At 41.1% G+C, this 49,341-nt stretch carries 48 protein-coding genes, 1 tRNA gene and 1 pseudogene; 24 read left to right on the top strand and 26 right to left on the bottom strand.

The window, feature by feature from the left end:
* The first annotated feature begins 186 nt into the window (after window positions 1-186).
* Window positions 187-873 carry a tetratricopeptide repeat protein gene (locus tag C7B70_RS15455; RefSeq protein WP_106369916.1) on the top strand — a complete coding sequence of 229 codons (687 nt, stop codon included), beginning with the start codon at window positions 187-189 and terminating at the stop codon, window positions 871-873.
* Between the two features lie 8 nt (window positions 874-881).
* Here the strand turns inward: C7B70_RS15455 and C7B70_RS15460 are convergent, their stop codons facing one another.
* Window positions 882-2,615 carry a bifunctional diguanylate cyclase/phosphodiesterase gene (locus C7B70_RS15460; RefSeq protein WP_106369917.1) on the bottom strand — a complete coding sequence of 578 codons (1,734 nt, stop codon included), beginning with the start codon at window positions 2,613-2,615 and terminating at the stop codon, window positions 882-884.
* A 721-nt stretch (window positions 2,616-3,336) separates the two neighbouring features.
* Here C7B70_RS15460 and C7B70_RS15465 point away from each other — a divergent pair.
* Both C7B70_RS15465 and C7B70_RS15470 read left to right on the top strand, forming a co-directional pair.
* Window positions 3,337-4,470, top strand: coding sequence for a HetZ-related protein 2 (locus tag C7B70_RS15465; RefSeq protein WP_106369918.1), 1,134 nt, complete (start codon window positions 3,337-3,339; stop codon window positions 4,468-4,470).
* A gap of 72 nt (window positions 4,471-4,542) precedes the next feature.
* Window positions 4,543-6,342: a M61 family metallopeptidase gene (locus C7B70_RS15470; protein ID WP_106369919.1), complete on the top strand. Its 1,800-nt coding sequence runs from the start codon at window positions 4,543-4,545 to the stop codon at window positions 6,340-6,342.
* 82 nt (window positions 6,343-6,424) lie between these two features.
* Here the strand turns inward: C7B70_RS15470 and C7B70_RS15475 are convergent, their stop codons facing one another.
* The 9 genes from C7B70_RS15475 to pstS all read right to left on the bottom strand — a co-directional run bounded on the left by C7B70_RS15475 (window position 6,425) and on the right by pstS (window position 16,125).
* Window positions 6,425-7,267 carry a ferritin-like domain-containing protein gene (locus tag C7B70_RS15475; protein ID WP_106369920.1) on the bottom strand — a complete coding sequence of 281 codons (843 nt, stop codon included), beginning with the start codon at window positions 7,265-7,267 and terminating at the stop codon, window positions 6,425-6,427.
* A 64-nt stretch (window positions 7,268-7,331) separates the two neighbouring features.
* Window positions 7,332-8,084 carry a ferritin-like domain-containing protein gene (locus C7B70_RS15480; protein ID WP_106369921.1) on the bottom strand — a complete coding sequence of 251 codons (753 nt, stop codon included), beginning with the start codon at window positions 8,082-8,084 and terminating at the stop codon, window positions 7,332-7,334.
* A gap of 446 nt (window positions 8,085-8,530) precedes the next feature.
* On the bottom strand, window positions 8,531-9,268 hold the full coding sequence (locus C7B70_RS15485) for a 2-phosphosulfolactate phosphatase family protein (protein ID WP_106369922.1): 738 nt from the start codon (window positions 9,266-9,268) through the stop codon (window positions 8,531-8,533).
* A 64-nt stretch (window positions 9,269-9,332) separates the two neighbouring features.
* Window positions 9,333-10,328 (bottom strand): c-type cytochrome biogenesis protein CcsB, encoded by a 996-nt coding sequence (gene ccsB / locus C7B70_RS15490; protein ID WP_106369923.1) that lies wholly within the window; start codon window positions 10,326-10,328, stop codon window positions 9,333-9,335.
* Window positions 10,329-10,455: 127 nt separating this feature from the next.
* Entirely contained in the window at window positions 10,456-12,072 is a 1,617-nt protein-coding gene (locus tag C7B70_RS15495) for a DUF3352 domain-containing protein (RefSeq protein WP_106369924.1), read from the bottom strand.
* Window positions 12,073-12,175: 103 nt separating this feature from the next.
* Window positions 12,176-12,982 (bottom strand): phosphate ABC transporter ATP-binding protein PstB, encoded by an 807-nt coding sequence (gene pstB, locus C7B70_RS15500; RefSeq protein WP_106369925.1) that lies wholly within the window; start codon window positions 12,980-12,982, stop codon window positions 12,176-12,178.
* Between the two features lie 81 nt (window positions 12,983-13,063).
* Window positions 13,064-13,954 (bottom strand): phosphate ABC transporter permease PstA, encoded by an 891-nt coding sequence (gene pstA, locus C7B70_RS15505; RefSeq protein ID WP_106369926.1) that lies wholly within the window; start codon window positions 13,952-13,954, stop codon window positions 13,064-13,066.
* A gap of 44 nt (window positions 13,955-13,998) precedes the next feature.
* Window positions 13,999-14,949 (bottom strand): phosphate ABC transporter permease subunit PstC, encoded by a 951-nt coding sequence (gene pstC, locus C7B70_RS15510; RefSeq protein ID WP_106369927.1) that lies wholly within the window; start codon window positions 14,947-14,949, stop codon window positions 13,999-14,001.
* Window positions 14,950-15,027: 78 nt separating this feature from the next.
* A complete protein-coding gene (pstS, locus tag C7B70_RS15515; RefSeq protein ID WP_106369928.1) occupies window positions 15,028-16,125 on the bottom strand; it encodes a phosphate ABC transporter substrate-binding protein PstS in 1,098 nt (365 codons plus the stop codon).
* 240 nt (window positions 16,126-16,365) lie between these two features.
* On the opposite strand from pstS, the gene bioB reads away from it, so the two are divergent.
* From bioB to C7B70_RS15540, 5 genes are all read left to right on the top strand, one after another.
* A complete protein-coding gene (gene bioB, locus C7B70_RS15520) occupies window positions 16,366-17,475 on the top strand; it encodes a biotin synthase BioB (protein ID WP_106369929.1) in 1,110 nt (369 codons plus the stop codon).
* A gap of 31 nt (window positions 17,476-17,506) precedes the next feature.
* Entirely contained in the window at window positions 17,507-18,088 is a 582-nt protein-coding gene (locus C7B70_RS15525) for a biotin transporter BioY (protein WP_199192294.1), read from the top strand.
* 80 nt (window positions 18,089-18,168) lie between these two features.
* Window positions 18,169-18,642, top strand: coding sequence for a signal peptidase II (gene lspA / locus C7B70_RS15530; protein WP_106369931.1), 474 nt, complete (start codon window positions 18,169-18,171; stop codon window positions 18,640-18,642).
* Between the two features lie 132 nt (window positions 18,643-18,774).
* Entirely contained in the window at window positions 18,775-19,458 is a 684-nt protein-coding gene (locus C7B70_RS15535) for a hypothetical protein (RefSeq protein ID WP_106369932.1), read from the top strand.
* A gap of 219 nt (window positions 19,459-19,677) precedes the next feature.
* Window positions 19,678-21,942, top strand: a complete 2,265-nt coding sequence (locus C7B70_RS15540) for a transglycosylase domain-containing protein (RefSeq protein ID WP_106369933.1) — start codon at window positions 19,678-19,680, stop codon at window positions 21,940-21,942.
* Window positions 21,943-22,045: 103 nt separating this feature from the next.
* Here C7B70_RS15540 and C7B70_RS15545 read toward each other — a convergent pair whose 3' ends face one another.
* Together C7B70_RS15545 and C7B70_RS15550 are read right to left on the bottom strand one after the other, a co-directional pair.
* Complete coding sequence (locus C7B70_RS15545) at window positions 22,046-22,987, bottom strand: DUF4335 domain-containing protein (protein WP_106369934.1); 942 nt, start codon at window positions 22,985-22,987, stop codon at window positions 22,046-22,048.
* Window positions 22,984-23,595, bottom strand: coding sequence for a DUF3038 domain-containing protein (locus C7B70_RS15550; protein WP_106369935.1), 612 nt, complete (start codon window positions 23,593-23,595; stop codon window positions 22,984-22,986). The genes C7B70_RS15545 and C7B70_RS15550 overlap by 4 nt, the downstream gene beginning before the upstream one ends.
* 323 nt (window positions 23,596-23,918) lie before the next feature.
* Between C7B70_RS15550 and C7B70_RS15555 the strand changes: the two genes are divergently transcribed.
* The 4 genes from C7B70_RS15555 to C7B70_RS15570 all read left to right on the top strand — a co-directional run bounded on the left by C7B70_RS15555 (window position 23,919) and on the right by C7B70_RS15570 (window position 26,408).
* Window positions 23,919-24,437, top strand: coding sequence for an adenine phosphoribosyltransferase (locus C7B70_RS15555; protein WP_106369936.1), 519 nt, complete (start codon window positions 23,919-23,921; stop codon window positions 24,435-24,437).
* A 5-nt stretch (window positions 24,438-24,442) separates the two neighbouring features.
* The gene (locus C7B70_RS15560) at window positions 24,443-25,504 is read left to right on the top strand and encodes an ABC transporter permease (RefSeq protein ID WP_369831886.1); all 1,062 of its coding nucleotides are present in this window, start codon (window positions 24,443-24,445) and stop codon (window positions 25,502-25,504) included.
* A gap of 40 nt (window positions 25,505-25,544) precedes the next feature.
* The gene (locus C7B70_RS15565; protein WP_106369938.1) at window positions 25,545-25,841 is read left to right on the top strand and encodes a hypothetical protein; all 297 of its coding nucleotides are present in this window, start codon (window positions 25,545-25,547) and stop codon (window positions 25,839-25,841) included.
* Between the two features lie 189 nt (window positions 25,842-26,030).
* Complete coding sequence (locus C7B70_RS15570; RefSeq protein WP_106369939.1) at window positions 26,031-26,408, top strand: low temperature-induced protein; 378 nt, start codon at window positions 26,031-26,033, stop codon at window positions 26,406-26,408.
* An 80-nt stretch (window positions 26,409-26,488) separates the two neighbouring features.
* On the opposite strand, the gene C7B70_RS15575 is transcribed toward C7B70_RS15570, so the two are convergent.
* A tRNA-Gly gene (locus tag C7B70_RS15575) sits at window positions 26,489-26,559 on the bottom strand.
* A gap of 156 nt (window positions 26,560-26,715) precedes the next feature.
* On the opposite strand from C7B70_RS15575, the gene C7B70_RS15580 reads away from it, so the two are divergent.
* Window positions 26,716-27,330 carry a GNAT family N-acetyltransferase gene (locus C7B70_RS15580; RefSeq protein WP_106369940.1) on the top strand — a complete coding sequence of 205 codons (615 nt, stop codon included), beginning with the start codon at window positions 26,716-26,718 and terminating at the stop codon, window positions 27,328-27,330.
* A 512-nt stretch (window positions 27,331-27,842) separates the two neighbouring features.
* Window positions 27,843-28,316, top strand: coding sequence for a hypothetical protein (locus C7B70_RS15585; protein WP_199192295.1), 474 nt, complete (start codon window positions 27,843-27,845; stop codon window positions 28,314-28,316).
* On the opposite strand, the gene C7B70_RS15590 is transcribed toward C7B70_RS15585, so the two are convergent.
* Genes C7B70_RS15590 through gor form a run of 3 tightly spaced genes read right to left on the bottom strand, consistent with a single transcriptional unit; the run spans window position 28,313 to window position 31,477 of the window.
* Window positions 28,313-29,458, bottom strand: a complete 1,146-nt coding sequence (locus C7B70_RS15590) for a histidinol-phosphate transaminase (RefSeq protein ID WP_106369961.1) — start codon at window positions 29,456-29,458, stop codon at window positions 28,313-28,315. The genes C7B70_RS15585 and C7B70_RS15590 overlap by 4 nt on opposite strands.
* A gap of 9 nt (window positions 29,459-29,467) precedes the next feature.
* Window positions 29,468-30,097: a YqiA/YcfP family alpha/beta fold hydrolase gene (locus tag C7B70_RS15595; RefSeq protein ID WP_106369942.1), complete on the bottom strand. Its 630-nt coding sequence runs from the start codon at window positions 30,095-30,097 to the stop codon at window positions 29,468-29,470.
* Between the two features lie 3 nt (window positions 30,098-30,100).
* Window positions 30,101-31,477 (bottom strand): glutathione-disulfide reductase, encoded by a 1,377-nt coding sequence (gor, locus tag C7B70_RS15600; protein WP_106369943.1) that lies wholly within the window; start codon window positions 31,475-31,477, stop codon window positions 30,101-30,103.
* Window positions 31,478-31,598: 121 nt separating this feature from the next.
* Here gor and C7B70_RS15605 point away from each other — a divergent pair, with 121 nt between their 5' ends.
* Entirely contained in the window at window positions 31,599-32,840 is a 1,242-nt protein-coding gene (locus tag C7B70_RS15605) for a class I SAM-dependent methyltransferase (protein WP_106369944.1), read from the top strand.
* A 42-nt stretch (window positions 32,841-32,882) separates the two neighbouring features.
* Here C7B70_RS15605 and blaOXA read toward each other — a convergent pair whose 3' ends face one another.
* From blaOXA to C7B70_RS15625, 4 genes are all read right to left on the bottom strand, one after another.
* On the bottom strand, window positions 32,883-33,719 hold the full coding sequence (blaOXA, locus tag C7B70_RS15610) for a class D beta-lactamase (RefSeq protein ID WP_106369945.1): 837 nt from the start codon (window positions 33,717-33,719) through the stop codon (window positions 32,883-32,885).
* Window positions 33,720-34,049: 330 nt separating this feature from the next.
* Window positions 34,050-34,649: a PmeII family type II restriction endonuclease gene (locus C7B70_RS15615; RefSeq protein WP_106369946.1), complete on the bottom strand. Its 600-nt coding sequence runs from the start codon at window positions 34,647-34,649 to the stop codon at window positions 34,050-34,052.
* The gene (locus tag C7B70_RS15620; protein ID WP_106369947.1) at window positions 34,646-35,545 is read right to left on the bottom strand and encodes a site-specific DNA-methyltransferase; all 900 of its coding nucleotides are present in this window, start codon (window positions 35,543-35,545) and stop codon (window positions 34,646-34,648) included. Before C7B70_RS15620 ends, C7B70_RS15615 begins: the two co-directional genes overlap by 4 nt.
* Window positions 35,546-35,601: 56 nt before the next feature.
* Entirely contained in the window at window positions 35,602-36,825 is a 1,224-nt protein-coding gene (locus tag C7B70_RS15625) for a CCA tRNA nucleotidyltransferase (RefSeq protein ID WP_106369948.1), read from the bottom strand.
* A 138-nt stretch (window positions 36,826-36,963) separates the two neighbouring features.
* On the opposite strand from C7B70_RS15625, the gene C7B70_RS15630 reads away from it, so the two are divergent.
* Together C7B70_RS15630 and tsaB are read left to right on the top strand one after the other, a co-directional pair.
* A complete protein-coding gene (locus C7B70_RS15630; RefSeq protein ID WP_106369949.1) occupies window positions 36,964-37,212 on the top strand; it encodes a Ycf34 family protein in 249 nt (82 codons plus the stop codon).
* Window positions 37,173-37,853, top strand: a complete 681-nt coding sequence (gene tsaB / locus C7B70_RS15635; protein WP_106369950.1) for a tRNA (adenosine(37)-N6)-threonylcarbamoyltransferase complex dimerization subunit type 1 TsaB — start codon at window positions 37,173-37,175, stop codon at window positions 37,851-37,853. Before C7B70_RS15630 ends, tsaB begins: the two co-directional genes overlap by 40 nt.
* A gap of 42 nt (window positions 37,854-37,895) precedes the next feature.
* Here the strand turns inward: tsaB and C7B70_RS15640 are convergent, their stop codons facing one another.
* A complete protein-coding gene (locus C7B70_RS15640; RefSeq protein WP_106369951.1) occupies window positions 37,896-38,183 on the bottom strand; it encodes a type II toxin-antitoxin system RelE/ParE family toxin in 288 nt (95 codons plus the stop codon).
* A complete protein-coding gene (locus C7B70_RS15645) occupies window positions 38,183-38,434 on the bottom strand; it encodes a type II toxin-antitoxin system Phd/YefM family antitoxin (protein WP_106369952.1) in 252 nt (83 codons plus the stop codon). The genes C7B70_RS15640 and C7B70_RS15645 overlap by 1 nt, the downstream gene beginning before the upstream one ends.
* A 200-nt stretch (window positions 38,435-38,634) precedes the next feature.
* Between C7B70_RS15645 and ilvA the strand changes: the two genes are divergently transcribed.
* Window positions 38,635-40,146 (top strand): threonine ammonia-lyase, biosynthetic, encoded by a 1,512-nt coding sequence (gene ilvA / locus C7B70_RS15650; RefSeq protein ID WP_106369953.1) that lies wholly within the window; start codon window positions 38,635-38,637, stop codon window positions 40,144-40,146.
* Between the two features lie 75 nt (window positions 40,147-40,221).
* Here the strand turns inward: ilvA and C7B70_RS15655 are convergent, their stop codons facing one another.
* The 3 genes from C7B70_RS15655 to C7B70_RS15665 form a co-directional block, all read right to left on the bottom strand.
* Window positions 40,222-41,310 carry a DNA polymerase beta superfamily protein gene (locus C7B70_RS15655; protein ID WP_106369954.1) on the bottom strand — a complete coding sequence of 363 codons (1,089 nt, stop codon included), beginning with the start codon at window positions 41,308-41,310 and terminating at the stop codon, window positions 40,222-40,224.
* A gap of 364 nt (window positions 41,311-41,674) precedes the next feature.
* The gene (locus C7B70_RS26000) at window positions 41,675-41,950 is read right to left on the bottom strand and encodes a hypothetical protein (RefSeq protein ID WP_146134072.1); all 276 of its coding nucleotides are present in this window, start codon (window positions 41,948-41,950) and stop codon (window positions 41,675-41,677) included.
* 324 nt (window positions 41,951-42,274) lie between these two features.
* The gene (locus C7B70_RS15665; RefSeq protein ID WP_106369956.1) at window positions 42,275-42,643 is read right to left on the bottom strand and encodes a VOC family protein; all 369 of its coding nucleotides are present in this window, start codon (window positions 42,641-42,643) and stop codon (window positions 42,275-42,277) included.
* 69 nt (window positions 42,644-42,712) lie between these two features.
* On the opposite strand from C7B70_RS15665, the gene C7B70_RS28385 reads away from it, so the two are divergent.
* The 6 genes and pseudogenes from C7B70_RS28385 to C7B70_RS15690 all read left to right on the top strand — a co-directional run bounded on the left by C7B70_RS28385 (window position 42,713) and on the right by C7B70_RS15690 (window position 48,848).
* Window positions 42,713-42,844, top strand: a complete 132-nt coding sequence (locus C7B70_RS28385; protein WP_255409342.1) for a hypothetical protein — start codon at window positions 42,713-42,715, stop codon at window positions 42,842-42,844.
* 88 nt (window positions 42,845-42,932) lie between these two features.
* Window positions 42,933-44,015: a class I fructose-bisphosphate aldolase gene (locus tag C7B70_RS15670; protein ID WP_106369957.1), complete on the top strand. Its 1,083-nt coding sequence runs from the start codon at window positions 42,933-42,935 to the stop codon at window positions 44,013-44,015.
* Window position 44,016: 1 nt separating this feature from the next.
* The gene (locus C7B70_RS15675) at window positions 44,017-45,033 is read left to right on the top strand and encodes a 1-acyl-sn-glycerol-3-phosphate acyltransferase (RefSeq protein ID WP_106369958.1); all 1,017 of its coding nucleotides are present in this window, start codon (window positions 44,017-44,019) and stop codon (window positions 45,031-45,033) included.
* A gap of 68 nt (window positions 45,034-45,101) precedes the next feature.
* Window positions 45,102-45,359, top strand: a pseudogene (locus tag C7B70_RS15680) (BrnT family toxin); the annotation flags it as partial.
* Window positions 45,340-45,558 (top strand): hypothetical protein, encoded by a 219-nt coding sequence (locus C7B70_RS15685; RefSeq protein WP_106369959.1) that lies wholly within the window; start codon window positions 45,340-45,342, stop codon window positions 45,556-45,558. The pseudogene C7B70_RS15680 and the gene C7B70_RS15685, both read left to right, overlap by 20 nt.
* A gap of 497 nt (window positions 45,559-46,055) precedes the next feature.
* Window positions 46,056-48,848 carry a cyclic nucleotide-binding domain-containing protein gene (locus tag C7B70_RS15690; protein ID WP_106369960.1) on the top strand — a complete coding sequence of 931 codons (2,793 nt, stop codon included), beginning with the start codon at window positions 46,056-46,058 and terminating at the stop codon, window positions 48,846-48,848.
* Window positions 48,849-49,063: 215 nt separating this feature from the next.
* Here the strand turns inward: C7B70_RS15690 and C7B70_RS26405 are convergent, their stop codons facing one another.
* Window positions 49,064-49,240, bottom strand: a complete 177-nt coding sequence (locus C7B70_RS26405; protein ID WP_158260507.1) for a hypothetical protein — start codon at window positions 49,238-49,240, stop codon at window positions 49,064-49,066.
* Window positions 49,241-49,341 lie beyond the last annotated feature (101 nt).

Below are 49,341 nucleotides of genomic sequence, written 5' to 3' on the forward strand. Positions count from 1 at the left end.
ACCCCCCATTGGGGGACGAGTTGCCTCCCCCAAACCCCCTGCAAAAGGGTCTTGTCTTTAGGTGTTGAAGTTTTTAGGCAGTAGGCTTAATGCTTATGCTGTGTACTAAGGGGTTGCTTTTATAAGAACAAAAACTTCGGGGGCAGACCCCCTATAAAAAATTTTATCTATGAGTGTTCAAGTTTTATGTTTAACTACTGGAAAAGTATTTGTATTCCTATTTTGACTGTTGCAATGCTTGGGTTTGAACCAGTTTTTGCTGCTACTTCGGCTGGTGAATACCGCTCTATTGGTTTATCTTACCGGGCTAACGGACGTTACGACGATGCGATCGCAGCTTTTAAAAAATCCGTTCAACTTGAACCGAAAAATGCTTCTGGGCGCGTGCTGTTAGGTTGGACTCAACATCTAGCAGGACAAGAAAAAGCCGCCGCCGAGTCTTTATTACCAGTAATTTATAACGATCCGCAATACGTTCCCGCCCTTAATGCTTTAGGAATTGTGTATTTAGTAAATGGTGATGTCACGGCGGCAGTAGCTACTCATACTTGGGCAGCAATGGTAAAACCAAATAATGAGATTGCTTACTACAACTTAAGTTTATCTCTACATCAATTAAAACTGTATAGTTTGGCGGTTGCGGCGGCTACAAAGGCAGTAAAACTCGAACCTAGTAATCCTCATCCTTTGGTTGCTAAAGCGATCGCTTACTGGAATTTAGGTGATTTCACTTCGGCAAAACTAACTTATCGTCAAGCCTTAAATTTAGATCCTAGCTACAATAACGTTGTTTTTCTAGAACATCTCCAAAAAGCTGCTTTTAGTCGTCAGCAAATTGCGATCGTCAAACTTGTTCTTTTGGCTAAAAATTGATGCAATTCTTAAGCTGCCATAGCTAAATTATTAATACTACAGCTTACTTCTTTTTCTTGCTGCAACTGTTTGGCTAATACTTCCGCAGGCACAGGACGACTAATATAATAGCCTTGAATTTCATCGCAGCCATTTCTTCGTAAATATTCTAGTTGCGCTTCAGTTTCTACCCCCTCAGCAATGACACTTAATTGCAAGTTGTGGGCTAAAGAAATAATTGCTTTAACAATCGCTGCGTCATCGGAACCAATTGTTAGTTCGCGGACAAAAGACTGGTCTATCTTGAGTAGGTCAATTGGCAACCTTTTTAAATGATTTAACGAGGAATAACCTGTGCCAAAATCATCTAACGATAAACTAATACCCATATCGTGCAATTGATTCATCGTAGTAATTGCTTGTTGAATATTGTCGATAATTAAGCTCTCAGTTATTTCTAATTCTAAATAATTAGCTTTTAAGCCTGTCTCTTGCAAAACTTGAGTAACGATCTCTACTAAATTTTGCTCTTTAAATTGCCTTGATGATATGTTGACTGCCACTTTAATTAGTGGGAATCCTGCTAATTGCCAGCTACAATTTTGGGCGCAAGCAGTACGCAATACCCATTCACCTATAGAAATAATTAAACCAGTTTCTTCGGCAATGGGAATGAATTTCGCTGGAGAAACAAAACCATGAATTGGACTATACCAGCGCAATAAAGCTTCTACCCCCATAATTTTCCCAGTACGCAGACAAACTTGGGGTTGATAATGCAACAGCATTTCTCCATTGTTAATGGCATTATGTAAATCTTTTTCTAACATCAACCGCTCTTGTAATTTGTTGTTTAATTCGCGGCAATAAAATTGATATTTATTTTGTCCTTGCGCTTTAGCTCGATCCATTGCCCTAACAGCATTACCCAAAATACTATCTACTTCTGTAGGCTCACTTGGATAAATACTAATCCCAATACTGATACTATTAAAAACTTCATTATTATTTATTGATATAGATTTTGTTAACTCCTTAATAATTTTTTCTGCTAGCTCAACTACCTCATCTACGGATTTGATGTTTGTTTGAATAATTGCAAACTTATTGCTTTCATGGCGTGCCAGTATATCACGATGGCTTAGACAGCTAGTTAGTTTTTGAGCCGCATTTCTAAGAACTAAATTACCTACTTCATAGCCTAGAAGATTGTTAATATTTTTTAGGCGATCTAAGCTTAAATAAATTACTGCAAATAGTTGATTATTTTTGTTTTGAGATATAACTTGCTGGAGGCGATCGTCAAACAAAATTCGATTAGGTAATCCTGTTAAATCATCATAGCTAGCAATATGCTCAATAACTTCATCTAACTTTTTTAGAGTGTGAAAAGTGTCTGCCATCAACATACCAGCTTCATCGGTAAAGTTGGTAGGTAAAGATGATAATTGACGATTAGTAAGATAATGGCGCATTGCCAAAAATGTTAAAGTTACTGGAGCTAGTAAGTTATGTAAAGCATAAAGAGTTAAGGCTGTACCAATTAAAGTAGCGATTAAGGCGATCGCAATTACCCTTACTTTGATATCTATAGGAAAGGATGCGGAAATTACAAAATAAATTAGTAGTGATAGTAATGGCACGTGTGTACCTAGAAAAGCAACTAACATAATTTTGCCTTTGTAGCTATTTAGGTAAGGAATCTTAGATAATGCTGAATATAAATACAAATTAGTTTGAGATATTCCGAGCGATTTCCGCATATTTATATTAACTCCTTAATATTTTTCTACCGTTTGTTAGCTTGTTTCTATCCAGTTAATTTAGCCTTGTTAACCATGTAGGTATATCTAAATGATATTAGCTGCAAAGTTAGGATACAACGGTAATATCACTTAATACGAATGAAAAGTATTTGAGTTGAGCGCTCGTAAAATCTTGACCCTAAAGCTACCTGATATGTATGAAAATATCGAGACAAAAAATATATCAGTTTCCGTGAGATTACTTAGTTGCAGGCACTAAAGATTAGAAAAAAGATTTTAAGAGCGTTTAAAATTAGAGGATTTTGCTTAAACTGGTTACACAAATTCAATGCCTTAAATGATGACATCTACCTTATTACTTAAGATAAATGAACAGATGTAACCTGTAACTTAAAATGCAAGCGCTAAGCGAAATTTTTGTTTATTGCTCAACTTTATTAGGCAAACAAACCTTAAACTTCATAATAAGTTTACAAGAAAAAGTAAAATCTTTATAGAAGCAAGAGTAGTTTATATGTATATAAAAAATATATAGTTGGAAGTTGATAATAAAAGTTGAAATCGGGTAACAAAAAGGCAAAATGATTATAAATGCTAAATTTTAGATAAAAAGTGCAATAAAAGCGGAAAGCTTAGGGGCGTTTCATCCTTCTCCAAGGTTTTTCAAGAAAATGTTTGTTATGAACCTTAAAATTAGGGTTGAGAGGAAAACAATCTCATGGGCAAGTTAGCTCAAGAAATAGAGCAGCAATGGCGATCGCAATTAAATAAAGAATGTATAGAACAAAGCACTACCACAAGGGAGAGTATCCTTAGCTGGCTAATAGGTACAGACGTAGAGCGATTTGAGAACTTGGACACCCATCAGCTAGAAATTGCCAGAACTGCGATCGCTTATCGCTACCGAATTTTAAAAGAGCGTTATTTAGGTATAGCGCCAGAAAGAGCTTATAGTAATTTGATTAAAAGGCTAGGAAGCCTGGTATTGCTGCGAAGTAAGATTAGTACCGGGGTAGCTTTAAGCCGAGATCGTCATCGAGGGGTAGCCGATGTATTACAAGAAGTAATCCAAGAATTACTGCAAAGCGATCGTTATATGCAGCAGCAAATGACATCTATTGCTCAGTTTACAAAAGAGCGAAGATTGCAAAATGCGTTATTATTTGCAACCACCGAAGAATACTGCTTGCGTCCAGTACACAATCAACCTTTATTAGCTCACAGATTCGTCAATTATTTGCGACGCAGCCAAAGGGGGGGAATAACTAATGTCCCGGTAAAAGATTTAGTAAGGTTAGTGTCCCAAGAAGTGTTGACAGAGGAAAGCGACAACCCCGTTAACTTGTTAGATAATAATGCGATCACAGAGTATGAAAACGAACGAATAATAGAAGCACAGCAAGCAGCACGAAGCCGCGTAAAAAAAGAATTTTGCGACTACCTAACTGAAAAATTAGGGACAAATGCCGCCCAGTGGTTGCAATTATATTTACAAGGAAAAAGCCCTGAAGCAATCGCCCAAAGTTTGAATTTAGACATCAAAAAAGTTTATAGATTGCGGGAAAAAGTTAGTTATCACGCGGTTCAAGTCTTTGCGATTAAAGGACATTCGCCAATGGTGGATGAGTGGTTAGAGACTTCGTTAGAGGAAAACAATTTTGGTTTATTACCCCAGCAATGGACAAAATTGTGGACAGAATTGAGCCAAAATCAGCGTCAGCTAGTGGAATTTAAAAAAGCCGGGAAAGATATTGAAGAAATCGCCCTAGAATTAAAACTTAAAACTCATCAAGTGATTAGTGAGTGGGGGAAAATTTATTTAGCAGCCCAAGCTCTACGTAGTCAAGCTTAAATAACTTAGGGGCGATCGCTGCGAACTATTTAGTTAAGTATTTAGTATGGATAGGAAACCTAACACCTCACCATGACTCAAGCAACCTTATCTCAATTTAGCCAGCTTCAAGGCGAAAACGCACCAAAAATTACTTATCGCGTCGCCATGCCTCAGCCAGCATCGCACTTATTTGAAGTAGTGTTGTTAGTGCAAGGTTACTCATTGCCATTACTAGATTTAAAACTACCTGTATGGACACCGGGATCTTATTTAGTAAGGGAATATGCAAAACACCTGCAAGACTTCGGGGCAAAATCTGGGGAACATCCTTTACAGTGGCGCAAAATAGCTAAAAATCATTGGCAAGTTGAAACATCTAGTTTAGATAATCAAACTATTGAGATTCGTTATCGAATTTTTGCTAATGAGCTATCAGTAAGGACAAATCATTTAGATGCAACTCACGGTTATTTTAATGGTGCGGCAATATTTTTCAGGATACCTGGATTAGACAAGCAACCCATAGAGATTGCGATCGCGTTACCGCAAGATGATTGGCAAGTTACCACACCATTACCAGAAGTTGCGGGACAAACTAATACTTTTATCGCCGCAGATTTTGACACTTTAGTAGATAGCCCCTTTGAAATTGGTACGCAGCAAATCTACAAATTTGAGGTATTGGGAAAAGCGCACGAGTTGGCGATTTGGGGTGGAGAAAGTAATATTGCCCCAGAGAAAGTAATAGCTGACACTCAGAAAATTATTGAAGTAGAGGCTAAAATCTTTGGAGGATTGCCCTACGAGCGCTATATATTTTTATTACATTTATCAACCCAAGGCAACGGCGGGTTAGAACATAAGTATGCTTGCTCATTGAACTATCCGCGTTTTGGGTTTCGCGCCTCAGATAAATACAATCGTTTTATGCAATTGGTAGCCCACGAGTTTTTTCACTTGTGGAACGTCAAACGCATTCGCCCCAAAGCCTTAGAAGTATTTGATTACGACGGGGAAAACTACACACCTTCGCTGTGGTTTAGTGAAGGAACGACAAGTTATTATGACTTAACAATTCCTGTACGGGCGGGAATTTATGACATTAAAACTTTTTTACAGAATTTAGGTAAAGAAATTACCCGTTACGAGTTAACACCGGGGCGATGGGTGCAACCAGTGAGCGAGTCAAGTTTAGATGCTTGGATTAAGCTGTATAGACCTGAAGCTAACAGTAATAACTCTCAAATTTCCTACTATTTAAAAGGGGAAATGGTATCGCTATTATTAGACCTACTGATTAGAGAAAGACATGATAATCAGAAGTCCCTAGATGACGTAATGCTGATCATGTGGCAGCAATTTGGGATAGAGGAAATAGGGTTTACACCTCAGCAGTTGCAAGAAGTTATGGGATCAGTAGCGGGGATAGACTTAGCAGACTTTTTCGCTAAATACGTTGATGGGACAGAGGAGTTACCTTTCAATCAATATTTAGAGCCATTTGGCTTACAGATAGTCAGTGAAGACAAAGAATCTATACCTTATTTAGGAATAAAAGTAAATTCTGAGCAGGGGAGAGAAGTAGTTAAATTTGTAGAAACGGGAGCGCCTGCGGCTATAGCGGGAATCGATCCAGGGGATGAATTGTTAGCAATTGACGGTATTAGAGTAACAGCAACAGGGATGAGCGATCGCCTGCAAGATTATCAACAAGGAGACACGATAGAAGTTGCAGTTTTCCATCAAGAACAGTTGCGTCAATACCAAGTAACTTTAGCGGCTCCGCGTCCCAGTAGCTACGGCGTAAAACCTGTTAGCAATCCTACAGCCAAGCAGCAACAGAATTTTGCTGGTTATTTAGGCGGAGACTTACAGAAATTGAAAGATTAGATATCCGGCACAAAATCATCACCTTCATCCTAAATCCCGCTCCCATTGGGAGCGGGGCTTTTTGCTTTGTAAATTTAGAACATTACCATAATGCCCTAACTGGACGATTCATATTATCCCTATTAGTAGAGGGCTGACGTGTCGTAGTAGAGGACTGACGTGTCGTCAAAATAGGTGCGACTAAAGCTAGTACCTCGTCTCTTGTAGCATAACCATCGAAGGCATCAGAGTTGAATGGAATCGGCGAATTACTGCGGTTTTCTTGATAAATTACTTCACTTGCGTTTCTAATCCAGGGTCGCACGTTAGCGCCAAGGAGGTTTTGACGTAAACTGCGGATACCCGCAGCATGACGAGCTTCTACGCTATGAATTGCCAAAGCAGCAGCTAAGACAGGTTTACCCGCTTCCCCCGCAGCCAACAAATTCTGCACCTGCCCTTTATAAGCAGCTACTCCTAAATCCTCAACATACTGCCCTGCTAAGAGAAAATCTTGGGGATTAGCAAAAGGATCTCGTTTCAAGATCGCGCTGTAGTTAGGGTTTGCGGGGATAGTGATCGCCTCTGGATCGCCGCCTAGAGAAGATAATACGGCAGAGAGGTCAGTTACGTGCTGGGCTTCATCTGCACCATAAGCCTGGATTGCGTCTTTAGCTATGCGTGGGGCATTTGCTAAACCACCACTTTGAGCCGCAGCGATCGCTTTTGTATAAAAGTCACTTTCTAGCTTTTCTAAAGTCAGGGCATATTCCACAACCTGCCTAGGTGTTAGTCTCGCGCTTTGAGCATAAGCGGAGGGAATTGAGGTAGCAAATATTATCAGTAGCACTAATGGCAAAATCAGTAATTTGCCCAGAGAGTGAGTAATTTGTTGCAAATAGTCGCCAAAAGTAAGCCAAGCAAATTTGGAGATAGGTCTTTTCATAGTTTTAGTAGTTTGATGCGTAGCTGAATTTAAAGGAAATTTCTAAGTTTACTTGCCCTTTGAATTAAGCGACAAGCGCTCCATCAATGGGATTATTTAATATTTTCAAAGAGCCGACAATTTCGATGATTTGCTCTGGCGTGTACAATTCATCGTAAGCACGTCCTTTAACAGGATTAAGGGAGGCTACCAAGTCAGCATCACTAACAGAACGCTCACTATCAAGTTCCGTAGTTGAACGCCCCAATAATGCGCGTACACCTGCGGCGTGACGAGCTTCCACAGATACAATTGAACCCGCAGCTAAGAGGTAAGTTGGATTTGTGAGGCTTGTACCCGCGCCATTGTAAGCGTGTACACCCACATCTTCTAAGGCGATAGCCGTATTAAGTATAGTGTTGCGATCAGTCATTAAGGCAGCTAGCCCCGAACTATTAAAGCTCAAATCTGAGGTCTTAAATAGAGCATTTCTGCCCAAAACTTCACGCAGGAATTTGACATGAGCAGCTTCTTGAGCGCCTAAAGCTCTCATGTATTCGAGTTCTTTACCATTACTAATCTTTCTAGAATTTACTACGCCTGCATAAAATGCGGCTTCTAATTCTTCTAGTAATAGAGCAAAGTTGAGAATACCAATGTCATTAGCATTAAACGACAAAGTTTTAATTCTGCTTCTGGACTGCGCCGTTACTATTGTTGGTACAGTAGTTAATGCTAAGGTGCCAAGACTAACAAGACCCCATTTGAGCAGATTCCGCCGCGAGGTAAAATCTGCCTTTGATTCGTTCGTTTTGATATCAACTAAAATATTACGCATTTATTGGGTTACTTGTTGGTAGTTCACAATGGTTGCTCTGATCTAGAGGATTTACTTACCCTGATCGCACTTTGCAAAAAGTTACTTAGTTGCCAAGCTAAAAGGGTAGTATTTGTAATCAAATGCAAGCTGTGCAAGACTTTTAATCTCACAACAGCTACATAATTCGTTTTATACTAAGCTCAGTTAACTGGCTCTGAAATCCGTGATTTTACTTATTTGTGTTCAGTTAACTAAATTTCAAGCCCGTAATTTTACGGTGGAGATACTCTTTAATAAAGACTGAAATGCTCTGACTTCTATCAAGTCTGCAAGTTGTCTGAGTATTGAAATAATGAGGGTAACAAGTTGAAAGCCGACTAAGGTCTGTATCGCATTTGCTGCCTAAAGTAACTTACGAGAGCGATGGCATTAGCAACTACCGCGTTAGCTGCTCTAAACACACTTTATGTCGATATTTTCAAAACCCCTGGCTCTTGCTGGATTGGCAAAACATCTAAAATATCCGCCTGAGCGCAGTAATTTATATCATCGTGACAGTTGAGGCGTAACAACCGTTTACCGTGACTAGCTTGGTAGAATAATTCTACTAAACGATCTTGCCATTGTTCGTAAAGAGAAATCGCCCCAATAACTTCATCATTACCTGCAAGTTCTTCTAGAGGTACATTTGTTTGTTGTAAAACACTGTGAGCGATCGCCCCAGCACAAGCCGTATCTTCTAAAGAATAAGTACCTTCCCAACCCGAACCGACAATCCAAACTATTTCGGGCTGTTTAGCTAAAAGGTAATTTACCGCCGCCGCCCGGTTAACAAAAGCAGCAGCTAAGACGGTTGGAGCGCTTTGTATTCGTTGTAAAGCGCGAGTTCCATTAGTCGTACTAATAAACAACCTCCGTCCCTTGACGAGCTTTTCAGTGCAGTCTAAAGGAGAATTACCCAAATCGAACCCCTCTACCTTAGCGCCGCCCCGCTCTCCGGCGAGGAGGCGCTTATCTGCGTCCCAATCAGCGCTAACAAGCTTTAACGTATCCAAATCGCTAAACACTTGAATAGCCTCACCACCAGCCGCCAAGACCGTCGCCATCGTTGTTGTAGCTCTGAGTACATCCACAGCGATCGCGCAATCGGGGATAGTATCAGTGGGAGTAAGTTCAGGGGTATGGTAAATAAATAGCTTCACGCTTTAGCTAACCTGCAATTGATATCGAGTTATATTTTATAGCTAAAACTTGACCTTTGATTGACTAAAAAAACCAGCCATAAGAATGCAAGCCTTTACCTAAAAGATTGACTCCCAAATAACAAACCCAGACCACCACAAACCCCGCCGAGGCTAAAATAGCCGGACTGCGACCTTGCCAACCACGAGTAATTCGAGAGTGGAGGTAAGCTGCAAATACTAGCCAAGTAATCAAAGCCCAAGTTTCTTTAGGATCCCAACTCCAGTAAGATCCCCAAGCTTCATTTGCCCAAACTCCCCCGGCAATAATCCCGATAGTAAGTAAAGGAAATCCTAGCCCAATAATCCGGTAACTAATATTATCTAAAGTTTCCGCAAGGCTGAGGCGCTGGGGTGAAAGAGGTTCGGCTACAGTTTCAGTAGTTAAGTTAAGCACCGCCGTATTACCATTACTGTTGTAGTCAGTAGTCGTAATCGCCAATCTTTGCGCCGCCAAATCTGTAGCCCGATGCAGGCGATAGCCACCCGTACCGACAGAGCTACCCCGCAATTCGATATTTGCCCCACGAGTCACAATTAAAAATGCGATCGCTAGTAACGAACCCACCATCAAAGCTGAATAGCTCAACATCATCACGCTGACGTGCATCATCAGCCAATTGGACTTGAGCGCCGGGACTAAAGGCTCAGAATTTTGCATTTTAGAAGGCAAAGTTAAAGTTGCAAAAGCAACAATCGCCATAGCTACAGGCGCAGTGGCAACCCCTACTAAACGACTGCGGCTATTGTTTTCTGCCAAAAAGTGAATAGTTGTAATTCCCCAAGCTAGAAAAAACAGCGACTCGTACAAATTACTTAAAGGAAAGTAGCCCGCTTCAATCCATCTAGCGCCTAATAAAGTCGCCATACACAAATTTGCGATCGCCATTCCCGCCGTTCCCATTGCTGGTAAATAACGCAATTGGGGAAAAGCTGCCCCTACCCAGTAAATTAACATAGTGGCGAATAACACCGCAAAAGCAGCATTATCTAGCCAATTCTGGAGTGAAACCAAATTCATATAGTGTTCTCCACGTCGTTTTAAGCTAAAAATTTATTTCTACTCTCATCGATCCTAACTGCAACTGCTACTTGAATGCTGACGTAAGTTTAAAGACTTTATTATTTAAAGTTGAAGTTCTGCAATTTTAGGGTGTCGGCGATGGAGACGTAGATAAAGGCTTAGGTGCAGTTTTATTAAGCGCCATAAAAATGTCATAACGAATACTATGACGATCTTTTACCGCCGTTGTTACTCCGATTGAGCGTACCGCCTCTAGAGCAATTTGTTGATTGGGGATAATTTGCGGTAAGGGTAAGTTTTTGAACGTTGGATTGATATTTAAGAAAAACTGCCCATTATTAGGGCTAAGTTGGGATGGGACGGCTGTTTGAAATTGCTCGGTACTAGCTAAATTGACCGCAGGTTGGGGAATAATTTTTTCTGCTAAAGGTGCGCCGAGGGTAAAAAAAGCGATGCTTTCATCTAACCAGCCATGAGTTGCCGTCAGCGTACCGTAGGGGGCAATCCAATTGACAACAGGTTTTCCCGCAACTTGGGTTTCTTGTACTTTGAATTGATACTGACTGCTAATTACTTTATCTATTTCCTGGAAGGCTTTTTTGGCTTTGTCCGAGTCTTTTGCTTGCACCATAAACGCCAACGACAAGGCAAAGTCATTCGGTGAAGCCCCAGCTTTTATTGTTGCTGGAATTACAGCTAAGGAAAACTCGCCATCCATCCAACTTAGCAAATCATCATCTAAATCTAATCCGGTAGTGTTTTTAACACCCGCGCGTAAATTTTCTGGGGGAATAGGTGCAAGAGGATTAGTTTTCACTGATCGCAAATAATCAAGCCATAATTGCTGTAAGTTTCCCCCCGATACCATCATCAAGGTTTCGGCGGGTAAAAGGTTTTGCATTTTTCCAGCATTATTTTGCACCAAATGAACGCGATCGCTATCTGGCTTCAACCACGATACACTTCTTAAACCAATCCCTTGTGGCTCTAGACTAATTGTGGTAGCTAACCCTTGATTTTCTTGGAGTTGGGCTAGTTGAGGAGACAGTTTTTGGGGATTGCTATTTACTAGCCGAGCGGCGGCAGGAATATTAACGTACACTTGAGCAAAATGATTTTCTTTGGCAATTTCTCCAAATTTTTCCTGAAAACCAGGCATTTTTACTAAAGAGTTTTTCCCAAAATAGGTATCAATTACGTTTTCCGTAGCTTTGGGATTGTCGCTAATAACTAAAAAACGATTATCTATTACGGTTGCAGAGTAATTTGGAGTTTCTTTTATTTCAATACCTTTATAAGTGCGACTTTTCGATTTTTGAGCAAGGGGTTTTGATAGCAATGAGGCTGCTAAGTTGGGTTTAGCAATCGGTAGTACCATTACCATTACTGGCGCTGCTTGGAGAGACATTACAGCTAAAGTTGCTTTTTTACCTACCCAAGGCTGGATATCTTTTTGATAGTTGTATCCATTGTCAGTAAGGGTGCGATCGCGCCATTCCACCAAATAATTATCTAGAATAGCTTGAGTTTGGGGTGTACCAAATTCCCGCAATTGCTGCCATTTGCTCGGCTCTGTAGACACAGAAACCGTAAGTAAAGCTTCTTGAGGAATGATATTAGCACCAAGAGGCAATTGAGCTAATTTTTGGGGTTGAATTAACAGCCAGTAAGCGGCGATTCCACCACCAACTAGCAAACTGGTTGCTAATATCGGTAGCAGTAATTTATTATTTTTTCTCATCGATTAAAAGTAGTTGTTAACACGCTAGGCAATGCTATTGTCACTTTAGCTAATTGCTAGATGCTAACCAAGTTTGATTTTGAGCAGGTAAAATAATCGCCATTTACCCAAAACGTCCGCTCACATATGCCTGGGTTGATTTCTCTTGAGGATTTTGGAAGATGACTTCAGTATTATCATGCTCTACTAAATAGCCCATTCTTCCGCCTTTATCTGTTGGCTCAACGTTAAAAAATGCCGTCATATCGGATACTCTAGAGGCTTGCTGCATATTGTGGGTAACAATCACAATAGTGTATTTTTGCTTAAGTTCTTGCAGCAATTCTTCAATTTTGATTGTTGAAATAGGATCGAGCGCCGAACATGGCTCATCCATCAGAATAATTTCTGGTTGAACGGCTACCGCACGAGCAATACACAAACGCTGTTGTTGTCCTCCCGAAAGCGATAAACCGCTTTGCTTGAGTTTGTCTTTGACTTCATCCCATAAAGCCGCTTGTCTAAGCGATTGCTCTACCAATTCATCCATATCGCCGCGATAGCCGTTAATTTTAGCGCCAAAGGTAATATTGTCGTAAATTGATTTGGGGAAAGGGTTAGGTTTTTGAAATACCATCCCCACTTGTCGCCGTACTTCTACAGGATCTATAGAAGGCGCATAAAGGTTTTGATCGTAGTAAAAAACTTTTCCTTCGCAACGAAAACTATCAACTAAGTCATTAAGACGGTTGTAACAGCGCAGCAAGGTACTTTTTCCACAACCAGAGGGGCCAATAAAGGAAGTAATCTGGTTTTTGGGAATGTTTAAAGAAATGTTTTTTAGAGCTAAGAAATTTCCATAATAAACATTAAGATTTTCTGTGCGGAGAATGGTCTGCGTTTTATTGAGAGTGAGACTGTCAGTAGCCATAATTAGGAGTGAGTATGTTGATAAGTGTTGGGGCGAAGGTCAAACGTTAAATTTCTGATTGTTAAGTTTAAATTCAAACCATCAAGCCCGTTTGCGAGTAGCTATCCGAGAAATAATGCTCGTAATTAAAACTAAAAATACTAAAACTAAAGAAGCCGCCCAAGCCAATTCTTGCTGATTGTCAAACGGGACGATCGCAAAGTTGTAAACTAAAACCGCCAGTGATGGCGTAGGAGACGTTAAGTTGGTGGGCCAAAACTGCGTAAACAGCGCTGTAAATAGTAATGGTGCGGTTTCTCCCGCCGCTCTAGCGATCGCTAGAGTTGTTCCGGTAACAATTGCTGGAATCGCTACAGGTAAAACAACTTGAACTACCGTTTGAAACTTAGTTGCGCCAATTCCTACCGCCGCTTGGCGCAAGTCTCTGGAGACTAATTGCAGCGATTCGTCGGTAGTGCGGACAATAATCGGTAGCATCAAAATTGATAAAGCAATGCCACCTGCGATCGCACTGAAGCCGCCCATTGTCAACACGACAACCCCGTAGGCGAACACTCCAGCAATAATTGATGGAACACCGCTCAAAACGTTAGTAGCAAACCGGATAGTATCAGCTACTTTACCTTTGCTAAACTCCGTTAAATAAATTGCTGCCAGTACCCCTACAGGAATGCTAATTAAAGCTGCAATCCCTACCATTATTAAAGTCCCGACAATGGCGCTGCCAAAGCCACCACCCTCTACTAACGGGGGTGGCGGGAGTTCGGTAAACACGCCCAAGTTGAGACGGCTAAAACCTTTGATTGTAACGTAGCTAAGTACGGCAATTAGAGGAATTAAAGCAGCGATCGCACAGGCAAACGCCAAAGTTGTCATCACTGTACCAAAGATGACTCTTTGAGAGTTAGGAGAACGATTCAAGCTGCGGTTTACAGTGCTTTTAGAAAATCGCTCTGGATTTTGAGGTATCATAATTTGTGCTTTTTTTCTAGCTTCACGGCAGTAAATTTTTCAACTTAAATTCTCCCAACTTTACGCACTACTAGCTCTGCCAGAACATTAACGACCAAAGTTAGTCCAAATAAAACTAAAGCAGCGTACATCAAAGCGGCGGTTTGAATACCATCGGCTTCGGCAAATTGATTAGCCAGCAACGAAGCAATGGTATTTCCTGTAGTCAAAATAGATGGACTAATGCGGTTAGAGTTGCCGATAATCATTGTTACCGCCATTGTCTCACCCATTGCCCTCCCTAGCCCCAACATTGTTGCCCCTACAATCCCCGAAGTTGCCGCCGGGAGTAAAACTCGAAAAATTGTTTCCCAGCGCGTCGCCCCTAAGCCATAGGCAGCTTGGCGCAAGTCCGGCGGTAATGAAACCAAAGCATCGCGGGATATTGCCGTAATAATTGGCAATATCATAATTGTCAAAACTATACCCGCCGGGAATATACCAGGGCCCGAAGGAGGTGTACCAAATATTGGTAGCCAACCTAAAGATGAGTGCAATACACGACCAATAGGTGTAAGTATGGGAATCAATACAAAAATGCCCCACAAGCCGTACACTACACTAGGAATTGCTGCTAGTAGTTCAATAAGAAATACAACTACAGTTTGCACCGAGACGGGGAGAAAATTCTCGCTAACTACTAAAGCTGTTCCTACACCAATAGGGACAGCTAGTAGTAAAGCAATAAATGCCGTAACTATAGTTCCGTAAATTTGGGGTAATGCGCCGTACTCCTCTTTTACAGGATTCCAAGCTGTAGAAGTCAAAAATCCTAAACCATATCTTTGAATTGCTGGCATTGCTTCAATTGCTACTTCTAAAGCAATCCAAAGTAACACCGCCGCGATCGCCATTGCTAGTAGGCGCGTTAGCCAAACAAAGCCTAGGTCGAGATTTTTTTCCCAACTAGCGCGGGGTTTGATGGTTGTTTGGGCTTGGGGGGTAAGCGAACTCATGAGTTATTTTCCTATAAACAAGGGCGATAGCGCAAGCGCGCCCGGTTACGGGCTTCGCAATTTTGGCTATCAAAGCTATTAATTACTAATAGCATCAACGGCTGGCTGTACTTTACTGACTACGCTTTCTGGCAAAGGTACATAGCCTAATTCGCCGCTAAACTTTTGTCCTTCTGTCAAGCTCCATTTGAGCATATTTTCTACAGCCTGGGCTTTCGCTGGATCGTCGTAGGTTTTGTAAGCCATGATCCAAGAATAGGAAACTATGGGGTACGATTCCGCACTAGGTGGATCAGGAGCAAATGCTAAAAAATCTTCGGGTAGCGTTACTGACGCTAGGGCGGCGGAAGCTGATTCTGGTGTTGCGGCTACGTACTTACCTGCTTTATTTTCTAAAATAGCGAAGGGAATTTTATTTTGCGTAGCATATCCGTACTCAGTGTAACCAATTGCACCTTGAGTTTGTTGGATCTGTGCCGTTACGCCTTCATTTCCTTTGGCTCCCGTGCCTGCGGGCCAACTAACAGACTTGCCTTCTCCTGGCCCACTTTTCCAAGCTGGACTAACGGTACTAAGGTGTTTTGTTAATACGGCGGTCGTGCCACTACCATCAGAACGATAAATAATTGTAATTGGTTGGTCGGGTAGCTTTAAGTCTGGATTAATCTTGGCAATTCTGGGATCGTTCCAGTTGGTAATTTTGCCCTGTAGGATATCTGGATAGACATCTCTTGATAACTTTATTCCTTCTACTCCAGGCAAATTGTAAGCTAAGACAACGCTTCCGGCGGTTGCCGGAACTAACAACACTCCGCGAGATACTTTAGCAATTTCTTCTTTGGTCATGCCAGTGTCACTGCCGCCAAAGTCTATAGTTCCGGCGGTAAACTGTTTTACACCCGCACCACTACCTACCGATTGATAACTAATTTTGGTGTTGGGGTTAGTCTTGTTGTATTCAGAAAACCAACGCTGATACAATGGCGCAGGAAAGGAAGCCCCTGCACCATTTAGAGTTGCACCCGCAGCACTGGTATCGGCGGCAGGACTAGCAGAAGCGTTAGTATCGATGCTAGGAGCATTTTGGGTTTGTGGCCCACAGGAGGCAATTCCAAAGGAAAGGGCTACCAGCGACAATAAAAAAGCTCTGCGATTTGAATCAATCCGGGAAAACATAGGAAGCTCTGCGTATTTTTACGAGTATTCGTATCGACCTTAGCGTTTTGTTGTAAAGACAAGGTTAAGAAAAAATTAAGAATACTAAAAGCTGTAGTGAAAAGATTATTTAGATAAAATGACCGTATATTACAATTTATGTCCTAAGTTTTATTAAATGTCCATCGCAAAAACCGAAGTAAAAGGCGCGATCCAGTGGTAAAATGCCAACACTTAAGTCACGCATTATAGGGTCAAAAAGTGGTTCAAGCACCCTTGTCAACCGCCTTTAATAAATTGAATACCGATTCGCCTAGCGATCAAGAGTTACTAAAAGAGTGGCTCGATGTTTTAGCAAAGCAAATAATCAGTGGAGAAGTAATTGAGCGAGAAATAGCGATCGCCCTTACTAATATTGAGGGGCAAGAAAATATTTTACTGTTATGTGCTGCCGCCGATCGCGTTCGTCAAGCTTGTTGCGGCAATATCGTAGATTTGTGCAGTATTATCAATGTCAAATCAGGGAATTGTTCGGAAAACTGCGGCTTTTGCTCCCAGTCGGCGCACCATCAAGGCAATGATTCCCCCGTGTACGGCTTAAAGTCTAGCGAGGAAATTCTAGCGCAAGCTAAAGCCGCCGAAGCCGCCGGAGCAAAACGTTTTTGCCTGGTAAGTCAAGGACGCGGGCCGAAATACAGCAGCCCTAAATCTACAGAATTTGAGCAGATTTTAGCCACCGTAGAGCAAATTATCGCCGAGACGAATATCAAGCCCTGTTGCGCGTTAGGGGAAGTTACTCCCGGACAAGCCCAAGCTTTAAAAGAAGCTGGGGTAACACGCTACAACCACAATTTAGAGGCTTCAGAAAGCTTTTTTCCGAATATAGTTACAACTCATACTTGGCGCGATCGCGTAGCTACCATCAAAAACCTCAAAGCCGCCGGAATTCAAGCTTGCACCGGGGGAATTATGGGATTGGGGGAAAGCTGGGAAGACCGGGTTGATTTGGCTTTAGCTTTGCGCGAACTAGAAGTTGAATCCGTACCCATAAACTTACTTAATCCCCGTGAGGGAACGCCCTTAAGTAATCTCCCTAAACTAGACCCCTATGAAGCCCTAAAGGCGATCGCTATTTTTCGTCTTATCCTACCAACGCAAATTTTACGTTACGCTGGCGGTCGTGAGGCAGTAATGGGCGAACTTCAATCAATGGGTTTAAAAGCTGGCATTAATGCTATGCTCGTCGGTCATTACTTAACGACCATGGGACAACCCCCAGAGCAAGACCAAGCTATGCTGAAAAGTCTAGACCTTATTGGTGGTGAAGCCCCAATCCCTGGCGAACGGCTCCGTGAGGAGATGAAAAGATGAGATTGTATTTTATCCCCTTTGTATCCTCACCGTGACTGCTCCCAATCAAATAATGTGGGCTTTTATCGGCTTACTCTTAACTATTGGCGGTACTTTTTTAGATGCTTACATTACCACTTCACCTTTGAACTGGGATGATAGCGGGGTGCAAACTTTTTTCTTGGGTGTCACCTATCAAATTGGCGCAGTGCTACTAATAGGTTGTGTCGGTGGTAAGAATGCTGGAGCGATTTCTCAAATTGCTTATCTATTACTTGGCTTAACTTGGCTACCTGTATTTTCTCAAGGTGGTGGCGTTGACTATTTAAGACAGCCTTACTTTGGTTATGTATTGGGGTTTATTCCCGGTGCGTGGCTTTGTGGTCTATTAGCTTTCAAAACTCAGCCAAAAATAGAATCTCTTGCCTTTAGTTGCTTTTTTGGCTTGGCGGCGGTTCATCTGACCGGATTAAGTTATTTAATTTTTGGTCATACTTTCAACTGGGTCAATTCTCAATTACCTTTATTACAGTTAGCTCTTAAATATTCTTTATACCCTTTGCCAGGACAGTTAGTAGTAGTTTGTGCTGTCACAGTTGTAGCTTACGGGTTAAGACACTTGATGTTTTATTAAAACTCACTTAAATTTATTTTTCACTTATAGCTGCTTCCAGTTCAAAAGTTTAACTTTTTCTGCGGTTTTTGCAAATTATTATGGTTTTAAAAAATAGGATATTTTGGATTATTGCTAGTATTAGCCTGTGCTTAGACCAAGCTACTAAGTATTGGGTAGTTCAAAACTTTAATTTATTAGAAACCCAGCCATTAATACCAGGCGTATTTCATTTTACTTATGTTAGAAACACCGGAGCAGCTTTTAGCCTGCTTGCTGGCAATACTTCTATACTACGCTGGCTATCTTTGTTTGTTAGTTTAGGTCTAATGAGCTTTGCCTTGTTTGGCGGCAAATTAAAAAAGCTCGAACAAATAAGTTATGGGCTGCTTTTAGGCGGCGCAATGGGCAATGGAATTGATAGATTTATTTTTGGTAGCGTTGTAGATTTCATAGATTTACGCTTAATTCGATTTGCAGTATTTAATTTAGCGGATGTGTCTATTAACCTAGGAATTATTTGTTGGTTGGTAGATAGTTTCATAAAACCAAGCTCCCAGAATAATCGCCCTTAATTAAAAAAAGTTACTGTTTAGATAACTCACGTTATCTAAACAGTAACTTTGTAAACCAAACTAAGAAACTGTAACTTAGTTTTACTTTAAATCAACTAGGGAGTAGTAGGGGGTGGACTTCCTTCGGGGATTGTGCCATTGCCAGCACCGCCAGGATTACTAGGAGATGTTGTATCTGTAGACGGAGTGCCAGAGTCGGCTGGCGGCGTTGATGGATTATTTATGGTATCGCCAGCACCGCCAGGAACACCAGGGGATGTTGTATCTGTAGGTGGAATGCCAGAGTCGGCTGGTGGCGTTGATGGATTATTTATAGTATCGCCAGCACCGCCAGGAACACCAGGGGATGTTGTATCTGTAGGTGGAGTGCCAGAGTCGGCTGGTGGCGTTGATGGATTATTTATGGTATCGCCAGCACCGCCAGGAACACCAGGAGATGTTGTATCTGTAGGTGGCGGAGTACCCTCTGGTGACGGCATTGGCATAGGATCGCTAGCACCGCCAGGGGATGGTGTATCTGTAGGTGGAACCTCTGTTGTTCCCGGATCGGGCGCGGAGGGAGTTGGAGATGGTTGTGTTTCGGGAGTTGTGGTTGTTCCTGTGGATGGTGTAGTTACGCTAGCACCACCAGGACAACGGGAATTGAGCGGAAAACGCTCGCACAGAATTTTGAACCCTTCTGGGGAAAGTTCAATTTCTGGAGTTTTTGTCTCAGTACCGGATTGTGCTAGAGCAACACTACCAGTTACTGCCAATGCAAATGCTGTGCAAATGATGGTTAAATATTTCGCCTTCACACCAATTAACCTCAATTAAGCTTTCCGAACATTAGAACAAAGGATAGGGTCGCAAAAATCTACCTTGATGTATATGTCTAAAGTAACTTAGTATGCTTCAAAAGCAATTAAATTGGTGAAATTTAGACGAGCAACAGGTTGTACAGCTTGCAAGTAAAATAGATTTAAAGAAAAATTTTTAGATTTTCTATACTCAATTTTAATGTTGTATAAGTAATCCCAAAGAAGTCGCCATATTATGAGTCCTCCCCAGCCACCTGTAAAACCGCAAACATTTGTCGGGCAAGTAACCCAAGCAGTACAAACAATTCAAGCAAAGGTAAATTTTCAGGCTTTATCACTAAATCCTAAAGCTAGAGTGCCGGAATTGTGGATACAGGAGGCAGGAGCAGATAAGGCAGAAGTTTATCCATTGCTGGGCGATCGCTATTTACTTGGTCGTAGTTCAAAGTCTTGCGATATTGTTGTCCGCAACCCGGTAGTAAGTCAAGTACATTTATCTTTGTCGCGGGATGTCAATAATCGCAAGTCACCTTTTGCCATTAAAGACGAAAATTCTACTAATGGCATCTATCAAGGTAAGCGCCGGATTGATAAGTTAGCTTTGCGTCACGGCGATGTATTTACCCTTGGCCCTCCAGAGCTTGCAGCCTCGGTAAAAGTACAGTACGTTGATAAGCCACCTTTGTATGTTAAAGCTGCTACCTGGGCAGCTTACGGGGTCAGTGGTGTAACAGCTTTAGTAGCTTTAGCAATTGGTTTAGAATCAACAAAGTTTTCTGTTTTGCCTTTACCTTCGCCCACCCAAGGGCCTGTAGTTATTTATGCCCGCGATGGCGAAACCCCGTTACGTCCTCCCCGGACTACTGCCCACGTAGATATGAAGCTCTTAACAGACTTTTCAACCTATTTACCCAAGGCGGTAGTAGCATCGGAAGATAGCCGCTTTTATTGGCACGTAGGAGTAGATCCCATTGGGATATTACGGGCGGTACTAATCAACGTACAGGGCAAAGGATTTCAGCAAGGAGCTAGTACCGTTACGCAACAAGTCGCTCGTAGCTTGTTTAGAGATTATGTAGGGGCGGAAGATTCTTTGGGGCGCAAGTTAAAAGAGGCGGTAGTAGCGCTGAAGTTAGAGACGTTTTATAGTAAAGATTTTTTGTTACTTACTTACTTAAATCGAATTTATGTAGGTTCAGATACCTACGGCTTTGAAGATGCTTCGCGTTACTACTTCGATCGCGCGGCTAAAGATTTAACCTTGGCACAATCGGCTACTTTGGTGGGAATTTTACCTGCTCCTAACGCTTTTGATTTGTGTGGTAATAGTGATGGACTAAAAGCAGTTGATTACCGCAATCGAGTCATAGCCAGGATGTCAGAGCAAGGCTTGGTTAGTCAAGACGAAGCAAATAGGGCTAGGCGATCGCCGATTGAAATTAGCCGCAAAGTCTGCGAACAGCAAGCAAATACTATTGCTCCCTATTTCTATGCTTCGGTGTTTCAAGAGTTGCAACGCTTGTTAGGCAAAGACTTAGCCAACGAAGGCAATTTTATTATCGAGACGCAGTTAGACCCCAAAATGCAAGCTCAAGCAGAATCAGCTTTGCGTGATACTGTAAGTAATACTGGTAGTAGGTATGGCTTTTCTCAAGGAGCGGTGGTTACTCTCGATTCCAGCACTGGGGGAGTTAGGGCGCTAGTAGGTGGGACAAGTTATCGCGCAAGTCAGTTTAATCGCGCTATTCAAGCCAAGCGTCAACCCGGATCAACTTTTAAGCTATTTACTTATACTTCCGCCATCGAGCAAGGCATTTCTCCAGGCAAATTTTATTCTTGTGCGCCCTTAAGTTGGAGTGGGCAAGGATATCGCAGTTGCGAACGTTCTAGCGGTAGTGTAGACATGGCAACGGGGCTTGCACTATCAGAAAATGCGATCGCCCTGCGAGTAGCTCAAGACGTGGGGCTAGATAAAGTAGTCAAAATGGCAACGCGATTAGGCGTTACTTCGCCGCTAAATCCTGTACCGGGGTTGGTTTTGGGGCAAAGTGAAGTAAATGTATTAGAAATGACTGGCGCTTTTGGAGCAATTTCTAATAATGGCAAGTGGAATCGCGCTCATTTGATTAGTCGCATTCTCGATAGCAGCGATTGCCCAAATCGGCAGGATTTAAAAACTTGCCGGGTGATTTATAGTTTTGACCAAAGCCCTAACGCTAACGTTCAGGTATTGTCTCCCCAAATAGCCAATACAATGACGAGTATGCTCCGGGGTGTGATAGAACGCGGTACAGGGAGAAGTGCAGCCCTTGGTTTAGGAGAAGCGGGTAAAACAGGTACAACTAACAACAACGTGGATTTGTGGTTTATTGGCTTTGTGCCTAGTCAGCAGATTGTCACGGGAGTTTGGCTTGGAAATGATAATAATTCCCCAACTTCCGGTAGTAGCGCTCAAGCTGCTCGTTTATGGAGTAGTTATATGCGGAAAGTTGTGCAGTAAAAAGCGATAAATTGCCAACTATGCCAAAAATTTGCAACATTCTTGTTGTAGAGACGTTGCAATGCAACGTCTCCTTGCCAAAATCCATCTAATCAGCAATACCCTATTTATTTTCCGTCCAATTAGTAATTTGCAACTTATTATCTTTAGCAAATACTACCTTGTACTGAGCTATAGGCTGAGGAGAGGGTTTTGGCGTAGCGCTGCTAGGCTTAAATAGGCTTTTTATCGGTGTTTGGTCGATTTGGTTGCTAGAGATATTGTCAAGCCCTTTATAACCTGTGATCGCACCTTGGGGAGATACAACTACTTGATAACTTAAGTCTTGGGTTAAATTCCGCGTTTTCCAGGAGGAGTCTAGCTGATTGTATAGTTGCTGTCTTAAAGCTGATAACTGCACTGGATCGCTTATTTCTGGCACTCGATTAGCTGAATTTGACTGGCTGCTAGACTGGGTTACAGGTTTGGGTGGTTGGACTTCGGGGATGGGGACTAAGAAAAATGCGATCGCGGCTAAGGCTAAACTTGATACTCCCAACGCGGCGGGGACGGCTTGTTTGGCTACATCTTGGCGGGAAGTAACGTTACGCTTTGAAATCGGCTTAATTTTTAGTGCCAAATCCGGTAAAGTGCGGCTATCTGCCAATAATTGATCTACAGCTTCTACCAAGTCAAATAGTTGTACCGTCGTTAAATCGATCTTAACTGGCTCAACTTGTGGAGTATCGCGGACAATCAATTGATGCCGATGATTGTCTAATCTGTGTAACTGCACCAATTCTGGCTCTTGTTTTGATCCTGGACGCAGGGCAACTTTACTCAAAAATTCCTGAGTATAGCTACTTGCAGACTTTACCAGACTATCTAAAAACTCTCGTCCGCCGCTTAACGGCGGTTGCCCAGAGTTGGGAAAATGACATTCAACGTTGACTAACATCGATAATACGGGTCTACCGTCGCTAAGTAAGGCGCTCGTTTCCGTAGTATTCAAACCCTCTACCACTAATACGCAGCTTGGCAAGCTGTACTTGCGTTGAATGGTCATTCTACTTCCCCATCAAACAAACTAATCCAAAACCTTTGCATTCCCGATGTTCCTGTACAAAACAGCAATTGTTCTAATAAGCTTATTGCTAGTTCGTCGGATTTTTCTTTGCTATGGTAAATGATCGCTCCTGATCTTCGAGGATTCATCCGGCTTTTGAAATGAGCTTGAAACCGCTCTAAATAACTAGCTAGTCGTAAATTCTGTTCCAACGGAATTTGTTTGTCGCTCATCTGCTGAACGACAATTAGCAATTGACGAATTACTGCGGTTAACCGTCTTGCCAAATAACACGCAACAACGGCTAAAGCTTTTGCCTCAACTATGCTTAAAGGGCGACGAGTATGCGCTCTCCTGAGCGGGTTTGTACTCCGCATCCGCCATAAATTTACGCGATTTTTAATAATATCTGTTAGTTCTAATTCACGCGCTAATCCTAAAATAGCTTCTGAGCCGCCAAGCTCCAAAGCCTCAATAGCTAGTAAAATTAAGTCAAGTTGTAACCTAGTTCTTTGCGGACACGCTCTTTCCTCGACAGATGGATTTGGTAAACTGTCTAAAATTAGTGGCAGTGATTCAACGGGGGTATCTAATGGCTGGACGCTCACAAAAGCATTTTTCCTTACAAACTGGGCGGGTGCATGGGCTGTTCGCCAAATAACAAATATATTTAAGCTGAATCTTTAGTTATTATTCCCAACATTGGCGCGATAGTTAACTAATTTTTACTTCAATTAGCTCAACGACGGTAGTTTCTTGAATGTATTTAAGGTTTTTTCCTCTAAAAAATAAGTTTGCGGATTTTGCTACGGGCGAGAGAATTATCAATAAAAATGCGATTATCAGAACAATCTAACTATGATAGTGTACGATTTTTTCGATACTCTCTATTTTTAAAGCGATCAATTTATTGATTCTGCCTACAACTGCTATGGATTTGAAATCACTGGTTCGCGATATTCCCGATTTTCCTAAACCCGGAATTATGTTCCGAGATATTACTACTCTACTTAGCGATCACGTTGGATTGCGCTATACCATCGATAGTTTAGCCGAAAAAACCGCTCTTCTTGGCTTAACTGCTGATTATATTATTGGCATGGAGTCACGGGGCTTTATTATTGGTGCGCCTTTGGCTTACAAGTTATCCCTAGGATTTATTCCTGTCCGCAAGAGTGGAAAATTGCCTGGTGCGGTGCATTCGGTGGAGTACGATTTAGAGTACGGTACAGACTGCTTAGAAGTCCATCAAGATGCTTTAGCCCCAGGAAGCAAGGTATTAATTATTGACGACTTGATTGCGACGGGAGGAACCGCTAAAGCCACCGCGCAGCTAGTCGAAAAAATCGGCTGTGAATTGGTGGGTTTTGGCTTTATTATCGAGCTAAAAGATTTGCACGGGCGAAAAGTTTTGCCCTCAGTTCCCATCGTGTCGTTGATAGAATACTAGCTAAAATCGCTGAGATAAATATGACTTTTAGTAAAGTTTCTTTAACGGCGGCGGGAAATTGGTTAACTAGGTTTTTTACTAGCGAAACTTTTGTTTATGTCGTTAAACGAGTATTGCAGGCGCTATTGACATTATTACTAGCTTCTGCATTGTCGTTTTTTATTATTCAATTAGCGCCAGGGGATTATTTAAGCACGTTGAAAACAAATCCCAAGATTTCCCCAGAGCGAATTGAGGAACTGCGCGTACAATTTGGTTTGGGTTTACCTTGGCTAGAACAGTACAAGCGCTGGCTATGGCAAGTAGTTAGTAAAGGTAATTTTGGACAGAGTTTCGTCTATCAGCGCTCGGTAGCATCGCTGTTGTGGGAACGGATACCGCCGACATTGTTACTAGCCATTTCATCATTAATCGTAACTTGGGCGATCGCTATTCCTTTGGGTATTGTCGCCGCCGTTAAACAAAATCGTCCCATAGACCGCATTTTGCAAGTTATTAGCTACACTGGGCAAGGTTTCCCTAGCTTTATTACAGCTTTATTGCTACTAATAATGGCGCAAAATATTTCGCCATTATTTCCAGTGGGAGATATGACGAGCATTAATCATGACGATTTATCGATTGTGGGGAAGTTTTTAGATATTGTTTGGCATATGATTTTGCCAACTATTGCTTTAAGTGTGACTAGCTTTGCTGGGTTGCAACGAATTACGCGCGGTGAATTATTAGATGTATTGCGCCAAGATTATATTCAAACGGCTAGAGCTAAAGGATTGCCAGAAAATCGAGTAATCTATGTTCATGCGTTGCGAAATGCAGTCAATCCTTTGATTACGCTGTTGGGTTTTGAATTAGCTAGTTTGTTAAGCGGGGCATTTATTGCCGAATTTTTCTTTAATTGGCCAGGTTTAGGAAGATTGATTTTGCAAGCTGTAACGGCTCAAGACCTTTATGTTGTGATGGCAAGCTTGGTTATGGGTGCTGTAATGTTAATTGTTGGTAACTTACTTGCTGATTTACTACTTAAAGTTGTCGATCCTCGGATTCGCCTAGAAAACATTAATTAATAATTTTAGACACAAAAAGTAATTTAATTTTTGGTATGATATGCTTTCGCAATCCCATTATCTGCTTCGCTCTAAAGCTGATGGCAGTTACCTTGTTGCTCACTTAGATAATCAAGATAGCCCAGTTAAAAATTCTCAATACCTGTTGATTTTCAACGAAAGCTTTGATGCTCTAAGTTATCTAAACACTCACGGCTTTGATATTAGAGAAAAATTTGTTGTGGAATCTATTTCTGGCAATCAATTAGGAAACCTGCTGCAAAGATGGGGATTTAAAGGTGTAGGAATTGTTCAAGATCCTCTATTACCAAAAATTGATTTTTTAGCGAAAAATTAAGATTTTTCTCCTTAAATTGTAAAAATAGGCAGCAAAATATCTGTCTTGATGTAGATGTATTAAAAGCAACGTTTTAGTGTAATAGAAATAATAGTTTAGATTTTTACTGAGTTTTACCAAGTTAACAAATACTTATTAGTAGCTCTATAAAGGTCTAAATAATAATTGCTATCACCAGGAGAAATTGGTATGAGTATCCGTTTTAATATGTCTGCACTACGTCCAGTTCGTTTTTTAGTAGCTGCTTGTGTTTGCGCCTTATTATTGTTTTCAAATGCTTTTCCAGCATCTGCCGATCCTGTAAATCCGACTAGCAGTAAGTCTTCTCCCCAGCAAGGCGAAGCAAATCTTCAAAGTATTGAAAAAGAAGCTCAAAAAGCAGTTTTAAAAGACCCCTATTCCCAGGAAGAAACAAAGGATAAAGCCAATCAAGGTTTAAACGAAATCCAGGGATCTGCCGACTTTGACCAAATGAGCCGTTCAGACAATTCTCAAAGTGCAATTTCTGTGGAAGACAAATCAAAGAATTTTCTAGAAGCAATTACAGGTAGAAAAGACAAAAACTAGGTTTTAACCAACAGCCCAGTAATTTTTGTTAGTTGTTAAAACATCCCCATTGTTGTAGAACAGTGGGGATGTTTTTTAGAAGCGGGTGGCGAGAATCGAACTCGCATCATTAGCTTGGAAGGCTAAGGTTTTACCACTAAACTACACCCGCGATTTCGCTTTGCAATTGTTGCAGAATTATTACTGTAACATACTTTTATAAAACTTTAACTATTTAACAAGAGATTTTTGCTTCGAGCTAGAGCTTGCGGTTGCTATTGCCAAAATCGTTTAGGATATTTACGATAGATATTATTTTTACAAAACTTTGTCTTTTTCCACCGATCATCAACCAGCAGAAGATCGTCAATCTCACAACTACTTGCAAATTCGGGCGGCTGAACTTGAAGATGTAAGCGCCATTGCTGAAATTCTTGCCGATAGTTTTCATACTAAAGACGGGTTGCTAGGCTGGGCTTACCCATTATTGCGCCTGGGAATAGCTGAAGATGTGCGGAATCGCTTACATACTAAGGCTCCTCATCATAGGTGTTTAGTGGCGCTCGATAGTACAGTTAAAGTAAAAACCGCAGGAAATCTTTGTAGTGGTGGAGAAACTTTAGCTGGCACTTTAGAAATAGCCGTACGTCCCAGTACGATACCTTGGGGCAATAGTCATTTACGCTATCCATATTTGTCAAATTTGGCAGTGCGCCCAAAAAGTCGTCGTCAAGGGATTGCGGCACAATTACTGCTAAGTTGCGAACAAGCAGTTTTAGAGTGGGGATTCCATGACATTTATCTCCATGTCTTAGAAAACAACTATCAAGCCCGGCAGCTATACTTCAAACTAGGCTATCGATTGCATCGAGTTGATAATAGTTGGAGCAACCGGATGTTTGGACGACCGCAACAAATATTGTTATCTAAGCATTTGCCCTAGATAAAATTGCCTTTATTTTATCTGGCTAAAATTCTACACATTATCTTTAAAAGTAACTCCATTAGTAGCCTTTCTTAAACTGTCATCTATTTACATGACTGCTATTTGGTTAGAGATATTTAGTGATTAATGTTACAAAAACAGGGTTAGTTAAATTAATTAGCTTTTTTGCGCTCGCAGTTCTTAGACTAAATTTAGAAACTTTACAAAATGTTTACATTATTCACAACCAATCTTTATGAAGACTTCAAACTATAACCATTTAGTTTGATTAAATGCAATAAAATAGAAGTATTCTTGCGTTCAACGGCTTATTTATTTTAATAAATAGATAGTCTATGGTGAGCGAAGAAAATTAAATGTTTTGATTTTCTTTATGGCTGTTCATCATGCCTACACTCACAGGAAACCAGATGAATAGCGAAAACTATCAGCGTCATCAAACTAAGGTGGCACTGGATAATTTGGCTGCTCAAGGTATTTGTATCGCTAGTTCTTTTGGTGCTAGTGAAATGACAAATCCCAGTGAAGAAAAAAACGCCCCAGAAATAGTAAAAATGCTTCACAGTGGACAAGTGCTAGTGGTCAATAGCCGTCGTCGTAACGGATTGATTCTCTACAAAGGTTTCCATGCTGAGTTTGCAGGGCCGGGGGCAGCCGTAGGAAGCATTCATGACCTTGATTGTCAGTTAGCATTGCCTGTGGGAAATCTCTCTTTGTTAGCTCCCGATTCTCACGAGGAAAGGCAAAAAGCGTACTTAATTAGGCGGCAGTGGATTCGCTTAATGAAACAAATTACCGAAAAGCCAACACCGCAGCAGCGAGTACAAAAGATTTTAGAACAATTTGAGCAGTATTTTGATGCGGAAACGGTAGCACAACTGCCCGATGAAGCTTTTGCTTTATTAGTCGGCGTATTGCCGCAAACAGTAAGTGCTGTACGCCGTTCTTATAGTAGTTTTAATGGGCAAAAAAGTAAATTCTAGAAAGAGATAGGCGTAAGAAGGGATAAAGCGGCTTCGAGGCGGTCTAAAGTGCGCTGGTTTTCGTCTGGGCTACCTACAGTAATTCTTAATCCACCGCTAATATGACGGACTATAGTTCCCTTGGCTTTTAACTGCTCGTTAACCAGATTTAAAAGTTCTTCAGTGCAGGAAGATTTGGTTTTAAGTTGCAAATAAATGAAATTAGCGGCGCTTTCCCAAACCTGTAAAGCTGGGTGTTGAGCTAAATTATGAGTTAATTTAACCCGCTCTGCTAGTAATTGGGGAATTACATTTAATAATAGTTGCCTATGTTGGAGAGCGACTAGAGCGGCGGCGATAGAAAAAGTAGGTAGATTGTACGGTAAGCGGATTTTTTCTAGAGCAGAAATTACTGCGGGGTGTGCGATCGCATAACCGACACGATGAGCAGCTAATCTAAACGCTTTAGAGAATGTCCTTAATATTAACCAATTGGGGCGCTGTGCAAGTTGGTTAACAACGGTGTTTTGGCTAAATTCAAAGTAAGCTTCGTCTACTACTACTAAAATATGTGCTGGTAAGCTTTGTAGCCATGCTAATTCGTTGGTAGTTAAAGCGTTACCAGTGGGGGAATTGGGATGGACAACAAAAACAACTCTAATTGGTGGGCTTTGGGTTTGAGTAATAGCCAATTGAGCGGCGGCTAAATCCATTTCAAAATTAAGGGGCGATCGCTCTAGACTAATTACAGGAATCCCCAAAGTTTGAGCAAAAATTGCATAAACTCCAAAAGTAGGATTGGCAACTAAAATTGATCCTTCATTTCCTACACAAGTTGCTATAAGGATAGAGCGGATAATTTCATCGGAACCATTGCCAACGGAGATATTAGCACCAGTAATATTAGTATTAGCTGATTCGTTAACATATTCGGCAATTTTTGCCTTTAGTTCTTCGTGTCCCGCGTCAGGATAGCGGTTGCTTTCAATTACTTCTTGGTAAGTCCAAGCTAGTTTTTGCTTGAGTTCGCTAGGCAAGTTGTAGGGCGATTCGTTAGTATCTAGGCGATCAATGGTGGATGCTACAGGTTGACTCGTATTGCTACCAGGATGGGCTTTGTAGGCGCGAATTAAGTCTAAGTCGGAGCGAAGAAAAGGAAGCATAGACATTTTTTAGGGAATGATAAAACTTTTAATTTGCTGCCATTGGGTGATTACGTCCGCTAAAGCATGATTGCTGTTGAGTTCAATTAGCTGTACCCAAGGGCGAGAGGAGGCAAAATTACGGCTGGCGGTGATGGGGATAACTTCATCATGACAACCATGCAAAATTAACGTAGAAACAGGGCGCAATAACAGTTTATCTTGATAATTGGCGGCATCAATGACAAAATTGTAATTTAAAGGCAGCGATCGCTTCTCAGCATAGTGATAGACCATTAATTGCTGTTCGGCTTGCCATTGTTTTAGTTTGGCTTCTCCTATTTGTGGTAGCCAGTGCGATAAAAATTCCAAGGCTGGCGCAAGTAATACCAACCTTTGAACTTGCAATGATTTTTCAGCTATTAGCGCCGCCGTTAAACCGCCCAAACTTGAGCCAATTAAGGTTACAGGCGTAGGAGATGGGGGAAATTGCGCCAATACTTGCTCTATTTGGCGCTTTATTGTCAACTTAGAAAAATTACCCTGATTTAAGTCTGGGATTTTTAAATCAATGGCTAATTCTGCAAAAGCGGAGCGGAAATACTGCGCCTTAGCAGAATTAGGACTAGACGCAAAGCCATGGAGATAGATGTAATCCAATGTTTAACGCAGGGTAACGAATTCTTCCGCCGTAGAGGGATGAATCCCAACGGTAGCATCAAAGTCTTTTTTGGTTGCCCCCATATTAATTGCGATCGCAATTCCTTGAATTACCTCGGCAGAATTTTCGCCCACCATATGAGCGCCTAAAACTTTATCGGTTTTGTTGTCCACTACTAGCTTGACTAAAGTTTTTTCATCGTGTCCGGTAAGGCTGTGAAATAGCGGACGAAAACGAGCGCGGTAACAAGTTACATCATCACCATATTTTCCTTGGGCATCTTCTTCGCTCATTCCTACCGTAGCGGCTTCAGGGTTGGAAAATACCGCCGATGCTACGTTGTCATGACTAAGAGAGCGCTTGTTGTTGCCAAACTCTGTATCGGCAAAGGCTCTACCTTCACCAATAGCTACAGGAGTAAGGTTTATTCTATCGGTACAATCGCCGACGGCAAAGATATTCGGCTCAGATGTTTGGCTAAATTCATTTACGGCGATCGCGCTGCGGGTACTATAGCCTAAACCATCAGCAGGAGTAGAAATAACATCAACTCCAGTATTTTCTAAGCCTAGTCCCTCTACGTAAGGATCGCGTCCAGTTGCAGCCAGGAAAACATCGGCAATTATTGATTCTTCTTCTGCGCCTGATAAAGTTAACTTTAAGCCTGCATCGACTTTTTCTATCTGTTTAACTACGGTATTGGTTAAAAATTTAATGCCGTGATGAGTCATGCCATTTTGAATTTCGTGGCGAATGTCTTTATCAAATCCGCGCAAAATTAAATCTTTACGAATAATTTGCGTAACTTCGCAGCCTAGTCCGCGCATAATTGAGGCAAATTCTACCCCAATATAGCCAGCACCTATAATTGCAATATGCTTTGGTTGTTCTTTGAGGTGGAACATTTCGTTAGACGTAACTGCAAGTTCCATACCTGGTAAATTGGGTTTTACCGGACGACCACCGACTGCGATTAAAATTTTATCTGTGGTAACTTTGCGCCCATCAACTTCTACGGTGTGAGGATCAATAATAGTAGCGCGGCTGGGGATAAGTTCTACACCTGCTTTTTCTAAAAAGCCGATATGTAAGTGAGACAAACGATTTACTTCTCGATCAACAACGCTAACTAGATGTTGCCAATCCAATTTGACTTCGCCCACTTGCCAGCCATAACCCGCCGCCGCATTGAATAATTGGGGAAAGTGGGAACTATAAACCATGAGTTTTTTGGGAATGCAGCCGCGAATCACGCAAGTACCGCCGACTAAATCTTGCTCGGCGATCGCTACTTTTGCCCCGTAACTAGCGGCTCGTTTAGAGGCAGCAAGCCCCCCGGAACCTGCACCAATTACAAATAAATCGTAATCAAACGTCATTACTTATTGCGTCCTTTATGCTGCACTTACGTTCAATTTAACATCCGGCATTCCTTGCTGTTGTAGGATAAAGGGCAATTGTGGCATCAATTTCGCTTAAAAATTAGCAAAGGAGGGATTTATGGATAATCTACCTAGTGGGGAGCGCTATTTATATCAGCTTTTCAGCTTAATTAAAGTTGGACATCTCAAAGTAACTAACCCCCAAGGGCAAGAATTTAACTTTGGTGATCAAAGTTCAACGTCACTACATCTAATCGTACATAACCAAAATACTTACGATCGCGTGTTGACTTTTGGGGCGATGGGGTTTTGTGAAGCTTATATGGAGGGCTGGTGGGATGAAGAATGCGATCGCCTTAGTGATTTAATCGGCTTATTTCATACTAATGGGGTGTATACAAAAGCGCGTAGTCTAATAACTCTGCCTTTAATTGTCAAAGTTGCCACCCAACGCCTGCGGACAATGCCGATTTTGATTCAAAACAGCCGCAAAAACGTCCAACACCACTACGACTTAGGCAACGATTTTTATCAGCATTTTCTCGATCCCACTTTGACTTATTCCTGCGGTTATCGCCTGAAAGAAACTGACTCTTTAGAACAGATGCAGCTTCAAAAGTACGAATTGATTTGTCGCAAACTTGCTTTGCAACCGGGAGAATCATTAATTGATATTGGTTGCGGTTGGGGAGGAATGTTAATTTATGCCGCAGAGCATTATGGTGTAAAGGGTACGGGAATTACACTGAGTGAGGAACAGGCAAAGTTAGCTGTTGAAAGAGTTGAACAAAAAGGATTTAGCGATCGCATCCAAATTATCGTCAAAGATTACCGTGAAGTGCAGGGGCAATACGATAAGTTTGTCAGCATTGGGATGTTTGAACACGTTGGTAAAGGTAATTTTGCTACCTTTATGCAAGCGACAGCCAAGTTTTTAAAACCTCATGGTGTTGGCTTATTGCATACGGTTGGCACAAATAGCACCCAAAGAAACGGCGCTTGGGTTGATAAATATATTTTTCCAGGGGCGTATGTACCCCAACTCCATGAAATAACGCGAGAATTAATGGCAGCAAAATTGTCTGTAGCCCATTGTGAAAGCTTGAAGCCTCATTATGCGGAAACTCTTAGACATTGGAGAAATAATTTTAATGACAACAAAAGCAAAATTGCTGCACTTTCCTCAATTTATGACGAGCGGTTTTTGCGAATGTGGGATCTTTATTTGCAATCTTTTGAGGGGGGGTTTAGATACGGTGGAATGCAGGTTTACCAATGTTTGTTTTATCAGGGGAAGCAATGGAGGTTTGATACTCCTTTGACGTTTTCCGCTAAGGCGGCGCTAACTGCAAACAGATAATTAATCTTCTAACATCAGCATTTGCGCCTACCCTAGACCGATTTAAGAGGTTCGGGGTAGCAATCCCATGTCCTTTAAAATACTTCTGGTAATTTCGATTCTGGCTTTAATGTCTTGTTCTTCGATAATATCTAGTTGCGTTGCAAAAAAATAGGTATTGCGATCACGTTCTACATAACCTACGTACCAACCTACTTTTGACTCTAAGCCTGTTTTGCCTCGTAAGACATAGTTGTTTGTTTTCTCAGTGGTGATAACATTTTTGACAATTGCGATCGCTCTAGGGGAAAAAGGTAACTTATTAGTATGTAGCTTTACTAAAAAATCTATTTGCTCTTTGGGACTGATTCGTAAATCTCCTTGCAACCAAAACTTATCTATTCCCCCGCCAATGTCTCGATTGCCATAGTTAGTTAAATTAATATAATTCTGCATCTGTTTTTCGCCGATGCGTCTAGCTAACTCTTGATAAAACCATACAGCAGAGACTTTGATTGCCGTTTTCATCGTGTGGTTTTGATTCCACTGGGGAATCTCTCTTTTTACCCCATCCCATTTAATAACTTCATTTTCATCTTTAACTACACCCGTTTCCAGCGCCACTAGGGAGTTGAAAATCTTGAAAGTAGACGCGGGAACATAACGGGTATTAGCTCTTTTAGTGTTGTAGACGAAATATTGATTTCTATTGAGGTCGTATAGTAGAAAACTGCCTTTAACACCCGCTTGCTGAAAGTGTTTGCCAAAATTAGGGCGCTCTTGCCAGTTAGCTTGTTTTTGCGGAGTTATGCTTTGATTAGCTACAGTTTCCCCTATCGCCGATGGTAAAAAGCTGAAACTTAACAGGGTAAAAACGAGGCATTTTAGAACTAAAAACATTTTATTTTTATCGTCTAGTAAATTTTGCTAACTAGACAAAAAAGTTTATAAAATTGTTCCAATATAATCAATTACTAGATAAGTGCGATCGCGCTAAAAGTGCTGTTGTAAAGTAAGCGATCATTAAAATAATTCTATTTGCCTACTACCCTGTGACTCTATTTCCTCTCTTTTTGATACATAGTTAATCAGCTTGACCCAATCTATCTGATGTTTATTCATAAAATTTAAAATAAACTCTTATGTCATTTCGTTGATTTTAGCACTATATGCCTTTTTAAAAACCTCATCTTTTTCTTGGGCTTTTAGGTCAATCGGTACAATTATCTGTTAATACAAATTATCGTCACCTGAAACAAATTTCCAAAAATCTTGACCAGCATATTTATAATAAACTTTGTCTACATCTTGGATTGCTTTAGTTCTTGATTTATCTTTTAAAGGATTTCGATCTTTTCCATACATACAACCGTTAACAGCTATAATTTCCTGGATAATACCTCTTGCCCTTAAAATTTCTTTTGCTATCTTAAAGTTGTTTTTCATTGTATTAATTTGATCGGCATTGCCCCAACTAACACCAGATTTTATACCTACAATGTAGTAAATATTATCGCGTTCAAATTCTAAATCTATACTTTTAAACTCTGACTTAAAGCCATGATGTAATTGGTGAGATACATAAATAGCAAACCCTTCAAGAAGATTACCGAAAATAGTTTCTTCCTGAGAAGATAGAAAAGCGTCAACAATACTTTTTACAAAGTCTCCAGCAAGCTCAATATTTTTAGCTTTAAATAGATAGGAATTTTTTCTTTTAAGAATATTGCTGAGACAAAGGGCATTTAAACTTTTGAGCCTATTTTCATAAAAAGGTGTTAAAACTTCCTCTGTAAGATAGTTATAATGAGCTTGATAATCCAAAATCATAGTAAAGTTAACTGAGTATTATTTAATTTTAAATCCTTTACTCTTGATAATGCCAATTGATAGTATTCATCGTTGATTTCTATCCCTAAATATTTTCTCTCTAAATCTTTAGCAGCAATGTTAGTTGTACCCGAACCAAGAAAGGGATCGAGGACTAAATCACCTTCTTTAGTAAATAACTTAATAAACCATGATGGAAGTTCTTTAGGAAAAGCGGCGCTATGTTTTTTATTACTGCATTCTGTAGCTAAATGTAAAACATTTGTTGGATAAGCCATTTCCCGTCCTAACCAATTTGAAATGTTTTTCCCAAAGCCACTACCAACTTTTGAAGTATCTCGCCGAGTATCAGTTTCACTCAATTTTTTTAGTCTTGACTTAGCCCAATCACCAGTCGGAACCATAACAGCGTCTTGATACATATTAAACTTTTTTTGTTTATTAAACTGTAAACAACGCTCCCAAGAATCACGAAATCGATTAGACCATTTACCCGGTACACAATTTTTTTTGTGCCAAATATATTCTTCAGTCCACAGCCAACCTTGTTTTTTTAAAGCAAGAATAAGCTCGATTACATAGGTATGTCGTTCGCCGTTAACAGCCTTTTCTTTAATATTTAAAATAAAAGTTCCATCATCTTTTAATACCCGCTTTAATTCTTGACCAATTGGTAAGAACCAATCGACATAACTCTCAGGATGAATACCGCCATAGGTACTTTTTCTACTGTCAGCATAAGGTGGAGATGTAATAACTAAATCGACTAAATTAGATGGCATTGATTGCAAAACTTCTAAACAGTTGCCAAAAATAATATTGTTGTGCCACTTTTGCCGATCTATGTCTGTCAAGTTTAAGTTTGTAGTAGAAGTAACATTAAGCTCTATTGTCATTGTTGTTAACAGAAAGTGTTTTTAGGTATCAAGAGTTTACTAGGTATATCTTTACTTTAACTAAAAGCGTTAAGTAAATTTGCTGCTAATTCTATAGCCTGGGTGGGTGTAGAGATTTTGCCCTCAATTTGGGCGATCGCAATTTCATTTAATAACTCCCCAACAATGGGACTAGGCGCTATTTTCAAAGCTTGCATTAAGTCTTTGCCATTAACCAGTAACACAAGATGAGCAACTGGATCGTTGGGCGTAAGATAGCGATTAACTAAGGGAATTAAGGTATTTATTTGCGCCCCCTTTGCCACTGCTAGAACCACTAAGACTGGGAAAACTACCCCCGCCTGACGAAACAATAAATATTGCTCTTTTAAGCTGAGATTGTCAACTTTTGCTGGCAATTGCGGTAATAATTTAAGTGCCGTTGTGACTGCGCGAATTTCTGCACGGCTATAAGTCAATTGCTGTAGTTCAATTTCTGCTATTTCGGGATTATTACTAACCAAAGAGGCTATTTTGGCAATTCCTAACCAAGTAGTTTTAACTGTATCGCTTAAAGCTTGAGATAAAGGGAGTTGAGGGAAGGAAAGGGCGGCGGAATCTACCAGCGCTATAGTTTCATAACTTTTTTGGGTAGTGTGAGACAACCAATTATCAATTAATCCATCTTCCCAAGCAGTTTTTAACCAAGGAGTACCAGAAGGACTATTTAAAAGATAGTTAAGCTCTACTCGTACTCTTTCAGGAGCAATGTTACTTAGTAGCAGTGATAAACTGCGAATAGTGGCTTGAGTTTCTGGGGCGATCGCAAAACCCAATTGAGCCGCTTGGCGGTAAGCTCGTAATAGTCGTAAAGGGTCGTCTTGTAAGTTAGCTTTTGACACCATTCGCATTACACGGTTTTGTAAGTCTTCGTGACCATGCAACGGATCGATGATTTCTTGGGTATAAGGATTGTAAGCGATCGCATTTACAGTAAAATCGCGCCTATACAAGTCTTCTTCTAACGTCTTTCCTTGCTGCTGGGCAAAATCTACAGTAGCTTGTTTAAATACAACTCTAGCAATTTGGCGACTTCTGTCAAGCAACACAAACCCAGCTTTGTAATGACTCGCCATTTTTCGCGCTATATTTACCGCGTCTAGCAATACAAAGTCTAAATCTAGATACTCTGATTCTCTTTTTAGCAAAGCATCGCGTACCGCACCGCCTACTAAGTAGGCATTTTGGGGTATCCACGCTAAGTCAAAACACCAAGAATCGGGAGACAATGCAGAAGACATAGGACGCAAAAGCTAGATATTGATGTCCAACAGTCCCGAAGCGAAATGTTAAGATCCAGATCGGGCGGGGTTTTGGTTAAGTTAAAATCCCGTTAGGGCTTGAAACAGATTAACAGAAAAATCCTCTGGAGTTGGATTATGTGTGTTTGTATAAATTGCCATTATGTAGATCGTTGCATTACCTATAATGCCGTAGAATATCAGCATCAACAGCCACATTTGACCGAATCACCTGATTTTGAACCAAACGAACCCTCTATTAATGTGAATATTCGCACTACTGATGAGGAAATTCAAATGGAGTGGGATGTTGTCGGTTGCTTAAGCTTTAAGCAAGAGAATGGCAAATGGGCAAAACTACGACCAGGCGAATTAGTACCAACGTGAAATACGGTTTAGCAATTCATACCACAAGTTCAGAACTTGGTTTAGCCGTAAGTAACTTTGCGGAAAATCTGTGGGGGAGGTTTCCTTCCACAGAGTTTTTCAAGAGAGAGGGTGATTCACGCTCTCAAGTATGGGATTTAGGGCGGAGTCTTTCTACTCATTTACATTATCATTTGGCTGAATATATCCAGCCGCAAACTTGGGCAGATTTAGGCTTTATTGCTGTAGCCAAAGGGCCAGGAAGCTTTACTAGCACGCGAGTTGGAGTAGTTACAGCGCGGACTTTGGCACAACAGTTAGATATACCTTTATTTGCTATATCTAGCTTGGAAGTACTCGCATGGGCAGAAAAAGGGGGAGACAATGCGATCGCTGTCCAAATGCCCGCGCAAACCAACCTTGTATATACAGCTATTTATAGTGGTGCAACAGCCCTATTATCAGATAGTTTGATGACTATGGAAGTTTGGGAGAAAACTTTAGAAAATTGGCAGACACCTTATCAATTAATTAAAGGTGAAAATGGTATAGGGGCAACAGTTACGAGTGTTTTGGAAATTGCTTATTTAGCGTGGCAAAAAGGTGATCGTCCTAACTGGATAGATGCAATACCTTTTTACGGTCAATCGCCAGTAAGTTAGTCTTTAATAACGGCGTGTATTAGAACTACAATACAAATAAGCTTACAAGTTGCGATATACCTCACCATCATTACGCTTACCTACCCTAAAAATTTGCACCTCTCCTGGTAGATTTTCTGAGGGAGCAACTAGGTAGTAAAGGATTCTATACTCACCTTGATCTACTCGATAGCCATCGGTATGACCTCGTAATTCTACACAGTCTTGGGGCTTGGGATTTGAAGCAAGAGCAACAATTTTTGTCATAATCTGCTTATATTGTTTGGGTGCAAAATCTTTAAAAATTTTGGCTACCGCTTGGTCAATTAGCAGAAAATGCTGTTCTTTCATCAATCAATTGGGCGCATACTTAAAAGTTCTTCTGCGGTCACAAATCCAGTGCTTTGCGCCATAGCACGCTTAAGGAGTGCTGAGTCTACGGCATCTTCAAAGGCTTCTAATCGCTGTAAATCTTCTGGGCTAATAATTACGGCAATAGGTTTCCCATGTTTTTCAATCACAATCCGCTCTTTACCATAACTTGCACGATTTAATAAATCGGGGAAATGCTGGCGGGCTTTGCTCACGGTAGTAGTTGTCATTTTGATTTCAATAATCCTTTACATTTACTTACAATAACAGCGAAAAACTATAGATTTGTACATTTTGCAGATAAATTAGATTCATACAAAATCTCTGTTTAATTTTGAGTTGAGGACAAAACTTACAACCGATAGAAGCACACAGCGATCGCACATATCAATAAAGTAAGATTATCTCCCACCTTGCATTTACTAAATTCATGCTTTGCGACTACCTAGTACAGATTCTCACCGCCCGTGTTTATGATGTTGCCCAAGAAACGCCTCTAGAATACGCCCCCAACCTATCGGCGCGATTAAATAACAAACTTTTGCTTAAGCGGGAAGATATGCAATCTGTCTTCTCTTTTAAATTGCGGGGTGCTTACAACAAAATGGTAGGACTGTCGCCAGAGAAACTAGCCCAGGGAGTAATTGCCGCCTCCGCCGGAAACCATGCCCAGGGAGTCGCGTTAGCAGCTCGTCAGCTAGGCACTAAAGCTATTATTGTTATGCCCGTAACCACTCCCCAAGTTAAAGTAAATGCTGTCAAAGCGCGAGGCGGTGAGGTAGTATTACACGGCGATACCTATGACGATGCTTATACTTATGCCCGTCAGGTAGAAGCAGAAAAAGGTTTAACTTTTATTCATCCTTTTGACGATCCTGAAGTAATTGCTGGACAGGGAACAATCGGGATGGAAATTTTGCGCCAATATCAGCAACCTATTCACGCGATTTTTGTGGCAATTGGGGGCGGTGGGCTAATTTCTGGTATTGCGGCGTATGTAAAAAGGTTACGCCCAGAAATTAAAATTATCGGTGTTGAACCTGTCGATTCTGATGCGATGAATCAATCGCTAAAAGCAGGTAAACGGGTGAGATTGTCTCAAGTTGGCTTGTTTGCAGATGGGGTGGCGGTACGAGAAGTTGGGGAAGAAACTTTTAGACTATGCCAGCAATATGTAGATGAGATTATTTTAGTTAATACTGACGCTACTTGTGCGGCAATTAAAGACGTATTTGAGGATACACGCTCAATTTTAGAACCTGCGGGGGCATTAGCGATCGCAGGGGCTAAACTTTATGTCGAACGAGAGCAAATTGAAAACCAAACTTTAGTTGCGGTTGCTTGCGGTGCAAACATGAATTTTGACCGTCTGCGCTTTGTAGCAGAAAGAGCAGAATTAGGAGAACGTCGAGAAGCTATTTTTGCGGTGGCGATTCCTGAAGCGCGGGGAAGTCTGCGTAAGTTTTGCGAATGTTTGGGTAGACGTAACTTGACGGAATTTAGCTATCGAATTGCGGACGAAAAAGAAGCACATATTTTTGTCGGCGTACAGATTCAAAACCGCGCCGATGCTGCTTTGATGGTAGAAAACTTTGAGGCGCACGGGTTCAAAACTATCGATCTTACCGATGACGAATTAACAAAGTTGCATTTACGGCATATGGTAGGAGGGCGATCGCATTTAGCTGATCATGAATTACTATATCGCTTCGAGTTCCCCGAACGTCCCGGCGCATTGATGAAATTTGTAGGTTCCATGAGTCCTGACTGGAATATTAGCTTATTTCACTACCGCAACAACGGCGCAGACTACGGGCGAATTGTTGTAGGGGTACAAGTTCCCCCCGATGAGATGCAACAGTGGCAAGCTTTTCTTGACAATCTAGGCTATCAGTACTGGGATGAGAATAAAAATTTGGCTTACAAGCTATTTTTAAGATAAGAATTGTTTACCATCCTTACATTTCTACTAATTCTATACAATTACCAATTACCAATTACCAATTACCCCTATTGTTTACCACCCTTGCCTTTCTACTAATTCTATACATAGCTGATTAATTGTTTTTAAATCGGGGCTAGGAGGTAGAGTTGATTGTTGCATAGCTTCATCCATTTGAGCGATTAAATCTTCTGCCATTTTCATTACTTGTTCGTAAGAATACGCGCCTTGCAAAATAGCTTTTAATTCATCTACATCTCCAGCCACTCTGCGATTAACAATTACTTTACCTTCACGCAATATTTCTAAGCCACAACGCAACAATCTAATACAGTGCATTCCATGTTTTAAATCATAACCCGATTTTCTTTCCATTTCTGCCCTAGCTGGATTTCTATTTTGCTGCCATGATAAATAAGCTTTCCATTCTCGCATTGCGCCTTGATACTTTTGGCTTTTTTGCAATAGGCGAATAAAGTCCGAACGACCATTAGTTAATTGTTGCGTATATACCAAAGTTTCATCTGGTAAAGTATGCTGTTTCAACATTCCTTTAAAATCAATATCCGCCGTGAGTAATTGATATAATTCTTCGGCTTCTTCTAAAAACTCAATTCGTTCTCTAACTAAGTTATACAAATATTCTAAGAAAGCGTTTAATTCATCTTTTGTCAAGGGCGCTTCATTTTCAATTCCGAAATCTGTGGGTAAAGGTTTGCTTTGTGGAGGTTGTAGCAACCATTTTCGATGAGTTTCTATCTTTTTTATTTGAGCAAAAGCATAACCAGAATAAGTATGTTTAACTTTTTTACTCAAAAACAATTGCCGATGCTCGATTAAATACTCACCTACTTCTGTGAGAAAAGGATAGTTTTCTAACCATAACAACTCTAATACATTAGGATTGGCAGCAGATAGTAATTGAACTACTTTTTTTAGTTCGTAGATAACAGTATCTTCATTACCATCTATGAAAGTAAATATCCCTTCTTCATTCCATCCGCTATCTTTTTGTTCTATAGAATTAAATCCTAAATAGTATTCTTTTGGTGCAATAAATACTCCACGATAGTCATAATCTGACTTAGAATGATTCAAAGAGTAAGCATGACTACCAGCTAAACCCACAAAAATAGTTCTTTTCTCAACCTCTTTTCTTTTCATCCTCAGTGTTGCATTATAAAAAAGTATAGATTGTAATTTGAGGAACAAATTCGCTTAAAACAATTACTATTAACTACGCAACAGCTAACGGTATAGCAATTACTGGTAGCGCTCATAATAAAGGATAAGTGGTATATTTGGGTTGAGGCAATTGCTAAATGATTATCAAAATTAAAACGGCGCTTAATTGGAGAAAAACTAATACTTGGTGAAATAATTTGTTAAAACTACAAAATATCTGAAATTAGCAATCTGATCTGATTTACCTAAAATTAATTTTAATACTGGTTGTAACAATTTATTAACGTTAGGTCAATATACTCCAAGTGATGCTAGTAACTTGGTTCCACTGCTAGCAGACACATCAGAAGGGAATTTCTTCAGGATCGGGTCTAGCCAAGTCCCAATAAATCCCAGAGTGGAAGACACCATCAGGATCGATAGTATTCACGTAACCATTCCCATAGAAGCCAGCGTTGCGGATATAATTTCCAATTTGTCCGATAGAGGCTCCATCACTCCTTCTCAATCCTCTCAAATCACATCGCTCAAAAATGAATTCATCAACATATTGACCAATAATTTGACCGTACCTCCAATTACAGTCAACAAATTTTCCACTAAAGAAACATCCTTCCATGACGGAATATTGCAAATTGCACCCAATCAGGGCTGGTATTTGATAAAACTCCCATTTACTACGAGAGAAATTGCAGTTGGTGAATTTGCTTCCAATAGTGACATTAGTAGTTGGGTAACGTTCAATAAGAATTTTCTTAAAAATAGCTCCAGAGAAATCGACCCTTTCCAAATTTACGCTATCTCCACATCCACGCCCCAAAAGGATGTCAGACAATATGACACCTTGAAAGTCTCTCTCCCAGCAATATATCTCTCCAACAACTCTTCTTCAGTCATGTCTTGCATCCCAACACCTCTCAACACTAGGGGAAAGCGATCGCCTTTAAGACTGGTGTAATATTAATCGATTCCCATCGGGATCGTAGGCATAAACTTCTTTACCGTGAGAAGCTGTAACAATCTCCCCCGACGGCGGATAGCTTATATTAGTTAGATGCGCGATCGCACTATTCAAGTCTTCCACCTCTAAACACAAGCTTATACTGCTATTGCGACTGTTAGCAAACTCTGCATTGTTGCTTTTATCTGGCTGAAAAATACCTAAGCGCAAACCAGCAATTTGAAACTCAGCATACACATTTTGCCGATAAATCTGCGGTTTTTGTTGCCAAAACTCTGTATAAAATGACACTAACTTATCGAAGTTGCTCGTTGCCAAAGTTACAAACGCAGCCGTGCAATTAGAAAGCATATAAAACCTATATTTGTTCAACCTGCTAATGATAAGGTAATCGCATTTGTCCTTGTAACCTCTGGCATAGTGCCAAAGCGCAAATATCGACGCGCTAATATTGAAGTATCTGCCCTAGCTTTAGGTAAATATTATATTGGTAAGGTAAAAACCAAAGCTGAAGCAATAGACGCGGGAGCGAAAAGTTTTGGGGGCGGATGATCCGTCCATAAATGTTTCCAAGAGAGTGATGTTTATTGATAATGCCTGGGAATACAATGACGGCATAAATATTTGAGAAATAACTGCCATGACTGCAACTCTTACTGCACCTCAATCGATTGAATCCTTGCTAGGTAAGGAGGCTGAAGACTTACTTACCCACAAAGCTAAAGTATCTAAAGACTTACTGCATCTACCAGGAGCGGACTTTATCGAGCGAATATTTACAATTAGCGATCGCTCTCCCCAAGTATTACGCAGTTTACAGCAACTATATTCCTTTGGTCGGTTAGGAAACACTGGTTACTTATCAATTTTGCCCGTAGATCAAGGGATTGAACACTCGGCGGGAGCTTCTTTTGCACCTAATCCAATGTACTTTGACCCAGAAAATATAGTAAAGTTGGCGATCGCATCTGGTTGTAATGCAGTAGCTACAACTTTAGGCGTTTTAGGCAGCGTTTCTCGCAAATATGCCCACAAAATCCCCTTTATTGCCAAAATCAACCACAACGAATTGCTGACTTTCCCCAACCAAGCCGATCAAATAATGTTCGCCTCCGTAGAACAAGCTTGGAACTTGGGAGCGGTAGCTGTAGGCGCAACAATTTACTTTGGTTCAGATCAATCGACGCGGCAAATTCAAGAAGTAAGCAAAGCTTTCGCCCGCGCCCACGAACTAGGAATGGCAACAATTTTGTGGTGTTACCTCCGTAATAACGCCTTTAAGCAAGATAAAGACTATCACCTAGCAGGGGATCTTACTGGACAAGCAAATCACTTAGGCGTAACCATTGAAGCGGACATTATCAAGCAAAAGTTACCCGAATACAATCACGGTTACGCCGCCGTAGAGAAGGCTACAGGGAAAAGTTACGGCAAAACAAATGATCGCGTATACACAGATTTAGTAACAGATCACCCCATCGATTTAACTCGCTATCAGTTGCTAAATTGCTACTCTGGACGGGCGGGATTAATTAATTCTGGTGGTGCTTCAGGCAAAAATGACTTTGCGGAGGCAATTCGTACCGCCGTAATAAATAAACGTGCTGGTGGTTCTGGTTTAATTTCGGGGCGCAAGACTTTCCAGCGTCCTTTTGAAGATGGCGTAAAGCTGTTTAACGCTATTCAGGATGTTTATTTATCTCCAGATGTAACTATTGCCTAAAATGGAACAATTGCGCGACGTTGACACAATCGAGCCACTAAAGCAGGTATATCAATTTACTTGGTTCGATTGGTTTTGTCTTTGGTATCCTCCAGGGTGGCTAATTTTATTTAACCGTCATTGGCAACGCTACAAAGGCGATCCTGATGGCTGGAATTGGCTAGAATACTTACTATTTCTCATCCCTGGGGGATTTTATGTAGCTTTATTAATTCGCTGGTTGCGTTTGGGTTGCCGTTTACCACGTCCTCAAAATGAACAATTTGACTTGAGTTATCAGCAACATTTTAGCGAGGAAATTCTTGCCCCTATCATTAAGCATTATTTTCGCGCCCAATTACACCAAACAGAGAATTTACCCACCACAGAATCTTTTATCGTGGCGATGAATCACGCCGGGATGTGTTTCCCTTGGGACTTTTTGAGTTTGGGTTATCTATTAAGTAATACTCAACCAGGTTGGGTACTGCAACCATTAGCAGATGTGTCTTTATTTGAACATCCTTGGTTAATTTGGTGGCTACCGCCTGGTTGGGCAAAAGTAATGGGTGGAGTTCGTGCCGAGATGGATGATTTTGAGCAAGCAGTAGAGCAAAAAACTATCTTACTTTACGCCCCAGAAGGTTTACGAGGGCCAAGTAAAGGTTGGCAAAAACGCCATCAATTAGAAACCTTTGACCTTAGTTTTATGCGTTTAAGCGAAGTTTCATCTATCCCAATTTTGCCTGTGGTTTGCATGGGCAATGAATATTTGCATTCTTGGGCTTTTAATATCAAAAGGTTGGCTAAACGGTTACAGTTACCTTTTTTACCAATATCGCCGCTAATATTTGTTTTTCTGCTTTTTCCTTCAATGGGAGTTTGGGCTGCTAGAAGTAAGTTAGATTACTACATTCAACCATTGTATAAAGCTGCGCCTGTAACGGAAAGTTCGCCCGGAAAAGTGCGATCGCGTTTTTACCAGCAAGCCCAAGAATTGCGAGAGAAAATGCAAAATATAATTAACCAAGTTGATTGACAGGTTAGGGCGATCGCTCCCCCGATTGAGTCAGTTACAATTCGGGGATGGATTACGAATAGGACACCGCTAAAGCAGCTACCAATATCAAAAAGCATGGTGTGAGCTTTGAGGAGGCTCACACCGTTTTCAACAATCCACTTGCACTAATTTTTGAGGATGAACCACAGTCAGAACAAGAGTACCGGGAAATTATTATCGGTCATTCCCAACGAAATCGGTTACTGCTAGTCAGTTTTACAGAACGTCCCCAGGCAATCCGCATTATCAGCGCTCGTATCGTAACTCAAAGAGAACGTGAAGATTATGAAAATAACGCATTCTGATGAAACTCAGCCTGATGACGATGATTTAGCAATAGGGTACACCTTTGATTACAAGAAAGCAAAGCCTAACCGATTTGCTGCACAAGCTAAAGGACGAAAAATGACAGTAGTTGTTTTAGATGAAGATGTTGCTCAAGTTTTCTCTACCCCGGAAGCTGTCAACAAAGTTCTTAGAGCGTTGATTGAGACAATGCCCTAAGTTTTTTCAGCTATGTGGCAATCCCAATGTATCTGAACCCATTTTTACCCAACAAAGTGCGATCGCACTTTCTACCAGCAAGCCCAAGAATTGCGAGACAAAATGCAAAATATAATTAACCGACTTGATTGACAGCTTAGGGCGATCACAATAGAACTCCAACTTAAAAGTTTCAATAGTGCAATTAGACGAAGGCGAAGCTTATTAGAAATAGAGTAGAGCGCACCTACAGACAAAGAAGTGGCTGCAATGCTAGAAGAAGGGCGGGTAGATAAAGTACCTATAGTGATTTTAATTAATAATAATGTTGCAATAGAAAATCTATTGTAGCGATAGCGCCAGCGCGCTCGCAGCGCTTCGCCGTTTTTTCAAGATGCGGAACTGCTATTTCAAGCGATTGAATCATCATTTTTTATGATGCAATACCCGAAAGAAAATCAATGACAGAACTTAGCTATCTTCAGCACATAATGATAGCAGAGTAAATAAATTGGTATATGTTCGCACAATTGCTAGAGCAGCGAATGCACTGGGTTCGCTGGATATTAACTATCGGGTGGCTTTTAGTGATCGCTTCTCTATTCTACGACCCTTGGACATCAGTATTAACCGAACCAGATCGTACCTGGAGTCCATTGCGGCTACCTAACGCCTGCGTTCAAGTCCAAGGCCAATGTTTATCCGAGCAACCTTACCCCTTGGGGACAACTCTATTTTGGGGAGCTATTGTCCCCTCGGCAATCTTTATTTTGTTGGTGTTTGGACACGAGCTATGGCGGCGGATTTGCCCCTTATCATTTTTATCCCAAATTCCTCGCGCCCTGGGTTGGCAACGACAATTTAAACGAGAAAATAAAAAGACTGGCAAAGTACGCTATGAATTGGCAAAGGTTAACTCTGATTCTTGGCTGGGCAAAAACTATCATTACGTGCAGTTTGGGTGGCTGTTTGCAGGGTTATGTGGGCGAATTTTATTTTTTAATGCTGATCGCTTAGTATTAGCAGGTTGGTTGCTATTTACAATTGTGGCAGCGATCGCCGTAGGCTATTTGTACGGGGGTAAGTCTTGGTGTCAATACTTCTGCCCAATGGCTCCGGTGCAAAGCATTTACAGCAAACCAGGAGGCTTGTTGAGTAGCAAAGCCCACATGAGCGATCGCACTATTACTCAATCTATGTGTCGCACTGTACTACCCGATGGTCAAGAACAAAGTGCTTGTGTGGCTTGCCAAAATCCTTGCATTGATATTGACTCTGAACGCACCTATTGGGACAGCTTAAATAAGCCCGAAACTTCGTTTCTGCGCTATAGCTACGTAGGCTTAGTAGTTGGCTATTTTATTTATTACTATTTATATGCAGGCAACTGGAATTATTACTTTTCCGGGGCGTGGCTCAGGCAAATCGACCAACTAGCATCCCTGTTTAGCCCTGGACTCTATCTTTTTGGACAATCTATTAATATTCCCAAAATAGTTGCCGTTCCCCTGGTGCTAGGCGGCTGTACGGCGATCGCTTATTGGTTAGGACGTGCGATCGAAAAACGCGCAAAATCTTACAGTCGGCGACATTATCCAAATCTGGCGGTTGAGACGATTCGACATCGTATTTTTACCCTTTGTACTTTTGGAATTTTCAACTTTTTCTTTATCTTTGGGGGTCGTCCTTTAGTTCAGCTTTTACCTTTGTCGGTGCAATATATCTACGACTTGGGTTTGGTTTTGCTAAGTACCCTTTGGCTTTATAAAACTTGGCGACGCAGCCCTGATTTTTATGCTCGTGAAAATCTAGCTAGTCGATTCCGTAAGCAATTGGAAAAGTTGCAGCTAAATGTTTCGCAGTTTTTAGAAGGACGCGCGCTTAGTGACCTCAATACGCACGAAGTGTATGTATTAGCCAAAGTCCTACCTGGCTTCACTCGCGAGAAGCGACACCAAGCATACAAGGGAGTCGTTCAAGAAGCGTTAGAGGAAGGCTATGTTAACTACTCCAGTAGTTTAGAAATTTTGCAGCAAATGCGCCAAGAGGTAGGTATTACCGACGACGAACATCGTCAAGTGCTGGAAGAGTTGGGCATTGAAGATCCTGAGTTACTCAACCCCAATCGTCAACGCAGCTTAGAAAATCAGATTCGCTTGAGTGGCTACCGTAAATCCCTTGAGCGGTTGATGGCTTTGCAAAGAAAACAGAGTGATCGCGTGACTCTGCCAGATTCAGCCGCAATTCGTTCCTTGCGCCGCCAATATTCGATCTCACCCCAAGAAGAAGATTGGATTTTGAGGGGGTTTTCAGCAAATGCAAGCAGCGTCAGTAAGGCAGAGTTTCTTGTGGCTCAATTACCCGAATTGATTAGTTGTCACTACGCTTTAAATCAACCTCTGCTCCACGAGCAGCAAGCGGTATTAACGCTGCTAAAGTCGCACGTAGCGCATAAAAAAGAACTCATAGTGCGATCGCTTTTAGAAACTCTGGAAACTGTGCAAAATGAGCCAAATGCTTTGACAATAGCACAGTCTTTGCAACAGTCTTCGTCAATGATTTTGAGGGAAATTTTAGAGCGTGAAAATTGGCGCGATCGCCTCTCCCTTGAGATTATGCAAACTCTAACTCAGTTAGGAGATCCCGTTAGTTGTTCTTTGGAATTTTCCGAGCGAGAGATTATAGAGCGTTTAGAAACCTTGATAAAAGAGCAAAACCCCCTGATTCAATCGGCTGCAATTTACGCGATCGCATGGCTGGACTCCGAACGCGCTCAGGCGATCGCCCAAAATATACATTATGAGTCACCACATCTTTTGGTGCAGGAAACTACCCAATTGCTGCTGTTGTCAACTCCACACCCACCCCTAACAGCATTTCCGACTTTAGAAAAATTAGTTTATTTATTTAATAGTGATTTCTTCCACCGCGTGCAGAGTGAAACGTTAATAGCACTTGCTAATCTAGCTGAAGTGAAAAATTATTCTAGTGGTGAGACGATTACAGAAGCAGGCGATACTTGTCGCGAATTGTTGCTGTTAATTGAAGGCAATGCTAAGATTCACTATCAAACTGAGACGGGGATTCAAGTTAAGTACATCCATCCCGGACAAACACTAGATGAGCTTGAAGTTTTAGCCCATAGTACATCAGAAAATACCATTATCGCAGATAGCCAAAATACGCGCATTCTCACCATCCCCGTCGATAGCTTCGACAACTTACTTGATCGCGATCCTGATTTTGCCCGTCGGGTGTTGGAGTTAGAAAGTCGCCAGTTACAGCAATTTGTGCGATCGCTGCAAACTTAACAGGTAGTACAGATTGGTCTTTTAAAGTTTAGTTTTGAGCTTGTTGAGCTATCTCATGCAACTAGACAACTGCATAACAATCTTTTATACACGCCGATATATAGGGTATCTATTCATGAAGTCTGAGCGGTAAGTCAACAAAAGACTAATCTGCATTACTTAAAACTTCTGGCTCATCATCCAAAGATAAGAAATATTGAATTAAATTTTTGCTCTTACTTGCTGTATCCAGCGCGACGATCTACCCAATAATTGTGTCCGCTACCATCTACATTTGACTTTTGCAAATTAGAATTAGCTCTATTAGCTGTGATCGCACTTTCTACAAGCAAGCCCAATTTGATTGATTGGCGAGGTAAGTGCGATCGCTTATTTGCACTTTCAAATAACACTTACACTGGTAGGCTAGGGAAAATAGGCGTTGCATAATTGAAGAATGATATTGAGGGAACAGACCATGCAATGCCCTGACTGTGGATCAACCCGCATTCGG

The sequence above is a fragment of the Chlorogloea sp. CCALA 695 genome (genome assembly GCF_003003885.1).
Taxonomy (GTDB): Bacteria; Cyanobacteriota; Cyanobacteriia; order Cyanobacteriales; family Chroococcidiopsidaceae; genus Aliterella.

What these genes read in the sequence shown, in the direction of transcription:
- C7B70_RS15455 (WP_106369916.1), top strand. Translation starts at nt 187, where the DNA reads ATGTTTAACTACTGGAAAAGTATTTGTATTCCTATTTTGACTGTTGCA.
- C7B70_RS15460 (WP_106369917.1), bottom strand. Translation starts at nt 2,615, where the DNA reads ATGCGGAAATCGCTCGGAATATCTCAAACTAATTTGTATTTATATTCA.
- C7B70_RS15465 (WP_106369918.1), top strand. Translation starts at nt 3,337, where the DNA reads ATGGGCAAGTTAGCTCAAGAAATAGAGCAGCAATGGCGATCGCAATTA.
- C7B70_RS15470 (WP_106369919.1), top strand. Translation starts at nt 4,543, where the DNA reads ATGACTCAAGCAACCTTATCTCAATTTAGCCAGCTTCAAGGCGAAAAC.
- C7B70_RS15475 (WP_106369920.1), bottom strand. Translation starts at nt 7,267, where the DNA reads ATGAAAAGACCTATCTCCAAATTTGCTTGGCTTACTTTTGGCGACTAT.
- C7B70_RS15480 (WP_106369921.1), bottom strand. Translation starts at nt 8,084, where the DNA reads ATGCGTAATATTTTAGTTGATATCAAAACGAACGAATCAAAGGCAGAT.
- ccsB (WP_106369923.1), bottom strand. Translation starts at nt 10,328, where the DNA reads ATGAATTTGGTTTCACTCCAGAATTGGCTAGATAATGCTGCTTTTGCG.
- C7B70_RS15495 (WP_106369924.1), bottom strand. Translation starts at nt 12,072, where the DNA reads ATGAGAAAAAATAATAAATTACTGCTACCGATATTAGCAACCAGTTTG.
- pstB (WP_106369925.1), bottom strand. Translation starts at nt 12,982, where the DNA reads ATGGCTACTGACAGTCTCACTCTCAATAAAACGCAGACCATTCTCCGC.
- pstA (WP_106369926.1), bottom strand. Translation starts at nt 13,954, where the DNA reads ATGATACCTCAAAATCCAGAGCGATTTTCTAAAAGCACTGTAAACCGC.
- pstC (WP_106369927.1), bottom strand. Translation starts at nt 14,949, where the DNA reads ATGAGTTCGCTTACCCCCCAAGCCCAAACAACCATCAAACCCCGCGCT.
- pstS (WP_106369928.1), bottom strand. Translation starts at nt 16,125, where the DNA reads ATGTTTTCCCGGATTGATTCAAATCGCAGAGCTTTTTTATTGTCGCTG.
- lspA (WP_106369931.1), top strand. Translation starts at nt 18,169, where the DNA reads ATGGTTTTAAAAAATAGGATATTTTGGATTATTGCTAGTATTAGCCTG.
- C7B70_RS15540 (WP_106369933.1), top strand. Translation starts at nt 19,678, where the DNA reads ATGAGTCCTCCCCAGCCACCTGTAAAACCGCAAACATTTGTCGGGCAA.
- C7B70_RS15545 (WP_106369934.1), bottom strand. Translation starts at nt 22,987, where the DNA reads ATGACCATTCAACGCAAGTACAGCTTGCCAAGCTGCGTATTAGTGGTA.
- C7B70_RS15555 (WP_106369936.1), top strand. Translation starts at nt 23,919, where the DNA reads ATGGATTTGAAATCACTGGTTCGCGATATTCCCGATTTTCCTAAACCC.
- C7B70_RS15565 (WP_106369938.1), top strand. Translation starts at nt 25,545, where the DNA reads ATGCTTTCGCAATCCCATTATCTGCTTCGCTCTAAAGCTGATGGCAGT.
- C7B70_RS15570 (WP_106369939.1), top strand. Translation starts at nt 26,031, where the DNA reads ATGAGTATCCGTTTTAATATGTCTGCACTACGTCCAGTTCGTTTTTTA.
- C7B70_RS15585 (WP_199192295.1), top strand. Translation starts at nt 27,843, where the DNA reads ATGACAAATCCCAGTGAAGAAAAAAACGCCCCAGAAATAGTAAAAATG.
- C7B70_RS15590 (WP_106369961.1), bottom strand. Translation starts at nt 29,458, where the DNA reads ATGCTTCCTTTTCTTCGCTCCGACTTAGACTTAATTCGCGCCTACAAA.
- gor (WP_106369943.1), bottom strand. Translation starts at nt 31,477, where the DNA reads ATGACGTTTGATTACGATTTATTTGTAATTGGTGCAGGTTCCGGGGGG.
- C7B70_RS15605 (WP_106369944.1), top strand. Translation starts at nt 31,599, where the DNA reads ATGGATAATCTACCTAGTGGGGAGCGCTATTTATATCAGCTTTTCAGC.
- blaOXA (WP_106369945.1), bottom strand. Translation starts at nt 33,719, where the DNA reads ATGTTTTTAGTTCTAAAATGCCTCGTTTTTACCCTGTTAAGTTTCAGC.
- C7B70_RS15615 (WP_106369946.1), bottom strand. Translation starts at nt 34,649, where the DNA reads ATGATTTTGGATTATCAAGCTCATTATAACTATCTTACAGAGGAAGTT.
- C7B70_RS15620 (WP_106369947.1), bottom strand. Translation starts at nt 35,545, where the DNA reads ATGACAATAGAGCTTAATGTTACTTCTACTACAAACTTAAACTTGACA.
- C7B70_RS15625 (WP_106369948.1), bottom strand. Translation starts at nt 36,825, where the DNA reads ATGTCTTCTGCATTGTCTCCCGATTCTTGGTGTTTTGACTTAGCGTGG.
- C7B70_RS15630 (WP_106369949.1), top strand. Translation starts at nt 36,964, where the DNA reads ATGTGTGTTTGTATAAATTGCCATTATGTAGATCGTTGCATTACCTAT.
- tsaB (WP_106369950.1), top strand. Translation starts at nt 37,173, where the DNA reads ATGGGCAAAACTACGACCAGGCGAATTAGTACCAACGTGAAATACGGT.
- C7B70_RS15640 (WP_106369951.1), bottom strand. Translation starts at nt 38,183, where the DNA reads ATGAAAGAACAGCATTTTCTGCTAATTGACCAAGCGGTAGCCAAAATT.
- C7B70_RS15645 (WP_106369952.1), bottom strand. Translation starts at nt 38,434, where the DNA reads ATGACAACTACTACCGTGAGCAAAGCCCGCCAGCATTTCCCCGATTTA.
- ilvA (WP_106369953.1), top strand. Translation starts at nt 38,635, where the DNA reads ATGCTTTGCGACTACCTAGTACAGATTCTCACCGCCCGTGTTTATGAT.
- C7B70_RS15655 (WP_106369954.1), bottom strand. Translation starts at nt 41,310, where the DNA reads ATGAAAAGAAAAGAGGTTGAGAAAAGAACTATTTTTGTGGGTTTAGCT.
- C7B70_RS26000 (WP_146134072.1), bottom strand. Translation starts at nt 41,950, where the DNA reads ATGGAAGGATGTTTCTTTAGTGGAAAATTTGTTGACTGTAATTGGAGG.
- C7B70_RS15665 (WP_106369956.1), bottom strand. Translation starts at nt 42,643, where the DNA reads ATGCTTTCTAATTGCACGGCTGCGTTTGTAACTTTGGCAACGAGCAAC.
- C7B70_RS15670 (WP_106369957.1), top strand. Translation starts at nt 42,933, where the DNA reads ATGACTGCAACTCTTACTGCACCTCAATCGATTGAATCCTTGCTAGGT.
- C7B70_RS15675 (WP_106369958.1), top strand. Translation starts at nt 44,017, where the DNA reads ATGGAACAATTGCGCGACGTTGACACAATCGAGCCACTAAAGCAGGTA.
- C7B70_RS15685 (WP_106369959.1), top strand. Translation starts at nt 45,340, where the DNA reads ATGAAAATAACGCATTCTGATGAAACTCAGCCTGATGACGATGATTTA.
- C7B70_RS15690 (WP_106369960.1), top strand. Translation starts at nt 46,056, where the DNA reads ATGTTCGCACAATTGCTAGAGCAGCGAATGCACTGGGTTCGCTGGATA.